The organism is Paenibacillus caseinilyticus (genome assembly GCF_027533645.1).
Lineage (GTDB): Bacteria > Bacillota > Bacilli > Paenibacillales > NBRC-103111 > Paenibacillus_G > Paenibacillus_G caseinilyticus.
Window position 1 is genome coordinate 57672 of record NZ_JAQAGY010000020.1, and the last position, 57671, is coordinate 115342.

Annotated in this window: 50 protein-coding genes (3 of these 50 running past the window's edge); 16 read left to right on the top strand and 34 right to left on the bottom strand. The window is 59.0% G+C overall.

The genetic code is table 11. The features are described 5' to 3' along the window. Both O9H32_RS24390 and O9H32_RS24395 read right to left on the bottom strand, forming a co-directional pair. Nucleotides 1–69 carry the beginning of a DUF2512 family protein gene (locus O9H32_RS24390; protein ID WP_269868730.1) on the bottom strand. The gene continues 189 nt to the left of window position 1, outside the view, so only the first 69 of its 258 coding nucleotides appear in the window; it begins with the start codon at nt 67–69; its stop codon lies beyond the left edge, outside the window. A gap of 172 nt (nt 70–241) precedes the next feature. After that, complete coding sequence (locus O9H32_RS24395) at nt 242–517, bottom strand: YciI family protein (RefSeq protein WP_269868731.1); 276 nt, start codon at nt 515–517, stop codon at nt 242–244. Between the two features lie 203 nt (nt 518–720). On the opposite strand from O9H32_RS24395, the gene O9H32_RS24400 reads away from it, so the two are divergent. From O9H32_RS24400 to O9H32_RS24415, 4 genes are read left to right on the top strand one after another with little or no spacing between them, the layout of a single operon-like run. Next, the gene (locus O9H32_RS24400; protein WP_269868732.1) at nt 721–2304 is read left to right on the top strand and encodes a spore germination protein; all 1584 of its coding nucleotides are present in this window, start codon (nt 721–723) and stop codon (nt 2302–2304) included. Then, entirely contained in the window at nt 2301–3548 is a 1248-nt protein-coding gene (locus O9H32_RS24405; RefSeq protein WP_269868733.1) for a Ger(x)C family spore germination protein, read from the top strand. The genes O9H32_RS24400 and O9H32_RS24405 overlap by 4 nt, the downstream gene beginning before the upstream one ends. Before the next feature lie 6 nt (nt 3549–3554). After that, on the top strand, nt 3555–3785 hold the full coding sequence (locus tag O9H32_RS24410; protein WP_269868734.1) for a hypothetical protein: 231 nt from the start codon (nt 3555–3557) through the stop codon (nt 3783–3785). 28 nt (nt 3786–3813) lie between these two features. Next, nucleotides 3814–4911, top strand: a complete 1098-nt coding sequence (locus O9H32_RS24415) for a GerAB/ArcD/ProY family transporter (protein WP_269868735.1) — start codon at nt 3814–3816, stop codon at nt 4909–4911. 176 nt (nt 4912–5087) lie between these two features. Here O9H32_RS24415 and O9H32_RS24420 read toward each other — a convergent pair whose 3' ends face one another. Then, entirely contained in the window at nt 5088–8360 is a 3273-nt protein-coding gene (locus O9H32_RS24420) for an S-layer homology domain-containing protein (protein WP_269868736.1), read from the bottom strand. A gap of 91 nt (nt 8361–8451) precedes the next feature. Between O9H32_RS24420 and O9H32_RS24425 the strand changes: the two genes are divergently transcribed. Further along, nucleotides 8452–8745 (top strand): hypothetical protein, encoded by a 294-nt coding sequence (locus tag O9H32_RS24425; protein WP_269868737.1) that lies wholly within the window; start codon nt 8452–8454, stop codon nt 8743–8745. Nucleotides 8746–8760: 15 nt separating this feature from the next. Here the strand turns inward: O9H32_RS24425 and O9H32_RS24430 are convergent, their stop codons facing one another. The 8 genes from O9H32_RS24430 to O9H32_RS24465 form a co-directional block, all read right to left on the bottom strand. After that, nucleotides 8761–9813: a hypothetical protein gene (locus O9H32_RS24430; RefSeq protein WP_269868738.1), complete on the bottom strand. Its 1053-nt coding sequence runs from the start codon at nt 9811–9813 to the stop codon at nt 8761–8763. 241 nt (nt 9814–10054) lie between these two features. Next, nucleotides 10055–11032 (bottom strand): bile acid:sodium symporter family protein, encoded by a 978-nt coding sequence (locus tag O9H32_RS24435; protein ID WP_269868739.1) that lies wholly within the window; start codon nt 11030–11032, stop codon nt 10055–10057. A 321-nt stretch (nt 11033–11353) separates the two neighbouring features. Continuing rightward, complete coding sequence (locus O9H32_RS24440) at nt 11354–12886, bottom strand: extracellular solute-binding protein (protein ID WP_269868740.1); 1533 nt, start codon at nt 12884–12886, stop codon at nt 11354–11356. Between the two features lie 38 nt (nt 12887–12924). Further along, a complete protein-coding gene (locus O9H32_RS24445) occupies nt 12925–13797 on the bottom strand; it encodes a carbohydrate ABC transporter permease (RefSeq protein ID WP_269868741.1) in 873 nt (290 codons plus the stop codon). A gap of 34 nt (nt 13798–13831) precedes the next feature. Then, the gene (locus O9H32_RS24450) at nt 13832–14806 is read right to left on the bottom strand and encodes an ABC transporter permease (protein WP_269868742.1); all 975 of its coding nucleotides are present in this window, start codon (nt 14804–14806) and stop codon (nt 13832–13834) included. Between the two features lie 211 nt (nt 14807–15017). Continuing rightward, on the bottom strand, nt 15018–15158 hold the full coding sequence (locus tag O9H32_RS24455) for a hypothetical protein (RefSeq protein ID WP_269868743.1): 141 nt from the start codon (nt 15156–15158) through the stop codon (nt 15018–15020). An 83-nt stretch (nt 15159–15241) separates the two neighbouring features. Continuing rightward, complete coding sequence (locus O9H32_RS24460) at nt 15242–16171, bottom strand: response regulator (RefSeq protein WP_269868744.1); 930 nt, start codon at nt 16169–16171, stop codon at nt 15242–15244. Nucleotides 16172–16177: 6 nt separating this feature from the next. Then, nucleotides 16178–17464, bottom strand: coding sequence for an ATP-binding protein (locus O9H32_RS24465; protein WP_269868745.1), 1287 nt, complete (start codon nt 17462–17464; stop codon nt 16178–16180). A gap of 348 nt (nt 17465–17812) precedes the next feature. Here O9H32_RS24465 and O9H32_RS24470 point away from each other — a divergent pair, with 348 nt between their 5' ends. After that, nucleotides 17813–19078 carry a cation:dicarboxylate symporter family transporter gene (locus tag O9H32_RS24470; RefSeq protein ID WP_269868746.1) on the top strand — a complete coding sequence of 422 codons (1266 nt, stop codon included), beginning with the start codon at nt 17813–17815 and terminating at the stop codon, nt 19076–19078. Between the two features lie 32 nt (nt 19079–19110). After that, on the top strand, nt 19111–20547 hold the full coding sequence (gene aspA, locus O9H32_RS24475; RefSeq protein ID WP_269868747.1) for an aspartate ammonia-lyase: 1437 nt from the start codon (nt 19111–19113) through the stop codon (nt 20545–20547). Between the two features lie 168 nt (nt 20548–20715). Here the strand turns inward: aspA and O9H32_RS24480 are convergent, their stop codons facing one another. Next, entirely contained in the window at nt 20716–22689 is a 1974-nt protein-coding gene (locus O9H32_RS24480) for a sensor histidine kinase (RefSeq protein ID WP_269868748.1), read from the bottom strand. 254 nt (nt 22690–22943) lie between these two features. Between O9H32_RS24480 and O9H32_RS24485 the strand changes: the two genes are divergently transcribed. After that, nucleotides 22944–24065, top strand: a complete 1122-nt coding sequence (locus tag O9H32_RS24485; RefSeq protein ID WP_269868749.1) for a glycoside hydrolase family 88/105 protein — start codon at nt 22944–22946, stop codon at nt 24063–24065. Between the two features lie 259 nt (nt 24066–24324). On the opposite strand, the gene O9H32_RS24490 is transcribed toward O9H32_RS24485, so the two are convergent. Next, on the bottom strand, nt 24325–25896 hold the full coding sequence (locus O9H32_RS24490) for a copper amine oxidase N-terminal domain-containing protein (RefSeq protein WP_269868750.1): 1572 nt from the start codon (nt 25894–25896) through the stop codon (nt 24325–24327). Between the two features lie 118 nt (nt 25897–26014). Here O9H32_RS24490 and O9H32_RS24495 point away from each other — a divergent pair, with 118 nt between their 5' ends. After that, nucleotides 26015–26311, top strand: coding sequence for a hypothetical protein (locus O9H32_RS24495; protein ID WP_269868751.1), 297 nt, complete (start codon nt 26015–26017; stop codon nt 26309–26311). 85 nt (nt 26312–26396) lie between these two features. Here the strand turns inward: O9H32_RS24495 and O9H32_RS24500 are convergent, their stop codons facing one another. From O9H32_RS24500 to O9H32_RS24520, 5 genes are all read right to left on the bottom strand, one after another. Continuing rightward, nucleotides 26397–28526 (bottom strand): LTA synthase family protein, encoded by a 2130-nt coding sequence (locus O9H32_RS24500; protein ID WP_269868752.1) that lies wholly within the window; start codon nt 28524–28526, stop codon nt 26397–26399. Nucleotides 28527–28729: 203 nt separating this feature from the next. Beyond that, nucleotides 28730–30877: an assimilatory nitrate reductase catalytic subunit NasC gene (nasC, locus tag O9H32_RS24505; protein ID WP_269868753.1), complete on the bottom strand. Its 2148-nt coding sequence runs from the start codon at nt 30875–30877 to the stop codon at nt 28730–28732. A gap of 5 nt (nt 30878–30882) precedes the next feature. Beyond that, entirely contained in the window at nt 30883–33249 is a 2367-nt protein-coding gene (gene nirB, locus O9H32_RS24510) for a nitrite reductase large subunit NirB (protein ID WP_269868754.1), read from the bottom strand. Between the two features lie 103 nt (nt 33250–33352). After that, nucleotides 33353–34534 carry an MFS transporter gene (locus O9H32_RS24515; RefSeq protein ID WP_269868755.1) on the bottom strand — a complete coding sequence of 394 codons (1182 nt, stop codon included), beginning with the start codon at nt 34532–34534 and terminating at the stop codon, nt 33353–33355. Nucleotides 34535–35123: 589 nt separating this feature from the next. Further along, nucleotides 35124–35672, bottom strand: coding sequence for an SRPBCC family protein (locus O9H32_RS24520; protein ID WP_269868756.1), 549 nt, complete (start codon nt 35670–35672; stop codon nt 35124–35126). Between the two features lie 278 nt (nt 35673–35950). Here O9H32_RS24520 and O9H32_RS24525 point away from each other — a divergent pair, with 278 nt between their 5' ends. Beyond that, nucleotides 35951–36460, top strand: a complete 510-nt coding sequence (locus tag O9H32_RS24525) for a methyl-accepting chemotaxis protein (protein ID WP_269868757.1) — start codon at nt 35951–35953, stop codon at nt 36458–36460. A gap of 217 nt (nt 36461–36677) precedes the next feature. Here the strand turns inward: O9H32_RS24525 and O9H32_RS24530 are convergent, their stop codons facing one another. Beyond that, nucleotides 36678–38729 carry a molybdopterin-containing oxidoreductase family protein gene (locus O9H32_RS24530; protein WP_269868758.1) on the bottom strand — a complete coding sequence of 684 codons (2052 nt, stop codon included), beginning with the start codon at nt 38727–38729 and terminating at the stop codon, nt 36678–36680. A gap of 168 nt (nt 38730–38897) precedes the next feature. Beyond that, a complete protein-coding gene (locus tag O9H32_RS24535) occupies nt 38898–39539 on the bottom strand; it encodes a LysE/ArgO family amino acid transporter (RefSeq protein ID WP_269868759.1) in 642 nt (213 codons plus the stop codon). Nucleotides 39540–39672: 133 nt separating this feature from the next. On the opposite strand from O9H32_RS24535, the gene O9H32_RS24540 reads away from it, so the two are divergent. Continuing rightward, nucleotides 39673–41124 (top strand): aminotransferase-like domain-containing protein, encoded by a 1452-nt coding sequence (locus tag O9H32_RS24540; protein ID WP_269868760.1) that lies wholly within the window; start codon nt 39673–39675, stop codon nt 41122–41124. Between the two features lie 267 nt (nt 41125–41391). Here O9H32_RS24540 and O9H32_RS24545 read toward each other — a convergent pair whose 3' ends face one another. Beyond that, nucleotides 41392–42003, bottom strand: a complete 612-nt coding sequence (locus O9H32_RS24545; protein WP_269868761.1) for a hypothetical protein — start codon at nt 42001–42003, stop codon at nt 41392–41394. Between the two features lie 279 nt (nt 42004–42282). Between O9H32_RS24545 and O9H32_RS24550 the strand changes: the two genes are divergently transcribed. From O9H32_RS24550 to O9H32_RS24570, 5 genes are all read left to right on the top strand, one after another. After that, on the top strand, nt 42283–42948 hold the full coding sequence (locus O9H32_RS24550) for a stalk domain-containing protein (protein WP_269868762.1): 666 nt from the start codon (nt 42283–42285) through the stop codon (nt 42946–42948). Between the two features lie 301 nt (nt 42949–43249). Then, nucleotides 43250–44293 (top strand): alpha/beta fold hydrolase, encoded by a 1044-nt coding sequence (locus O9H32_RS24555; RefSeq protein ID WP_269868763.1) that lies wholly within the window; start codon nt 43250–43252, stop codon nt 44291–44293. 67 nt (nt 44294–44360) lie between these two features. Continuing rightward, nucleotides 44361–44963, top strand: a complete 603-nt coding sequence (locus O9H32_RS24560) for a TetR/AcrR family transcriptional regulator (RefSeq protein WP_269868764.1) — start codon at nt 44361–44363, stop codon at nt 44961–44963. A gap of 37 nt (nt 44964–45000) precedes the next feature. Continuing rightward, entirely contained in the window at nt 45001–45507 is a 507-nt protein-coding gene (locus O9H32_RS24565) for a GNAT family N-acetyltransferase (RefSeq protein WP_319946950.1), read from the top strand. A 154-nt stretch (nt 45508–45661) separates the two neighbouring features. Beyond that, nucleotides 45662–45874, top strand: coding sequence for a hypothetical protein (locus O9H32_RS24570; RefSeq protein WP_269868766.1), 213 nt, complete (start codon nt 45662–45664; stop codon nt 45872–45874). 200 nt (nt 45875–46074) lie between these two features. Here the strand turns inward: O9H32_RS24570 and O9H32_RS24575 are convergent, their stop codons facing one another. Next, complete coding sequence (locus tag O9H32_RS24575; RefSeq protein ID WP_269868767.1) at nt 46075–47142, bottom strand: DUF418 domain-containing protein; 1068 nt, start codon at nt 47140–47142, stop codon at nt 46075–46077. 12 nt (nt 47143–47154) lie between these two features. Continuing rightward, on the bottom strand, nt 47155–47718 hold the full coding sequence (locus tag O9H32_RS24580) for a TetR/AcrR family transcriptional regulator (RefSeq protein ID WP_269868768.1): 564 nt from the start codon (nt 47716–47718) through the stop codon (nt 47155–47157). A 161-nt stretch (nt 47719–47879) separates the two neighbouring features. Next, on the bottom strand, nt 47880–49343 hold the full coding sequence (locus O9H32_RS24585) for a methyl-accepting chemotaxis protein (protein WP_269868769.1): 1464 nt from the start codon (nt 49341–49343) through the stop codon (nt 47880–47882). Nucleotides 49344–49560: 217 nt separating this feature from the next. Beyond that, entirely contained in the window at nt 49561–49854 is a 294-nt protein-coding gene (locus O9H32_RS24590) for a spore coat protein (RefSeq protein ID WP_269868770.1), read from the bottom strand. Between the two features lie 10 nt (nt 49855–49864). Continuing rightward, nucleotides 49865–50065 (bottom strand): hypothetical protein, encoded by a 201-nt coding sequence (locus O9H32_RS24595; RefSeq protein ID WP_269868771.1) that lies wholly within the window; start codon nt 50063–50065, stop codon nt 49865–49867. 12 nt (nt 50066–50077) lie between these two features. Continuing rightward, entirely contained in the window at nt 50078–51214 is a 1137-nt protein-coding gene (locus O9H32_RS24600) for a zinc-dependent alcohol dehydrogenase (protein WP_269868772.1), read from the bottom strand. An 18-nt stretch (nt 51215–51232) separates the two neighbouring features. Next, complete coding sequence (locus O9H32_RS24605) at nt 51233–51592, bottom strand: spore coat protein (RefSeq protein WP_269868773.1); 360 nt, start codon at nt 51590–51592, stop codon at nt 51233–51235. A 34-nt stretch (nt 51593–51626) separates the two neighbouring features. Then, nucleotides 51627–51866, bottom strand: coding sequence for a spore coat protein (locus O9H32_RS24610; RefSeq protein ID WP_406627370.1), 240 nt, complete (start codon nt 51864–51866; stop codon nt 51627–51629). A gap of 234 nt (nt 51867–52100) precedes the next feature. Beyond that, nucleotides 52101–53639, bottom strand: coding sequence for a gluconokinase (gene gntK, locus O9H32_RS24615; protein ID WP_269868774.1), 1539 nt, complete (start codon nt 53637–53639; stop codon nt 52101–52103). A 25-nt stretch (nt 53640–53664) separates the two neighbouring features. Beyond that, nucleotides 53665–54561, bottom strand: a complete 897-nt coding sequence (gnd, locus tag O9H32_RS24620; protein WP_269868775.1) for a phosphogluconate dehydrogenase (NAD(+)-dependent, decarboxylating) — start codon at nt 54559–54561, stop codon at nt 53665–53667. 55 nt (nt 54562–54616) lie between these two features. Beyond that, a complete protein-coding gene (locus O9H32_RS24625) occupies nt 54617–55963 on the bottom strand; it encodes a GntP family permease (RefSeq protein WP_269868776.1) in 1347 nt (448 codons plus the stop codon). 76 nt (nt 55964–56039) lie between these two features. Continuing rightward, nucleotides 56040–57671, bottom strand: the 3' portion of a protein-coding gene (locus tag O9H32_RS24630) for a response regulator (protein ID WP_269868777.1). 15 nt of this gene lie beyond the right edge of the window; the window shows 1632 of its 1647 coding nt (coding positions 16–1647); the start codon falls outside the window, past its right edge; the stop codon is at nt 56040–56042. Then, nucleotides 57655–57671: the 3' end of a sensor histidine kinase gene (locus tag O9H32_RS24635; protein ID WP_269868778.1), read on the bottom strand. 1759 nt of this gene lie beyond the right edge of the window; only the last 17 of its 1776 coding nucleotides appear in the window; its start codon lies off the right edge, out of view — the gene reads right to left on this strand; it ends in the stop codon at nt 57655–57657. Before O9H32_RS24635 ends, O9H32_RS24630 begins: the two co-directional genes overlap by 32 nt.

A 57671-nucleotide genomic window follows, 5' to 3' on the forward strand; every position in this document is an offset into this window, starting at 1 on the left:
CAGCAGGTATAGCAGCGGAATAAGCACCGCACTGTTCATGATGAGCTTCACGGCGAACCGTAACAACATGTTATAGCCAACTTGTTGTGAGAAAAAAAAGCTTATCTTCTATCCCATACGTTGCCCTTACAGCGCCTCCGTTATGCCACCGCACAACCGCTTCAGCCCAGCGGCGGCGCTTCGATCCAGTGTACGTCCATTCCGCTCCAGCTTGCACTGCCACTCCGCCGGGAGCGGCACATCACAGACTTACCGTTCCCGGCACCATGTCCCACTCGCGTACTTCTGCGGAACGGGCTCCATGGATCACATAAGGATCCTGTGCCGCCCAATCCTGCGCCTGCCCTGCACTCTCAGCCTTGTAGATCACCATGCCGCCCGAGCCGTCCGTGAACCGGCCGTTCGCGAAGATGCGGCCGAGCGCCCGCTGCTCCTCGAGATAAGCCAAATGCTCCGGCCGGTAGAGCGCACTCTTCTCCTCGTCGCGCATCGGCAGCAGTACCACGTAATATCCCATGTTTGCTTCCCCTCCCGGTTTCTTCTCAGGCATTTTGATTCCATACCTTGATTCCAATCTTACTTCGGTATTCCATTGCGTATATATTCGTATTCCTGACCCAGATTCCTTCCTGTTGTGTTTCTCTCCTCATAGAAATACAAGAAATGGGATAACTTACTACTGCTAGTCTTAATCATCCCTATGAAAAGGAGGAGGAGTCCATGGGTTTCCTGCGCCGGCTGCTCGATCTTGCGCTCCCCCCGTTACCAAGCAACTCTCCCGCCCCTGCGCCGCCGGCCGGGCCCATGCTCTCCTCCCGTCTGCAGGAGAACATGCTCCGGATCGGCAAGGAGTTCGGCTCTTCGCCGGATATTCTTATCCGCGACTTCGAGATCGGCGCGGCCGGCGGCGTTCCCGCGGGCTTGATCCACTCGGACGGCCTCGTGGACAAGACGATCGTCCAGCAGGTGATGATGCGCGCCCTCATGCTCGATATCCGCGAGTTCCGCAGCGGCCCGGGTCCTGCCGATGCTGCCGGACTGCCCGCCTTCCTCCGCCAGACGCTGCTGACCGTCTCGGAGCTGCGGGAGGCGCACACCCTCTATGAGGTGTGCGAGGCGGTCCTCTCCGGCGATACGGCGCTGCTCGTCGACGGCTATCCGCAGGCTTTCATCGTAGGCACCCGCGGCTGGAAGGACCGCGGCATCCCCGAGCCCTCGACCGAGACAGTCGTCCGCGGCCCCCGCGACGGCTTCACGGAGACCCTGCGTTCGAACACGATGCTCATTCGGCGCCGGATCAAGGACACGAAGCTGAGGCTCGAGATGATGAAGATCGGCCGGGTGAGCAAAACCGATGTCGGCATCATGTTCATCGAAGGCATGGTGGATGACAAGGTTGTGAGTGAAGTCAGGCGCCGGCTGAAGGCCATCGATATCGATGCCATTCTCGAAAGCGGGTACATCGAGGAGCTCATCCAGGATGAAGCGGTCACACCTTTTCCGACGATGTCCAATACGGAGAGGCCGGATGTGGCGGCGGCAGGCCTTCTGGAAGGACGAGTCGCCATCATCGTAGACGGCACCCCGTTCGTCCTGCTGGTCCCCTGTCTCTTCAACGAGTTCTACATGTCGGCGGAAGACTACTATGAACGGGCGGATATCTCCACGCTGGTGCGCTATCTGCGCCTGATCTGTTTCTTCATTGCGCTGCTCGGCCCCTCTGCCTACATCGCCATTACGACATTCCATCAGGAGATGCTGCCGACCGAGCTTCTGATCGGCCTCGCTTCTTCCAGGGAAGGGATCCCCTTCCCCGCTTTCATTGAGGCGCTGATCATGGAGATCATCTTCGAGATTCTGCGCGAAGCCGGCGTCCGTATGCCGCGCATGATCGGACAGGCGATGTCTATCGTCGGCGCCCTGGTACTGGGCCAGGCAGCGATCCAGGCGGGACTGGTGTCCCCCGCGATGATTATCGTCGTCTCGATTACGGCCATCACCAACTTTGTCATCCCGCACTACAGCATGGCGATCTCAGTAAGAATGCTGCGTTTTATCTTCATGGCACTCGCGGCGGGCTTCGGCTTGTTCGGCATTCTGTTCGGACTCATCTTCCTCATCCAGCATCTCTGTTCCCTCTACTCGTTCGGAGTGCCCTACATGTCTCCTTACGCCCCCATGGTGCTAGGGGATATGAAGGACACCTTCCTAGGCAGGCTGAGCTGGAAACGGATGAGCACCCGGCCCAAACTCATGAGCCGCAATCACTTCAGGCAAAAAAGCGGAGGGGGCGAGGACTCTTGACCCGGAGAAAGCATTCGAAAGGGCCAGGCCTGCAGGCCGGGCGCCGCTGGCCTCTGGCTGTTCTCGGCACGTTAGCCGTTGCGCTGCTGACGACCGGATGTTGGAACCGCAGAGAATTGAACGAGCTTGCGATCGCCTCCTCCATGGGCTTCGATGTCGTGAAGGGCGGGGTGACCATCACCGTCCAAGTGATTGATCCCGGTGAGATCTCGAACAAAGCAGGCGGGGGTTCCGCCGGCCGGGCGCCTGTCACGCTGTACGATGCCCATGAGGATACGGTGTTCCAAGCCATCCGCTCCATCACGACGAAGTCCCCTCGCAAAATTTATTTGTCCCATCTGCGGATTGTCGTCATCAGCGAAGAACTGGCCCGCAAGGGCATTCGCAATATCATCGATTTCCTGTCGCGTGACCATGAACTGCGCCGCGACTTCTATATTCTGATCGCGCGCGGCAAAGCGAGCGATGTGCTCAATACGCTGACGACCATCGAGAAGATACCGGCCAACAAAATGTTCAACTCCGTGAAAGTAGCAGAGGAGAGTTGGGGACCGGTTCTCGGAACGAACCTGGAGGACCTGATCGGCAAGCTGGTACGTCCCGGCATTGCGCCGCTGGTGCCCGGCATACGGATCATTGGCAACAAGGAACAAGGGTCCAAAAAATCGAATGTCGAGCGTATCGCATCCCCTGCCAGGCTGAATATTGGCGGACTGGCGATCTTCCATAAGGATAAGTTACTGGGCTGGCTGAACGAGAAGGAAGGCGTCGGGGCGAATTTTATTCTCAACAAAATGAAAAGCACCGTCGTGGCCGCAAGCTGTCCCGGCGGTACGGGCAAGCTGGGAGCCGAGGTGATCCGCTCGGAGTCCTCCATGAAGGCGAGCAATCAAGGGGACAACCCCCTAATCGTCATTGAGGTCCGTTCGGAGGCCAATGTTGCCGACGTCGAATGCTCACTCGATCTGACCAAGAAGGAGACGATCAAGGAACTCGAAACTTCCCTGAACGATGAAATCCGGGGAATGATTGATGGAGCGATCCGCGCGGCGCAAAAGAAATTCAAGAGCGATGCGTTCGGATTCGGCGACACGATCCGGCGCAAAAAGCCGGAGCTGTGGGCCCGGCTGGAAGACCAGTGGAACGAAATCTATCCGACCGTGCCCTACGAGATCCGCGTCGAGACCAAGCTGCGGCGGACGGGAACCATGTCCCAGTCGTTCATTGAAGAAATTAAGGAGTAGATGCCCATGTGGGTGAAGTCGGCCATTGTTATCTATGCCCTGCTAGCCTTCCTTGGCCACGGGATTTATTTGTGGAAGAGACGGATGCGCAGGGAGCTGTTCTTCTCCTTATTCCTTCTCGGAGGCGCGGCCGGACTGCACCTGTTGTGGGCGCTGCATATCGAGATACCGAGTCCGTTCGATTGGCTGAATGCCCTGTACCGTCCCGTGTACCGTATGATGTTCCCGGAAGCCTAGTGTTATGGAGAAGGAGGGCAAGCACGCCATGCAGCAGCCACTCGAGAAAGGACGAATCGCCGGCAGGCAGTTCGTGATCATCGCCATCCTGTACACCATTGGAGACCCCATCCTTGTCATCCCCTCCATCCTCGCTGAACACGCTCAGGGCGACGCCTGGCTCTCCGCGCTGCTGGCCTGGGCCGCAGGACTTCTCTTCCTGCTTCTGTTCCGGGCCCTTCAGAAGATTTATCCCGGCCAGGGTTTCACCGACATGTGCGAATCCGCCTTGGGACGAACCTGGGGCGGATTCGCCGCGGCTGTGGCCCTGCTGCCGTTCTGGACACTGCTCTCCTCCAGCCTGCTGAGGGAATTCAGCGACTTCATGACCACTCAGATCATGCCTGAGACGCCGATCCAGGCCATCTATGTCATCGTGGTGGCTGTCGCCCTCTACGGGTTATCCTTAGGGCTGGAACCTCTGGTCCGCAGCAGCGAAATCTTGTTCCCTTGGGTGATCGGTTTGTTAGCCTTGTTGATGATCTTTCTGCTGCCGGAGTTCAAAACCGTCAACCTCGAGCCGGTCCTCGCCCATGGCTGGGCCCCCGTAGTGAAAGGAAGCTACGCCATGCTGGCGATTCCCTTCATGGAAGTCGTTACGCTGCTCATGATCGTGCCGTTCGTCAAAGGCCAGAAGCAAGCGATGCGATCTTACGCCTATGGTGTGGCGGGCGGCGGTGCCGTCGTAGTCCTTATCATCATAGTGGCTCTCCTTGCCCTAGGCCCAGACATAACGGCACGGAGTACCTACCCGACATTCGTCATGGCCAAGAAGATCCGCATTGGCAACTTCCTGGAGAGAATGGAGATCATCATCACGATCATGTGGATGATCACGATCTATTTTAAGCTCGCCATCACCATGTACGCCTTGGTCATCGGCACGGCCAAACTGGCGAGGCTCAAGAGCTATCGGCCGCTCTTGGTTCCCTTCGGGACCCTGCTGGTCATCCTGGCACAGATCATCACACCGAACTCCGTTGAGTATTATGATTTTACCGCTACGATCTGGCCGCTATACGCTTTCTCGGTATGTATAGTGTTTCCAGGGGTGTTGCTGGTGGCGGGGAAGGTAAGGGGGAAGTGAGGGTTTCTATCCAACACCTATTATTCATTCTCGGAATCCCTCCAACTTAGTTTTTCACAGCAAAAAACCGAAGGAAAGACACATATCTTGTCTTTCCTTCGGTTTAATATTGGTTTGGAGGAGGCAATAGGCAAAAACTCGCCCAACCCCGCTTCCTTCACCTTAACGAATGGACCTTATCTAGTAACACCGGTGGAAGCCGAAATGCCGGCTGCAGTATTTGCTGATATTTCGAAGCTTTTAACGTTTGATCCAATAGTTACATTTCCAGTAGCAGGATCAATACTTACTGTATTATCCAGCGCTACAGTAAGAGCTGGATTGACTAGTTTTACGTTATTGATGCTGAAGGTTGTACCGAAGAGATAATTGTATTCACTAATCTCATTATCTTCATATTCGGTACCATAGTTGTCGGTCAGCGTCAGATCCATGAACTCATATGCCGATTTACCGGCGGTATCCGCAACTTTGACCGATTTTTCACCAGCCACAAGTTTGGTCGTGGTAATAGCATCATCTTTAACATTAACGGTGAAGGTACGTGTTAAAGTCTCGCCCTCATTTGTTTTAAAGGATACATTGACTTTAGCTGTACCCTTCTTATTACCGATAATGTAGGCTTTACCTACATCATCCGCATCAGCGCCATTGTATATTCCCGCTTGTGCAACAGCTGGATTATCCGTGGTTACGGCAGTAATGATCTTAGGTAGGGCTACTTTATCTCCACCCGCATCGGTCGCCGTTAATTCAATCTCTTTGGACAGCTTGCTGTGAATCTTATCGTGGCCTAAACCAGTATTCAGACCAAGATCATCTTTGCTGTCGATAGCGTTGAACAGATCGCCTACAGTCGAAATGTTGTAGGTAAGATCCGCATCATTTTTCACAACTTCGATATCTCGTTTAATCTCAGCAATATCAGTAACTTTATTCTGATTTGCCACATCAATTTTTTGAATTTTTGCTACAAACGATAATTTATCACCTGGTGCAGCATCCGGTGCGGCAATAAGTTTCTGTTCATCGTTAAATTCGGATAGCAGCGTGTTGCTGTTGTAATTTTGCGGGGTAGCATCAGCAAGAGTTCTCCCCCCGCCGTCTATCATTGAAATTTTACCTGTAATGGTTGGCGTAACCTCAATGTTATAGATATAGCCATTGGAAGCAGTAATATTGCCATTGGCATCCACGCGGACAGGAACAGGGTCCCCATTACTTACCAGGTCAACACCGTCATTGTCTTTTGCTTGTATCTTCTCAAACTCTTGTCCATATTGATCATAAACCTCAAATTCGAATTTGCTTTCTGCTCCAGCGATAATTTTCTTATCCGCATCATCTTTCACCTTGAATGTTTCAGGAACCCGAACATCTTGAACCGTGAACGATTTGGTCGCAACGCTGTTAGCGTTAGCTGTAGCAATCGTTGCAGTCAGAGTTACCATACCTCCGGAGGAATCCGGAATGCTTGCTTTCGGTATCCGAACACTGCCTTTATCTTCTCCGACAGTTACCAACTCGGCCCCAGCCATATTGAACTTAATACGGGATTTGTTCTCATCACTAACCAAGTCATCCAAGCTTAATTTATTTCCGGCGGCATCGTAGGCAACAATCGGAACGAAGGCTTCATCGTCACCGGCTGCAATGACATCGGTCATTTCACCAATTTCAACTTTATTCGCGATTTTGGCCGAGGCGATTTTAATAGTGCCCGAAGCAGTTCCCGCCTGGCTGTAGACATTAAACGTATAATCCCCTGTCTTATCTACATTGCCTGTAAGCGAGAACTTGATGTCGGCAATATCATCATTGTTCGTATCACCAGCCTCCGATTTGAGCTTTTCCTCATATGGAGTAATGTTGACTTGAACGTCTTTCATATTATCAGCTTTATAAGCTACAAGGTTGCCGTACTGGTCATATTGCAGCAGATCAACGGTTGCTGTCTCTCCTGTACCGGCAATGGAATCCTTACCGTTGTTATACTTCAGTGTGCCCAATTCCACCTTGGAAATAAAGGCAGTTGTACCAACTTTAAAGTTCTTAGTTGCGGTTACCCGAGTATCCGTGTGATAAATGTTCACTGGCACGATGGAGATACCGGATTGGAAGCTGGCGTCACTTGTGTTCAGAGTCAACTGCAGATCACCATTATCGAGCTTCTTCAACGTAGGATTTGCTTTGGTATCCGAGTATACCGAGTAAGCACCGGCGGAGTAGGAAGCATTCTCTCCGTATTGGTTTGTCGCTTTGATGTTGATGAGGACTTTGTCGCCCTTAGCGATCGTATCGTTCGCATTAACGAACTCGATCTTGGACACCGTCTCGTCCTGTGCCGTGAACTCAGCCGTCGTTTTATCCACCGCATCAGCAGCCAGTCCGCCAAGTGTTACTGTGTAAGTACCTGCAGTAAGCTTGGTATCCGTAATCGTAAGTACGGCAGACTTCTTATCGTCGGACCACTTGGCTGTTGTTGCGACTGGCACCGAACCCTTCGTCAGAGACAACGTTGCTTTCTCTGCATCCGTTACGTCGCGGTTGAAGTTCACCGTAACCGTCTTGACGCCTGTCGGCTTCACTTCGGATACGGACACTTTGCCTGTCACTACCGGAGGTGTAACTACGCCACCGCCTGTGAGATAGCGGTCCATAACCACTGCCACTTGCTCGCGGGTCGCGTTCTTGCCGCCGTCGAACGTCGTGTCGGTCGTACCTTGCATGAGGCCTTTGGATACCGCGTAGCCGACAGCATCTTTGGCGTAGGCAGGGATGGAATCCTTATCCGCGAACGTAAGCTTGTCGCCCATGCCTGCCAGATCGGCAGCTGGAACGCCCAGGGCGCGTACGAAGATCGTAGCCATTTGCTCCCGCGTTACGTTGTCCGTAGGAGAGAAGGTCGTGTCGGTCGTACCGTTCACGAGGCCTTTGGCCACAGCCGTTTCGACGTAGGAGTAAGCCCAGTGGTCTTTCGGGATATCCTTGAACGTCGGCGTCTCTGGCGTTACCATTTGGTCTGCCGGAACCATAGCACGAACGAGCATCGCCGTGAACGCATCGCGGGTCATGGTACCCTGCGGGTTGAAGTTGCCCGCTTCGTCGCCCTCGATGATCTTCTTGTCGACGAGGTTCCAGATCGCCGTCTGCGCCCAGGAAGAGCTCTTGTCGATATCTTTCGGGCCGCCTGTCGGCGTAGCGGCATGGGCTTGGCCGCCCAGCGGAATCGTCGATATCAGAAGTCCGCCGAGCAGGACTTTCGCCGTCGTTACCTTCAGGTTCGGGTACTTCTTCTTGACGTAGCTTTCAACGTCTTTCTGAAGTTCCCGCTGCTGCTCCGGATTGTCGCCAAGCTCTTTGGCGAATTCCGTCCGGTCCGCTGACAGGTGAATCGTGATGACGTACCCGTCGCGAGTTTTCTTAAGCTCGTCACGTAAAATGTTCACGTCGGTAACCTCCATTTTTCATCTGAATTGATGAATCTCTGCTGAGCAAACATGTGACAGGAGATTTCTTTATTACTCTTACCAGAATTTCATGCGATCATCCGAAAGATTTGCGAAATGCTCCTTGTATTTATTGACAAAAGGCGCAATCCCCCCTCCATCCGGCATCGGTCGGCTGGCGTCCTCCGTGCCTATAGCTTTAAACACCGCGGCCCAAATCATGCGTCTTCGCCTTCAAAAAATGAAAAAGAGCGGAGCGGCGGCTGGCGAACCACCCGGCCCGCGCCCCTTAACACTCTCTCCACAAACTCTCTATATTTTCTTCACTGAAGCTGATGAAGCAAACAAAGACAAAGAAGAGGGCGGACAATCCGCCCTCTCGTGACCTATCTGCTGATGCTTAGTTGGCCGCCGATTTCGCCTCGCGTGCTGCATGCTCCTGCTCCATCTGCGCTTTCAGCTCATCGACCGTGATGCCTTTCTCAGCAGCACGCTTCTCCAGCTTCGCTTGACGCTCCTGCTCCATCTGCGCTTTCAGCTCATCGACCGTGATGCCCTTCTCAGCCGCACGCTTCTCTAGCTTCGCTTCGCGCTCCTGTTCCATCTGCGCTTTCAGCTCATCCACCGTGATACCCTTCTCGGCGGCAAGCGCCTCGAGATCCTGCGGGCCGTGACTTCCGCCTCTATGGCCGCGTCCTGCTTCCATCTGCGCCTTCAGCTCGTCCACCGTGACGCCTTTCTCCGCAGCAAGTTCCGCCAGCTTCGCTTCGCGTTCCTGCTCCCTCTGCGCCTTCAGCTCATCAACGGTGATGCCCTTCTCAGCCGCTTCCGCTTCCAGCTTCGCCTGACGCTCCTGCTCCTGCTGCGCCTTCAGCTCGTCGACCGTGATGCCTTTCTCGGCTGCGAGTGCCTCGAGGTCCGGTCCGCCATGGCCGCCCTTCGGACCGTGCTCGGCACGTTCCTGCTCCCTCTGCGCCTTCAGCTCGTCGACGGTAATGCCTTTCTCCGCCGCTTCCGCTTCCAGCTTCGCCTGGTGCTCCTGCTCCTGCTGCGCCTTCAGCTCATCGACCGTGATGCCCTTCTCGGCTGCAAGCGCCTCGAGGTCCGGTCCGCCATGGCCGCCCTTCGGGCCGTGCTCGGCACGCTCCTGCTCCTTCCGGGCCTTCAGCACGTCCACGGTGATGCCCTTCTCGGCCGCTTCCGCTTCCAGCTTCGCCTGGCGCTCCTGCTCCTGCTGGGCCTTCAGCTCGGCAACCGTGATGCCTTTCTCGGCTGCGAGCGCCTCGAGGTTCTTGCCGCCGCGGTCCTTCTTGAAGGACATCGATTTGATCGCCGCCGTACCGGTGGTCCCTGTTGTCGTAGTCGCTTGTGCTGCAAATGCGGAGCCCATGGCGCCAAGTGCGAAGACCGTTCCGAGTGTTGTGGCGATGACTTTCTTGTTGAAGTTTTTCATGGGTAATTCCTCCTGTAAGTTGGTTTAGTTGTTATGTTCGTTGTTGTCCTTGCTGCTTACAAGATCATCTTACCGCCCCAAGCTGAAAGCATCCTGAATGCCAGCTTTGCGTTTCCTTAAAGCCGATGTCCTTACTGCCGCATGCCTGATAACAAAAAGCGAGCCCCCATTCCTGAGAGCCCGCCTCTTGTACCTTATATACCATGCCGCAGAATCGCCCCTGCCGGGCTGCACCGCCGATTTATGCCGAAGGCTTGCCCTCGGCGGCCCCGGCTGGCCGGGCGGCCGCCTTGCGCCCGAAGAAGACATAGGCGAACAGCGATGCCATCATCTGCTGGAACATCATTCCGATGATCGCCGGCAGCGCCACCGGCGGCGGGAAATACGAGATCGCGAGCACCGCGCCCGCACTGATATTGCGCATGCCGCAGTTGAACGTCATCGTCACGGCGACGCTTCGGTCCCAGCCGAAGACGGCCGCCGTCCCCCGGCCGATCCCATAGCCGAGCGCGACGACCCCCACGCAGACCGCGGCCAGATACAGCAGTTCGGGAGTGAACCCGTTCAGATAGCCGGCGATCACCGAGGAGTTGATCATAATGACCACGGCGAGGCCGATCTTGGAGAACGGAGCCAGCTTCGGACCCAGCTTGGTTTTGACCGCGCCGCGGGTCCACTGGTTCAGGGCCATCCCGAGCAGGGACGGCACGACAACCATCCAGGCAAGCCCTTCCATCATCCCCCACACGTCCATCTGCACCTTGGTGCCGACCATGGCGGAGAGGGTGAGCGGAACCAGGAACGGGGACAGCATCGTATCGACTAGAATCATCGACAGCGTCAAGGCGATATGGCCCTTATAGATCGATACCCACATGAAGCTGACGATCCCGGTCGGAATCGAGAACAACAGAATAAGTCCGGTCACCGTCAGGGGATCGTCCGGGAACGCCAAGTGGCCGACGCCCCAAGCCATTAGGGGCATGACGCCGTGGACCACAACCAGGAACACGAAGATCGGCATGGGATGCGAGAGCACCCGCCGCAGATCCCCGAAGTTCATGCTGAGACTCCCGGAGAACGTCATGAAAGCAAAGATCCAAGGCACCCAAGCCGTGAAGGGCGAGAACCATGCCGAAAGGAGCATCCCGATCAATACGCTGCTAGGCGTAATCAGCGGCATCCAGGTTTCCATCGTCTTGTTGATTCGCTGCAGCATTGTCTCTCTCCCTCCTAAGGCCCCAAGTCCGCATCTATGCAGGAAAGCAGGCTCCGGGCGCGAGAGCACCCTGAGCCTGCCTTAGGCCTTTTGTTGAAGCTTTTTGTCTAGCCTACTAAAACGTTTCAACTCTTCGTGATCCTTCGTAGTCATCCGCCACCGGCAAAGCATCTTATGTCCGGTGCCTGTGCCGGGCAACGGCGCTTGTCTACCGAAGCTGCCCAGCAGGCCAACTGTCTACCTGCCTGCGGCGAACAGCATCCAGGGCTCCGCCCCGCGCACAAGCTCAGCCAACGTCTGTACCCGGCTGCCTTCCCGCGCTTACTTCTTCTGCTTCGCGTAGGCAGCTTCGTATTCCTTCGCGACCAGGTCGCCGCCCGCCTTGCGCCACTTCTCGATCTCCGCCTGCAGGCCAGCGTCGTCGATCTTGCCCATGATGTACTTCGTCTGCGCGTCGTACATCATCTGCTCGAGCTCCTTGCCGCGCTCGGAATACGTGGCCGACGTCAGGTTGAGCGCCGGGTTGAGCACCGCCGTCTTCAGGTTCTCCGGCGGGATCTTCGTGCCCTTCTCGCCGAGCGGCGTGTCCTTCAGCGGCGCCACGTTATAGCCCTCGAGGTTGAAGAGCGAGTCGCGGTACGGCTTCACTTCACGCTGGAAGGCGCTGAAGTCCTTGAACTCCGTCTTGCCGCCGTCCACCTTGGCGTAATGCTTGCCTTCGATGCCCCGCAGCTGAAGCGTGGCCATCGGCTCGTCCAGCAGCTTGTCGGCGAAGGCGAGCAGCTTCTTCAGCTCCGCTTCGTTCTTCACCTTCGACTTCGGGAACACGAAGAAGCCGTTGTTCCCGCTCTCGCCCGCGGCGCGCACGCCGCTTGGGCCCGTCGGCGGCATGACGTCGTAGATGCCGTCCGGCACCGTCTTCGAGAGCCGGTCCTGCATGCTCTTCGCATTCTGGGCCACCGCGATCCGGATGCCTACGCGGCCGGAATCATACATCTTCTCCGCGTCCGCATCCTCGAACGCCGCGAAGTCCTGGTTGATGAGCTTCTCGGCGAACAGCTTCCGGAACAGCTTCAGGATCTCATGGAACTCCGGCGTCACGAATTCCGGAGTGAACTTGCCCGAGGCATCGACCGCCCACTTGTTCGGCGCGCCGATCGCCACCGCCATCCGGGTCGTCAGGGCAGAGACGCCTTCATTGTACTTTTTGCCGAGCACCATGCCGTACGTATCGTTCTTGCCGTTGCCGTCCGGATCGTTCAGGGTCATGGCTTTAAGGACATTATACCACTCATCCACCGTGACGGGGGGCTTCATGCCGAGCTTTTTCAGCCAATCTTCCCGGTAAATCACGGCAGAACGCGCGATATCGCGGAATTGCGGGATGCCGTAGATTTTGCCGTCGACGGAGATGTTCTCGTAATACTGCTTGTTCAGCGCGGCGAGATTCTTGTAATCCTTCAGCAGCGGCCCCACTTCCCAGAACAGGTCCGACTGGATGGAGGAGATCGTGGTGGGGACGTACTTCACTCGCAGCATCATCGGCATCTCGTCCGCCGCGACCATCACATTGATCTTCTCGTCGTAGGCCGCGCTCGGGATCCACTGGATATCGAGCTGGGTGTTCGTGTAGCTCTCGATCGCCTTCTCGACCTCGTTGTCCGCAGCCGGCACATCCCCGACCTGCGCGGTTGCCAGCGTGATGCGTTGCGGCGCGCTGCTCCCCGCGTCCCCTGCCGCCGCTTCCGGCTTCGCCTCTCCGGAGTCTCCCCCGCAGCCTGCGAGGACCCCCGTGGCCATGACCGCCGCGCACATCCCGGCGATCCAGCGTCTGCTCTTCTTTGCTCTTGTCATCGTAACCCCTCCTATAGATGATGAGATCCGCAGGAACGTCATCCTTTCACTGAACCGAGCAGCACACCCTTGGCAAAATGCTTCTGCAAAAACGGATACACGAGCAGAATCGGTACGGTCGCGAACACAATAACCGCCATCCGAATCGTCAGCGGCTGGATCAGCGTCTCCTCGAAAGACGTCTCCCCGATCCGGCTCTGCGCGAGGATGACAATCTCCCGCAGGAGCACCTGCACCGGCCATTTGTTATGGTCATTGATGTAGAGGATCGCATGGAAGAACGTGTTCCAATGGGCTACCGCATAGAACAGGCCGAAGGTCGCAAGCGCCGGCAGCGAGAGCGGCAGCACGATCCGAAACAGGATATCGAGGTCGCTGCAGCCGTCGATCTTCGCCGAATCCTCGAGCCCGTCCGGGATCTGCTGGAAGAAGTTGCGCAGCACGATGAGATTGAACGCCGAGATCGCCGACGGAATCATGAGCGACCACAGCGTGTTCGTCAGGCCGAGCTCCTTCACGACGAAGTAAGAAGGGATCATGCCGCCGGAGAACAGCATCGTGAACAGCACGCCGAGCAGGATGATCTGCCGCCCCCGGAAGTGGGGCTTCGCCAGCGGGTACGCGAGCAGAGAGGTCAGCAGCAGGTTGATGAACGTGCCGACGACGGTCACATAGACGGATACCCCGAGGCTTTTGACCAGCGTATCCGTGGAGAAAATGTACTCGTAAGCCGCCAGCGAGAACTTCGTCGGGAAGAGGATCATCCCGCCTTTGGCCACTTCATGGGGATCGGTGAACGACACGGCGAGCACGTAGACGAAAGGCAGCACCGTACAAAGGGCCACCAGGATGAGCACCGCCGAATTGACCGTATCGAACAGACGGTTGCCGAAAGTCCGGTCTTGCATCATGGCCTATCTCCTCCTTATCAGCCTGGACTTAGAATCAATACACGCCCTCTTCGCCGAAGCGCTTCGCCAGCCAGTTCGCGCCGAGGACGAGGATGAGCCCCACGGCCGACTTGAACAGCCCGACCGCCGCACTATAGCTGTACTGCGCCTGCGTCAAGCCTTTCATATACACGTAGGTGTCGAACACCTCGCCAACCTCCCGGTTCGTCGGGGCCAGCATGAGGAAGATATGCTCGAATCCGCTGTCGAGGAAGGAGCCGAGCCGCAGGATGAGCAGGATCACGATCGTACTGCGGATTGCCGGCAGCGTAATGTGCCAGAGCTGGCGCCAGCGGTTCGCCCCGTCCATGCGGGCCGCCTCATAGAGCTGCATATCCACACCGGCGAGTGCCGCGAGGAAGATGATCGTGCCCCAGCCTACCTCTTTCCAGATCGACTGCGTGACAATCATCGTCCGGAACCAGCCCGGTTCGAGCAGGAAGGCGATCTTCTCCCCCGTCAGTGCGAAGAGAAGCTCGTTGATCACGCCGCCCTCGGTGGTCAGCAGCATGTAGAAGACCCCGACCACGACGACCCAGGAGACAAAATGCGGGATATACACCAGCGTCTGGACCCAGCGCTTGAACCGCTCCTGCCTCACTTCATTGAGCATCAAGGCGAGCAGGATCGGCAGCGGGAAGAAGAAGATCAGGTTGTACACGGCGAGCAGCACCGTGTTGCTGAACAACGCCCCGAACGCCGGCTCCCCGAAGAACCGGCGGAAGTGCTTCAGCCCGGCCCAAGGCGAATCCAGAAAACCCAGATGCGGCTTGTAATCCTGGAAAGCCATCACGACGCCGTACATGGGCACATACTTGAAGACGATGAAATACAGAACCCCCGGCAGTGCCATCACATACAGCCATCTGTCCCGCAGCAGTTCTCTGGCCAACGCGCCCCGGCCCAGCCCGCGTCCATCCGGGACGCCGCTTGCTCCGGGGGCTCTTTTGTCTGCGTAATCCGTTTCCATTGTGCCTGAGACCTCCTGCCTTAGGAATACACCCATTATGAGCGTGGCCTCCAGGAACATCTATGCGCCGAATTCAACCTGTTTGGCAGGATAAGCAATTGTAAGGGTTTACATTTCGACGGATATGCCGGGTGCAACTCCCATATGCCGCAGCAAACCTGCTGACCGCCCTTGACCGGCCGGCGGGCACACACCGATGATGGACAGCCGATCACAGAGGGGGCGGCGCCTTATTCCAATCCGCCGCCCCCTCTGTGATCGGCTTAGCCTCGGCAGGCTTCGTACGCCCCAACGCCAAAAAGGACAAGTCTCCCTCTACCGGGAACCGCTGTCCTTCCGCTTGCTGATTCATCCAGTGTCCGTTTCCATCGTCATGAACCCTGCCGCCTGCGACCCCGCTTCAGCCTGGGGGGACTCTGTGCCCGGGACGCCCGCTCAGAACCGGCTGACCAGCCGCTTGGACTCCAGGTACAGTCCCTGCACGAACTTCTTCGTGTTCGTCCGCACGCTGCTCGCGGCGGAGGCCTCCCCACTCTCCAGTTCCTTCATCTTCTTCCTGATTTCACTAAGGTCGAAGAGACTGGCCACATACTGCTCGAACTTCGGATGTGAATAATCGATGAGGCCCAGCGAGGCGAGATGGGACTGGGCTTCGGCCACCGCCCGCCGCACCCGCTGCTCCGCCGCCTTCACTTCTTTGCGCAGGTCGGACGGAGCGACAGAGGCGCCCAGCCTCGCCAAGGCCACCTCATGGAACACGTCGCCAAGGGACGGGAAGCCGGGTTCCGGGCCGCCGGCTTTCTCCCACCGCTCGAGGTACTGCATCATATCGAGCAGATCCCGGCTCCCGCTCTCGCCGAGCATCCCGAGATCCGACAGCACATCGCCTGCGGCCGAGAGCAGGCTCCGGTCGCCGAAGCCCTGGCTCTTCTTCTCCTGCATCGTGTCCATGCCGATGACGCTGAGCGACCGCCGGATATCCCGGATCGACTGGTGGAGGAGCAGGTGCTGCTCCACCTTGCGGAGCACCCCGATCACCTCGAGACGGTTGACCGGCTTCGTGATGTAATACTCGATTCCGGCGGCGTACGCTTCGGCGATCAGGTCCTTCGACTCCACTTGGGAGATCATGACGAACAGACCGTCGAAGCCGGGCGTCAGAGCTTTCACGGTCTCGATACCGTCACGGCGCGGCATGAGCAGATCGATGAGCACCACGTCGGCCTTCTTCAGGGACAGCACACTGGAATCCACCAGCGCCCCGTCCTCAGCCTCGCCCGCCACCTCTCCGAGGTCCTCGTCTTCAATGATTTGAGCCAGCATGAAGCGGACCGCCGGATCGTCATCCACTATATAGAATCGCATACTCTGCTACCCTTCCTTTCCTATCTGCCCAAGCGGCAGTATCATGCATACCTCGTTCCCGCGCCCCCTGATGCCGGGGAGCAGCGCAACTGAGCCGGACAAGGCCTCTACCGTCATCTTGACATAACCGAGCCCGATGCCGGTGGAGGGCCTGCCCGCTTTATCGTATTTGGTCGTGAAGCCCGGCTGGAAGACCAGCTCGCGCATCTTCACAGGGATGCCGGGACCGTCGTCGGCCACGCGGAGCACGAGGTGCTCCCCGCTGCGCTCCGCCGAGATCCGCACGGTCCCCTCTTCGGTTATAGCCTCCACGCTGTTCACGACGGCATTGTTCAGCAGCGACAGCAGCGTGTACGCATGGCACAGCGGGAGGGGGCCTGCGGTCCGCTGCTCCAGCCGGACCCGTTTGCCCAGCAAGCGGGCCACCCGGCCATTGGACCGCAGCACGATGCCGGCGAGCTCTTCGACCGCCATATAATCCGGCAGTCCGTCCTCCGTGATCAGACGGGAGAGGCCCGCGTGAATGCGCTGGCTGTCCTTCTTGATCTCATGCACGCCCCCAGCCAGTGCGAGCGCCTGCTGTGCGAGCCCCTCCAGATCGCCGGGGGAAGGGGACTGCTTCAACGCCTGATACAGCCCATAGCTCGCCTGCGTCATCCGTTCGGCATCCTGCAGCGACTTCTGCAGGTGCAGCGACTCCTCGTAGAGCTCGGAGACCAGCAAGAGCATCTCTTCATTCTGCCTCCGCTGCTGCTCGCCGGCCGCCTGCGATTCCCGCAGCTTGAGCAGGTTGAAGAAGCCGAGCACGAAGAAGCTGCGGAACAGGGCGATGATCGCAATCTGGTTCAAGGCGGCAAGCGTAAGGGTCCGGGGTGTTCCGGCATAACGGAGCAGCAGCTCAGTCACCGTCCCGGTAAGCTCCAGAGGGAGCCCAAGCACACCCAGCAGCAGCGGCTGGTCCAGACGACGATCCAGACGCATCGCGAAGAAGGCGGCGCCATAGGCCAGATAATAGAATAGGGCAGGATAATGAAGCCAGAGCAGGCGGGCCCAATCGGGGTCCGGCACGGTCAGCGCCCCGAGTCCGATCCGGAAGAGCATGACGCATACGCCGGCGATCAGTCCGGACGCGATGGCGGGGACTCCCCGGATCCAGAGCAAAAAGAAGAAGAACACCGGCGTCCCCAGCGAGACCCGAAAATCGTCCCCGAACGGGTTAAAATGAAGCTCGCCCGCCAGAGGCACCATCACCGCCATCAAGAGCAGCAGCAGCCACTTTTCGTTCCTTCCCACAGATCCCCTCCTCCCCGTCCGCCCATTCTCTAACGTTTCGACAAGTATACCTTGACTCCCCCATGCTTTCCAAGTCTGCCTGCCCCCGGCAGATGACCCAGATCCCGGCCCGGGCCCTTCTTTTCATCCTTATCATGCGTGTTTATAAGAAATATAAGATTACAGGATCGAGCCCTGGTGAGATATACATTCTTATAAATTAAAAATTGGCCAGCACCTTGTAGATTTTTGTAGAGTCCCGTAGCCCCTCTTTTACAATACCTTCATAGATCATCCTAGCAGCTCCGGGGGGTGAAGAAAAGAAAGCGTTTTAATAACAACAAAATATATGACAAAGGCGGGATCCTCGTGAAAAAATTCGGTCTGGCGTTTCAAATTGTGGTGGGGCTGGTCCTCGGGATTATCGTCGGCGCCGTATTCTACGGCAACCCGGCGGTAGAGACTTTGCTGAAGCCGCTCGGCGACATCTTCCTGCGTCTCATCAAAATGATCGTCGTCCCTATCGTGATCTCCTCCCTCGTGGTCGGCGTGGCGGGCGTGGGCGATATCAAGAAGCTCGGCAAGCTCGGCGGCAAGACGATTCTGTACTTCGAGATCGTGACGACGATCGCCATCATCTTCGGCCTGCTCGTGGCCAATATCGTCAAGCCGGGCGCCGGCCTCCACATGGAACAGCTCACAAAGAGCGATATCTCGAAGTACGTGGATACGACCGAGAAAGCGACGAACCACAGCTTCGCGGATACGTTCGTCAATATCGTGCCGAAGAACATCTTCGAATCCTTCGTAGCGGGCGACATGCTGGCCATCATCTTCTTCTCCGTCATCTTCGGTCTCGGCGTAGCCGCCATCGGCGAGCGGGGCAAGCCCGTGCTCGCGTTCTTCCACGGAGTGGCGGACGCAATGTTCTGGGTCACGAACCTGATCATGAGATTCGCGCCGGTCGGCGTGTTCGGGCTCATTGGCATTACCGTATCGAAGTTCGGGGTGGCTTCCCTGCTCCCGCTCGGCAAGCTCGTCCTCTCGGTGTACGGCGCCATGTTCCTGTTCGTCTTCCTCATTCTCGGGGGGATCGCGAAGCTCTGCGGGACCAGCATCCTGACATTTATCCGGATTCTGAAAGACGAACTTATTCTGGCCTATTCTACGGCGAGCTCGGAGAGCGTCCTGCCGAAGGTCATCGAGAAGATGGAGAAATTCGGGGTGCCGAAGGCCATTACTTCGTTCGTCGTACCGACGGGCTACTCCTTCAACCTCGACGGCTCCACGCTCTATCAGGCGCTGGCCGCCTTGTTCATCGCCCAGATGTACGGTATCGATCTCCCGATCTCCCAGCAGATTACCCTGATGCTTGTTCTAATGGTCACCTCGAAGGGAATCGCTGGCGTGCCGGGCGTATCGTTCGTAGTCCTTCTGGCAACACTGGGCTCCGTAGGGATCCCGCTGGAAGGCCTTGCTTTCATCGCGGGGATCGACCGGATTCTCGATATGGCCCGTACGGTGGTCAATGTGCTCGGCAACTCGCTCGCTACCGTCGTGATGGCGAAGTGGGAAGGGCATTATGATCAGAAGAAGGGTAATCAATACTTGGATTCCATCAAACAGGCGGCGTAAGCAGCAGAGTCCGCCGATAAGGGGCGAATGGGATGAGTACAGGTCAAGTGAGGGTGGAAAAAGATTTTCTCGGTTCCCGCGAGGTGCCCGTGGAAGCATATTATGGCATTCAGACGCTGCGGGCGGTAGAGAACTTCCCGATTACGGGCTACCGGATTCATCACGAGCTGATCCGGGCCATGGCGTACGTCAAGAAAGCGGCGGCCCTCGCCAATATGGAGACAGGACAGCTGAACAAGCGGATCGGCGAGGCGGTGGCCCAAGCCGCCCAGGAGATCATCGAAGGCAAGTGGCATGACCAGTTCATCGTCGACCCGATCCAAGGCGGCGCCGGCACGTCGATCAACATGAACGCGAATGAAGTCATCGCCAACCGGGCGATCGAGCTGCTGGGGGGAACCAAGGGCGACTATTTCACCGTCAGTCCGAATACGCACGTCAACATGGCCCAGTCGACCAACGACGCGTTCCCTACCGCCATCCACTTGGCTGCGCTGGCCTTGATCGGCAAGCTGACCGTTACGATGGAAGAGATGATGACGACGTTCCAGCGCAAGGCGATCGAGTTCGACTCGATTATCAAAATGGGCCGTACGCATCTGCAGGACGGCGTACCGATCCGGCTGGGCCAAGAATTCGAGGCTTACACCCGCGTCATCGCCCGGGACATCAAGCGTATCCAGGCGACACGCGAGCACCTGTACGAGGTGAATATGGGCGCTACCGCCGTCGGTACCGGACTCAATGCCGATCCGCGCTACATCAAGCGGGTCGTCGAGCATCTGGCCGAGCTGAGCGGTCTGCCGATCAAGGGCGCCGAGCATCTCGTCGATGCCACGCAGAATACGGATGCCTATACGGAAGTGTCCGCCGCCCTGAAGGTCTGCATGATTAACATGTCGAAGATCGCCAACGACATCCGTCTGCTGGCATCGGGCCCCCGCGCGGGACTCGGCGAGCTGCTGCTGCCGCCGCGTCAGCCCGGCTCGTCCATCATGCCGGGTAAGGTGAACCCGGTCATGGCGGAGGTCGTGAACCAGGTAGCCTTCCAGGTCATCGGCAACGACCATACGATCTGTCTGGCTTCCGAGGCCGGCCAGCTCGAGCTGAATGTCATGGAGCCGGTCCTGGTGTTCAATCTCCTGCAGTCGCTCGGCATGATGAACCAGGTATTCGAGGTGTTCCGCAAGTTCCTGCTCGAAGAGCTGCAGGCCGATGCCGATCGGTGCCGGGAGTATGTGGAGAAGAGCGTCGGCGTGATCACGGCGTTGAATCCGCACCTCGGCTACGAAGTGGTCGCCCGGATCGCCCGGGAGGCCATCGTGACCGGACGGCCGGTCCGCGAGCTCTGCCTGCTCTATAACGTGCTCACCGAGGAAGAGCTGAACATCATTCTCGATCCGTATGAGATGACCAATCCCGGGATCGCCGGTCCCCAGCTGCTGCACCGCGGGGATGCGGAGGCCTAGAGTCGTTTGCACCTGAAGAACACATCCTATACACCTAAGAAACCATACACAACACAACGTCCCGCCCGCCGATGAATGTACATCGGCAGGCGGGACGTTGTTGTTATGGGAAGTCCTATTCGGAATGGAAGCCTCGCTCCATTCAGGACCCAGGCCGGCTTCCCTGCGCTAGGCCACGGGAAACCGGATAGACAGCAGATAGTCCGTCCCTTCGGGAGAGGATACTTCGAGTGTGCCGCCCACCTGCTGTACCCGCTCGCGCATGGTCGTCAGGCCGAATCCGTGCTGCTCGCCCCGGTACGGATGCCCGTCGTTCCACAGCGCGAACCGCACCTGCCCGTCTGCGTGCTCGAGTTCGTACCGGAACCGCCGGGCTTCGCCATGCCGGATCCCGTTGGTCAATCCCTCCTGCAGGGTGTGGAACAGCACCTTCTTCTGCAGGATGGTCAGGGGCGGGAGCTTGCCCATCCTCCCCTGCACTTCCACACCGGCTGCAGACTCGGTCCGGGCCAGCAGCCCCGGGATGATCCGCTCGAGGTCATAATCGCTGCTCGCCGCCTGCATCATATGCACCGACTCCCGGATATCCTGCAGGCTCTGGCGCACGAGTTCCCCGGACAGCTCCAGCTTCTCCATCCCCCGTTCGTCCTGCCGCTGCAGCAGCCGCCGGGCCGCTTCGATCTGCACCAGGGTCGTCGTCAGCGTGTGGCCCACTACGTCGTGAATATCGCCTGCGATCCGGGTCCGCTCCTCCATCACCGACAGCGCCGCGATCGCTTCGGACCGCTCCTGCACCGACAGCCGGAGCAGCCGGTTGGCCTCCTGCAGCTCCGCCGTCCGCTCCTTCACCATCCACTCCAGGGACTCCGTGAACGCCTGGTGTTCCCTGCGGATGCGGGCCATCCGGGTCATCAGCGCCATGCTGAACGAGGCCACCAACAGCAGCATGCCCAGCCCCGCCGCGTTCTGCGAGAAATATTCGTATGCGGGAGAGCCTCTTAAGGCATCGAAGCCCGGAACGGCCGGGAGCAGTCCGCCCCCCACATGGAGTATGACGCCGAACACCGCCGAGAAGATGCCGGTCAGGATCCACCCGTCCTCAGCTCCCGGCCGTGCCTTCATACGCCGGACAATGAAGATCAGGGACGTCACCGCGCCGAGCAGCAGCTGAGGCAGCAGCCCCAGGTTATAGACATTCCGGAAGGCCGCAGGCTCCAGGAGGAAGAGCAGCGGCACCGTGACGGTACTGAAGGCGAACAGAACGGCAGCCTGCAGACGGAAGTGCTTCGGAGCCCCCTCCCTCGAAAAATGATACAGAAACAAGAAGAAGGCACCGGTAGCCGCTACGCCGGGCAGGTCCGCCATATAGACCGGGATGGAGCTATGCGGCAGCAGCTGGAAGGTCTGTGATCGCAGCAGATACGCGAGGCCGCCCATGAATGCGAGAAGGGCAAGGCTCAAGTAAGCCGGGTCCCGGTGCGACCGCCACCAGAACAGAAGCGATCCGGCGCCGAGCAGCACGAAAAATAACGTACACAAAAGCCCTACGACGTCATACCGGATCATCTCCGTCAGCAGAGCCCTGCCTTCCGCCAGCGTATACTGCCCGATGAAGACGCCGGGGGTCCCGCGCGTTATCTTGACGAGCAGCGTGCGAGGCATCGGCGCAGACGGAAGCCGGTACATCTTCCAGCCGAACGAGCTGTGCATGAACCGGTCGGCTCCCAGCGGATCCCGTCCGCCAAGACGGATGCCGTCGGCATACACCTCATACTGGAATTGACGCTGTACCCGCAGATAAGGATCCCGCCAGCCGTCTGCTTTGGACGGCAGGGCGATGCGGATCCAGAACGGCCCCGTGTGCGCCATCCCTTCCGCCGACTGCTGGACTTCCCGCAGCGGCTTCCAGCCACCGGTACCGTCCTCCGGCACGCCGCCGCTTGCGGGCAAGTCGCCGAGCAGTACCTCCCAAGGCGCCTTGGCGTCCAGCTCTGCCAAGCTGCCGGCGGGAGACCTGCGGCCCGCTTCGCCCGCCAGCAGCAGGGAAGCTGCGGCCAGCAGCAGGACGGCACCAAGGACGAACAGGAGGTAAGGCCCCGGCCGGAACGCAGCACGCTTCCCTCCCGCGATTGCAGTATTCATCAATAGATCACTCCAAGAAAGAATCCGATTTCAGACTGGGCGGCTCTTGGAAGCCGTCCGTATGCTCCGAGTAGTCTACAGTATACCGTCCGCTCCACACGCCTGACAATGAGCAATTGCCGCCGGAACGGTATAGCCCCTCCGCCAAAAGACAACAGGAATCAATTTCCGTTCGCACACGTTAACAAAAGGGTTAGAAATACGCCCTTCCGTATGCTATGCTAGGGTAGAAAAGAAAAAGGAGGCGTTGGAAGGTGAGCAAGCCTTGGTCCCAAGCCATGTCGGAATCCTTCATGGAGCAGTACCCTCTGGTGTCCGATATGCCGTTTCAGAAGAGACGATGCTGGAATTATGAAAACGGATGCATTCTAACCGCGTTCGAGCGCATGTGGCGCCGTACGGGGGATGAACGCTACTGGAATTATATCCGTGAGAACATGGACCTGTTCGTCCGCGAAGACGGAACGATCGATACGTATTCGCTGAATGAATACAATGTGGACATGATCAACCAGGGCAAGACCCTCTTCTTCATGTACGAGAGAACCGGCGAAGCCAAGTACCGCAAGGCGCTGGATCTGCTCGTCACGCAGCTTAAGGGCCATCCACGCACAAGCGAGGGCGGGTTGTGGCACAAGAAGATTTATCCGTTCCAAATGTGGCTCGACGGTGTCTACATGACTTCCCCGCTGCTCGCCCAGTATGCCAGCCAATTCGACGAGCACGAGTGGTACGACGATATCGCGAACGAAATTCTGCTGATGGAACGCGTATCCCGCGATCCCAAGACCGGTCTGCTGTACCACGGCTGGGACGAGAGCCGCGAACAGCGCTGGGCCGATCCGCAGACGGGCTGCTCGCCGGAATTCTGGGGACGGGCCATTGGCTGGTACGTCATGGCGATCGTGGATGTCCTGGACCATCTCCCGCTCCACCATCCGAAGCGCGGACAGATCATCGGCATCTTCTACCGTCTGGCGGAAGCCATCGCCCAGGTGCAGGACGAAGAGAGCGGCCTGTGGTACCAAGTCATGGACAAGGGCGGAGAAGAAGGCAATTATCTGGAAGCTTCCGCGTCATCAATGTTCACGTGTGCACTTGCCAAAGGCGCGAACCGCGGCTATCTCGGCGGCTGGGCGCTCGACTCGGCCCGCCGCGGCTACCAAGGCCTGCTGGCCCGCTATGTCGAGCGCGACGAGGACGGGACGCTGCATCTGAACGGCATCTGCAGCGTCGCCGGGCTTGGCAACAAGCCTTACCGCGATGGCTCCTACGAATACTATCTCAGCGAGCCCATCCGCCGCGACGATCCGAAGGGCTTTGCGCCGTTCGTCATGGCATGCCTCGAGATCGAAGCGGCCGGCGTGGCGGAGTAGTAAGTTCCGCACGGCCGACGATGTTCCGCACATCCGCTGCATCCGAATCGATTGCACAAAAGCCTCCAATTCCTGCCGGAACGGAGGCTTTTGTGCGTTGTGAAGCGAGGAAGAGGAACCTTCTCCTCGGTCCGGTGCAGCCTCCGGACCCACTCCCTCCCTGAATGACCGAAGCGGATTCGTTGAATACGCCAAAAAGGCGAAAGGAATGATTTCCTCCCGCCCAAGCGTTAGACTTCCATTAGCCCTGCCGCACGGATCAAGGATATACGTTGATCCGCCGCATGATTTGAGCCACGTTATCGAACAGATAAATGCTGCCCGCCTCGTCCACCGTGAACAGATTCGCTTCATCGATCGTTAGTTTGCCGGGTTCGTTTCGGTACTGCTCTTCGTACAGCTTGGTCTGCGGATTATAGAACCCTTTGTTGTAGGTAAGCTTATCTAGGGCCAGATAGACCAAAGCTTCCCCCTTGAGATTGATCTGGTACACCTTCATCCCATCGGCCGCATAGAAGAATCCTCCGGAAGCCGTCATCGCCTTCATCTTCTCCAGCTCTACTTTGCCTTGGAGTTCGAAGCCCTTCGGACCCGCTTTGTAGACAGCCTTGGTATTCTTGTCCAGGACGTATACTTCGCCGTCCTTCACCAGGGAAACCATCTCGCTGGACGTATCGGTGGGCGTACTCCCAAGGAATGCGCTTGACCCATCCGCTCCCACCGAATAGAAGGACTGATGATACAGGTCCGTATAGTACATACTTCCATCCGCTAACACCGCAAAGAGGTTGCGTCCGGTATGGTAGTTCGTTCCTTTATCTGGAGAAACGGCGGCGAGCTTCACTTCGGGATACACCTCATACATCAGAATACGCGGGTACTCCGAGTCGATGCTCTCCCCCATCACATACAGCTTGCCTGTTCCCTCGCTGTAATGAAGCCGGGCGGGCACAAATTTATCATAATCGAACCGGCGGCTCGTCCCCTTGTCATCCTTGTAGGTGAAGCTGAACTTCTGGTCGAGGGACCGGACCAGACTCATCGCGAGGCCGGGAACATTCGTATCATACTTCAAAATACTGAACTCTCCGTATCCGATGATACCCCCGCTGTTCTTGTCACTCTGAAGAACATAGACATGGTCTTTCTTGTCCGACACCACGCTGTGAACCTCGACCTTCATTCCGGTTGTCACATACGTCATGACGGTCTTAACCTTTCCGGCGTTGGGATCGACCATCAGATTATCCACCGTCGGGCTCTCCAGCTTCTGCCGTGCAGGCTCGTCCGCCTGCGCATCTCTTGGCGGCGGATACGTCGGCTTCTTCTCGGGAGGCAGCGCCGGAGGCGTCCCCTGCTCCGCAGCCGGCGTCAGCGTGATCGACTTCGCCGCTCCGTCGTACGTCACGTGCTGCGCCAGCTGCTCGGCCACGAACCGTAGCGGCACCAGCGTCGTCCCGTCGCGGATCATGGCCGGCTGCTCCAGCGCCACCGGCTGCCCGTCCGCCTCCGCCTCGGCCTTGTCCACCTTGAGCCGGATGATTCGCTCCTGATGTGTCAGGGTAATCGAGCGTGCTGCTCCATCCCACGCGACGATGGCTCCCAAGGCTTCGCTGATGAACCGCAGCGGCACCATGGTCGTGTCTCCAGCCAGGATCGGAGGAGTCTCGAGCGTGACGGAGCGTCCATTGACCTCCGCCGCGGTTTCATTCAACTTCAGCCGGATGCCGGATGCCGGCTCGGCCGCCCCGGCTGTGCTGGCTGTGCCACCCAGCAGTCCTATAACGGTTAAGCCCAATAAGGCTGCGACGGGCCATCTATTCATTTTCATCGTGCTCTCTCTCCCAGATGTTGGTATAGTATGGATAAAGGATAACCAAATTATAAAGGGACAAGCCTGTCCTTGGGAAGCCCCAGAAGCTGCCGGGGTACCGAAAGGAGTTCGTATCATGACGCAAGAGCATATTGTCTATTTCAACGTTTACCACCAGAAGCAGGTGACCCGGCTAAGAGGGCTCATCTATCTGGAGCCCGGACAGACGCCTACCGCAGCCGATTACGAACAGTGCCTGCGCATGGCAGGACACGACGTCCGGCTGGAGGACCCCCAGCGGATGATCTTCAAAGCAGTGAAGGCCGGAGAGGAGTATACCATCGACGTGCTGGAAGATTATGAAGCGCCGACCCGGGATGCCCACGCCGAGAAGCTCGCCGGCACCTTCCGCAAACCGGACCCTTTTCTATGAAGTCCGCCAGCGCCGCATACCTTAGGAAAATAGCAAAAAAACGGCTGTCCGCCCGCTGGGGCAGGACAGCCGTTCTCCTGTTATATTACTTCGCCGCTGTTCCGGTTACGTCCGATGCAGCGTAACTGAACTCGTTCGAGACGGCGACCTGTTTATCTTTGGAATCCTTGACAACCACCTTCACCTTGCAAGGGTTCTTGCCCAGCGTCCCGGAAGGCACTTCAGCCTGCAGCGCCTTCTGCTCCGCGTTCCACTTGGTCGTGACCGCTTTGCCGTTGACCTCCAGTACGCTCTGCACAGGCAGGTCTTCCCCGGTCACGGTCAGGAGCGTGTTCTCCCCCTCCGGCTCGCTGCGCACTTCGTCAATCTTCATCGGCCCCGGACCGAGAATGTAGTTCGGGTCCTTGACGGTTGTCTTCGTTTCGCCGTAGCCGTACTGCTCCCCGAACAGGATATCGTACTGGAGCGTCTCATACGTCTTGAGGGCTTCGGGCCGAACACCCATCTGCTCGTAATAATTGCTCGGCGGAATCACCGGTGTGCTCTGGTACAGCTGGTATAAATAATCCGTATAGTATGTTCCGGGCTGCTCGGCGAGCTTCAGAATGTAGGGTCCGAGGAAGGAAGGGCTCAAATTCAGCTCCTCCTTATGCTCCGGAAGATAATTGTTCCAGACGAGCACAGGCACACGGAATAGCTTATTCAGCGAATCCGGATCGTTCTCCTGAAGATACCCCGAATCCTTATAGGCCGAGTAATTGTCCCCGAGGCTCGGCAGATGGTCGCCGAAGAAGACGACGATCGTCGGTTCGCCCGAGTTCTCATAATGCGTGACGAGGCGCTTCAGCATATCGTCGGCGCCGGTCAGCCCCTGCGCATACGTCTCCAGAAGCCCTTGGGCTTCCCCCGTTACGCCGCTGACCTTAATCGTGTTTTCCTTGAACTTGCCCGGGTAATAATGGTAATGATTCTCCATCGTATTGGCAAAAATAAAATCAGGACCTTCACTGCGTGCGGACGTATCGATAATCTGCTTCGCCACCTGACGGTCGGCCAGATAAGGGCCTTCGTAGTCAGGATCGAAAAATTCCTGTGAAATGTATTTGGAGAACCCGAAGTTCTTGTATACCTTCTTGCTGCTGTAGAACCAGCTGTGGAACGGGTTGATGGCCGTCGATGTATACGCCTGGCGCGCCAGGATGGAGGCCAGCGAGTCAATCCCCTTATCCACGTATTGATTGTACGGAACGGAACCGGGGGGAAGAAAACGCATCGAGTTGCCGGTCAGCACCTCGAACTCCACATTCGCCGTGCCACCGCCGTACTGAGGCGACAGCATAGTGCCGGAGGTATATTTCTTCGCCAGCTCATGATAGAAGGGAATCGGGTCCCGGCTGAACTGGGCTCCCTTGATCTGCGTAGCGTCCCAGAACGATTCGCTGAGCACTACGATCACATTGGGTTTGACCCCGCCGGCGGCTGCAGGGACATGGGAGGAAGCCAGCGCACGGACTTTGTCCGCATCATAGCCTTCCGGCTGGGCAAGGAAAAGAAACTTCAAGTTCATGATCGTGGACAGCAGGAACCCGTTCGTCTCCACGTTCACCGATTGGTCCCAGGCAATATTCTGAATATTAGCCCACTTCTTGAGCGAGGCCATCCCGTCCGTATAGATCGAAGTCAGCAGAAGCAGAGAAACGATGCCCATGACAAGCCGCTGCTTCCAATTGATCGACAATGCCATGCGGGGGAGTTTGGACAGGAGAAGGATGCTCAGACCGATAAATACCGCTAACCCGGAGATGATCGTAAAACTGAGCAGTCCCTTGATATACTGCAGCATATCCGAGGACTCGCTTGTCAGCAGCAGATCCCAGGGCAGAAGCGGCACACCTAGAATATCGAGCTTGATCCCGCTGATCAACCCCAGCGCCAGACAGAGGGTAGCGACCAGCCAAAAGGACAGACGTATGCTCGCTGTAAGCGCCGTAAGCAGCAGCAGAAACCCGAAGACCGCCAGCGTGTTCAGCGCGAGTGCCGGCAGGGACTGGAATGTCCAGCCGAACGCCTTCTCCCAGCGGCCCCGGCTCATCAGCTCCACCAAGAACACAATCCAGAACGCGCCAAAAAAAAGACGCAGCCTGTAGGACGCTTTCTGTCCTAATGCGGACGCCTTTCGTCCGAGGTTAAGGATCGCCAAATGCAGTTCCCCCATGTTTATATTCACCACATTCTTTAGTATTAATGATTTGTAAACATTCACTTTAGTATAGCAAGAAATCCGCGGAATGTCCGCAATTATTGTGACGAAAAATCTTCCCAATCCCGGCGCTTGGAGAGCAGCGCAAAAAAGCCGCCCCCGGGTATACGTACGGGTGCGGCATGGGAGGGCGAACCCCCACAAACCCTGAGCAAAACCTATAAAAAGTCGGCCTTTGCCGTGACCAGAGGTTCCAGACGGACGGCGCAAACTTTGAATCCCGGCATCCGGCAGACGGGATCGAGCGCCGGATGGGTGAGGCGGTTCACATTCTGCCCGCCTGCCCAGTGCATCGGGACGAACACCGTATCCTCGCGCATGCCGGCATTCAGCCTCGTGCGGACGGTCATCGTTCCCCGGCGGGACTCCAGCACGACCAACTTCCCGTCATCGATCCGTAATCGGCGCGCCGTCCTCGGATGAATCTCCACGAAGGACTCGATATCCCGTGCGGCCAGCGTCGGGCTGAGCCGCGTCTGAACGCCGGTAAGATAATGCGTGAGCACCCTCCCTGTAGTCAGATAGAGGGGGTATTCTTCGCATACCGTCTCCACCGGAAACCGGCTGTCCACCGGAATCAGCTCGGCCCGGCCGTCTTCGCGGGCGAAGGAGCTCTCGAACAACCGGCCGCTGCTCGTCTCATCGGGTGAAGGACAAGGCCAGTACACGCCTTCCTCCCTGCGCAGCCGTTCGTAGGTGATGCCGTAGTAATCCGCTTGTCCGCCTCGGGAAGCCTGCCTCAGTTCTTCGAAGATCTCCTCGGCTGAGCCGAAGCCGAAGTACCGCCCCCTGCCCAGCTCCGCGGCGATCCCGCACAGTATCTGCCAGTCATGCCTGGCTTCACCCGGAGCCTCGCGGGCCGTTTCCCTCAGGAGTACCCGCCCTTCCAGGTTGGTCAGTGTCCCTTCGTTCTCCAGATAAGCCGAGGCAGGCAGGATCAGATCGGCCATCTTCGCCGTCTCGGACATGAGCATATCCGCAACCACCAGAAAATCCAGCTTCTGGAGTCCTTCCTCCACGAAACCGGCATGGGGATTCGATACCACCGGATTGGAGCCCATGACCAGCAGCGCCCGGATCTCGCGTGCGTGCACCCGCTCCATCATCTCGTAGGCGGAGACGCCTTTGCCAGGAAGCTCGGCCGGATCGATGCCCCACACGCCGGCCACATAAGCGCGGTCCGCCTCATTCTCGATAAGCCGGTAGCCCGGCAGCTGGTCCGCCTTCTGTCCGTGCTCCCGTCCGCCCTGCCCGTTGCCCTGTCCCGTCACCGCTCCGTAGCCGCAGCCCGGACGGCCGATCTTGCCCGTCACGAGCACCAGGTTGAGGAAGTTGCGGACCGCCATGTGGCCGTCCGTCTGCTGCTCGACGCCCCTTGCCGTGAATACCATCCCCGTCGGGGCCCGCCCGAAGGCCGAAGCGGCGCGGCGGATCTTCTCCGCAGGAACGCCCGTCATCTCTGCGATCATGCCAAGGTCCACCGACTCTAAGTGCTCCCGAAGGGATGCGTACCCGCTGGTCCGCTCTTCCACGAAAGCCGGGTCTGTCAGCCCCTCTTCCAGAATCACCTTCAGCAGGCCATTGGCCAAGGCCGCGTCCATCCCCGGCTTCACCTGCAGGTGCAGGTCGGCCAGCTGCGTGGTCGCCGTCACCCGGGGATCGATGGCAATGATATAGGCACCCTGCTCCTTCGCCCTTGTAAAGTAGGGCATGAGGGTAGGCTGGCATTCCGCTATGTTCGTGCCCGCGAGCACGATACACTTCGCCAGCGGGATATCCGACAGCGGATTCGTCAGCCCCCGGTCCATGCCCAGCGCCTTGAGGCCTGCCGAAGCGGCCGCCGACATGCAGAACCGGCCGTTGTAATCGATATGCTTGGTCCGGAGCGCGACCCGCGCGAACTTGCCGAGCAGGTAAGCCGATTCGTTGGTCAAGGAGCCGCCGCCGTAGACGCCGACCGCATCGCTGCCGTAGACGCGCTGGATGTCATAGAAGCGCCGTGCGACCTCGCGGTATGCCTCCTTCCAGGAGATGCGTTCGAAGGAACCGTCCTTCGTCTTGCGCATGGGATGCAGGATGCGCTCGCTGCTCAAGGCATGCTGGTAAGCGTTCATCCCCTTGATGCAGAGCCGCCCCTCGGAGGCCGCATTCGGCACCCCTTCGACCGTATACATGCGGCGGCCCTGAGGATCGGAGTTCTCTGTGATCTGCATCCGGCACTGCACGCTGCAGAACGGACACTGCGTCCGCATCACCACCGGGACTCTCCGGTCGTTTGATGCCTCCGCTATATTTGAAGGATTCATTGGATTCACCTGCCCACTGCGGCTTCTTCCCGCTTATTCGTGTAGAGCGACCCGGCGGCGGCGCTCCGCAGCCGCTCATCGAGCAGCCGATGCGTCCACTCTCCCCGGCGCTCCGGATGAAGCAGCCCTTCCCGGAGGGAGAGAAGCCCCATCCGCTCCACCCACTGGCCGGTCGTCTCGCCATAATAGGCTTCTTCCCTGTACCGTTGCAGGAAGGCTGCGGCGGTCTCCACCGCCCGCTCATCGCTGCTCTCGATGCAGAGCAGCACCCCGCTGCGCACCTCGGCCTGTGCGCTGCCTCCGGCATAGATCTCCCAGCCGCCGGGCACGCCGGCGAGTCCCAGATCGCGGGTGAGCGTCTCTGCACGGTGCAGTGGACTGCCCGATACGGCGATGCGCACCCGGGTCGGCAGCTGCATGCCTTCGACCGCCTCTTCGAGCTTCGCGGCCAGCCCCGCCGAGTCCCGCAGCGCCGAGGGGTCATACCCCAGCCCTGCGCAGGAAGCTACGGTCCCCACCGCCAGCCCCGAGGCCGAAATGACCGTGGGCAGCTTCAGATCGGACGCCACTTCCCGCGCCTTCGCCGCCGGCACGCCGAGCAGCTGAAGCTGGCCGTCGCCGGAGACCTTGACGGCTCCGATGCCGTGGCGGTCCATGGCATCGGCGATGCGCCGCAGCTCCTTTGCTCCGGCCTTCCCGCCGTAGAGCCTCGGGACGACCGCACACGTGCCGTCCGCAAGCATCCCCGCGGCAGGCACCTCCGCGGCGGCAGGCTTCAGCAGTCCGGTATAGTACCGGAGGGCCGGTAGGCAGACCGCGCAGCCGTCCGCGGACCGCCAGCCGAGCTGCCTCATCGCTTCGGCCGCCGACAGCGGGCGCAGATCCAGTACGGCTTCGCGCAGCGCTTCCCGGCTCAGCGGCGTACAGCCGCAGACCGGCTGCGCGGCGGCTGCCGGTTCTTCCGCATGGGCCAGCGTGTAGGCCAGCAGCGCGGAGACCAGCGGCTTGCAGCCGCCGCAGGAACTCGATGCCTTCGTACAGCTGCGGACGTCCTCGAACGTCTGCAGCCCTTGCTCCCGGATCGCCCCGGCGATCTGGCCCTTCGTCACGCCGTTGCACGAGCAGACGGTCTCGCTGTCCGCCATGGCGCAGAGATAGGCCTCCTGCCCGGCGGCATCGTCTCCTGCGGTCGGCGCATCGAGTACCGAGGCGTCAGCCCCCTGCTTGATATAACCGAGCAGCTTGGAGCCCTCGCTGCTGTCCCCGTAGAGCACGGCGCCGGCGATCCGCCCGCCGCGCACCCAGATCTTCCGGTAGCGCCCCCGGATACCGTCATAAGATAGAATCGACTCCGTATCTTCCCCATCTGCGATGTCTCCCGCAGAGAACACGTCCACGCCGGATACTTTGAGCTGAGTCGCCAGGATGGAGCCTTGGTACCCTTCTTCCGCCGGCACCCCGCAGATACGCTGCGCAAGCACCTTGCCCTGCTCGTACAGCGGGGCCACGAGACCGTACACGACTCCCCGGTGCTCCGCGCATTCGCCGACCGCATACACCCCGGCGGTGCCGGTTTCCATATAATCATTGACGAGAATGCCGCGGCCCGTCTCGATGCCGCTGTCCTTGGCCAACCCTACGTTCGGCCGCACACCGGCCGCCATGACGATCAGATCCGCCTTCGTCTCCGAGCCGTCCGTGAACCGCAGCCCGGTCACCCGCTCGCCGCCGAGAATTTCCTGCGACTGCTTGCCAAGCAGGAACCGCATGCCCTGCCCTTCCAGCTCCTTGCGGAGCATCCGGGAAGCCGTAGGGTCGAGCTGCCGTTCCATCAGATGCGTATGGAGATGTACCACATCCACCTCCATCCCGAGGTTCAGCAGACCGCGCGCCGCCTCCAGCCCGAGCAGACCGCCGCCGATCACCACCGCCTTGCGGCATGTCTGCGCCGCCTCGATCATCCGCTGGCAGTCCTCGATATCCCGGAAGGCCGTCACGCCCCGCTTCGCCGCGCCGGGAATCGGGGGCAAGAAGGGAAGAGAACCCGTCGCAAGGATCAGGTAATCGTACCCAGCCGTCCTGCCTTTGTCCGTCAGGATGCGCCGGCGCGCCGTGTCCGCTTCGATCACAGTCTCTCCGGTGAACAGCCGGATGCCGTTCTCCTCGAACCAGCTACTGTCATTCAGCGTAATGTCCTCTACGGGTGTATCGCCCTGCAGCACTTTGGAGAGCAGAATCCGGTTATAGTTGGGATGATTCTCACGGCCGAATACCGTGATATCGAAGCGCCCCGGCGCCAGCTTCACAATCTCCTCGAGACACCGCACACCGGCCATTCCGCCGCCGACGAGCACAATTCTAGGTTTTGTCATCTCCGTTCTCCTCCCGTTCCCTATTCCTGTTCTCTCTAGTTCCTGTTCTCTATCTCTTGCTCCATGTTCACCCAGATCCGGGGAGCGCCCGTCAAGCCTGCCCTCAAGCTGCCGGGACGTTCGTATGCCCGGTCCGCCCCGCCGGCCGCGCCGCCTTGTTCATCCACAAGCACAGGAAGGCGAACAGTGCCAGCAGAAGGAAGCCCGGCATATAAGTCCCGCCCGCATCCCGCAGCACGCCGAGTACAAGGGGAGGAAAGAATCCACCCACGCCTCCGGCCGCGCCCACAACGCCGGTAACCGCTCCGGTGCGTCCGAGCGAGACCTCCGGGACCATTTTGAATACCGCGCCGTTCCCGAGCCCGAACCCAAGACCCGCCAGCAGGCAGCCCGCTGAGAACAAGACGAGATGACCGAGCGAGAACGCAAGCAGCACAGCGGCGCATGCGATGACCGCAAAGACGCCAAGCAGCACTTGACGGGAGCCGATCCGGTCGGCCATATACCCTCCGAGAGGCCGGATGAACGTCGCCGCCGCTACGAACCCCGCCGTAGCGAGTCCCGCATCCGCCGCCGCCAGCCCGAACAGCTCCCGCAGCAGGGTAGGAAGGTAGACGCTGAACGCCACAAAACCGCCGAACGTAAGAAAGTAGAATAACGATAAGATCCATGTGGACCGGAAGCGCAGCACCTGCAGTGATTCCCGGACCGTCTGGCGTTTCTCGGGCAGCGGCAGCTCGCCCGCTCCCCACCGGAAGAGGACTGCCGTCACCAGAATCACGCCGGCCAGACCGTAGAATACCCCGGACATTCCGAACTGCCGGTACACCAGAGGCACGAGGAAGCTTGAGGCGGCTACCCCCAGATTGCCGAGCCCCGCCAGCCCGAGGACGAACCCTTGTTTGTCCGGCGGATACCACCGCGACACGTAGGTCATCGATACCGAGAAGGCCGTCCCCGCCATCCCCAGCAGAAAGGCGGAGAGCAGCAGCATCCCGTACGAAGAAGCAAAGGGGGTAAGGAGCAGCGGTACGATCAAAAACAGCAGCAGGGCCGAGAACACGGGACGGCCGCCATAGCGGTCTGTGTAGATCCCCATGGGGAAGCGCATCACAGAGCCGAGCAGTACGGGTGCGGCGATGAGCACGCTCTGCTCGAAGGCGGTAAGACCGTAAGCCTCCCGCAGGGGACCTGCGATCGGCGAGAATACGTTCCACACCATAAAGGAAGAAGCCATGGCAAGCGTCGACAATCCAAGGGCAAGAGCTGGGCGTCTCTGGTTCATGAGTGAGTCTCCTCCTATATTCCTAACATCAGAAGTAATGAATATCCTGAATCTCTTCACAAATTCTTAATTTGTGTTATAAAACTTAACAAGCATTTATTACCATTACTCTAATGCAAATATTCACAATATTCAATACCGAACTTTTTATTATTCCTTATTTTTGCCGACCGGCCCATAAAACACGGATAATCAGAAAAAATATATGGTTAATGTTCGTTTTATTCACATGAAAGCGTAATACACTTGATCTTCTATAACCCGAACCTTTCATTAGAAGGCGCTTTTTTCACGAACTTATGTCACTTTAGTTCACTCGAACGAACGGACTGTTCCTACCCGCTCCGTTGATCCCACCTCCAAGATAACCGGCTTCGCCGTCCTTTCAGGACGATGCGCGTTTATGAGATATATAAGATGACAGGATCAAGCCCTGGAGAGATATACATTCTTAAATAGCAAAAAAAAGGGGATCCGTCCGAAGACAGATCCCCTTTCGTTCATACACACGGTTAAGGCGATACCCCGTGCCTGCCCAACTCTATTGAACGAGCCTGCACTGCATCCCCCGGCCCCCAAGACAAACCGCTTATACGCCGCGGGCATACAGATGGATGCCGCGGACATATTCGCCCACGAGCACGTCCAGGGCTTCGAACTCTTTCTTCCCCTCGCCGCCGCCATCCAGCCTGCGCATGATTTCCGCTATGAAAGCATCACAGACCCCTTTGTCCGACTCCTGTACCCGGCTGTAATCAGTGAGATACGCCGGCACGAAATAGCAATCCAGCGAGTTCATTCCGTAGGAGAACGCCTTCTCTCTGGATTCATCGCCCTCCTGCCACGCCTTCAGCCGGTCATACAAACTGCTGAGCGTAATCAATCCGAGCCTATAGCTCCGACGGTTGTACTCGTAAGCCCCCTCGTCGACCATCCCTTTCTCATACCGTTTGGCGTTCGTTTCGTCAAGCAGGTAGAGGGCTCCCCCCCACTCCGACGCGAAGCGGAGCCAGAACGGCCCGTCCGCCGGGTCGATCTCCATCGTCATCACTTCGCCGAACACCACATCCGGATCCGCCGCGAGGGTGCGCCGCGCCTGCTCTTCGAGTGTCCGTCTGTCCTGCCTTATACCGTCCATCTATGGATCATTCTCCTTCTCCACCAGCCGCACGGCCTGCCGCGGGCTTCCTGTTCCCCTATTGTAGCAAGTTTTGGCCCAAAAGGCACCGCGCCGACCTGCTCTTACGTTTCGTGCCCGAAGCAATAAACTCGTCTGTGACTCCCTTTATTGTTTAAAATCGCGCCCAACGCCAAATACTACTCCCGTTAGAGATCATTGGCGAGGTGCGCCGGGACAAAGCAGGCTCCGATCGGGAACCGCCGGCCCGGTCCATCCGCTGCGGGAGGACAGTCCAAATGACGACCAATAAGAATGAATTGATGACCATAGTGGGACAAATCGCCGAAACCCTGGCCCAGGCCACCGAGAGGCTCTCCTCGGTCTCCCAGGATTCGGATTCGCTGGCCCGTATCTCTCAGCAGCTCCTGGCTCAGTCTCAGACCTCCAACGAGGATGCGAAGAAGACGGACGAAGTGCTCGCCTTCATCCGCCACGTCGCAGGCCAGACCAACCTGCTCGGATTGAATGCCTCGATCGAGTCCGCCCGGGCCGGCGAGATGGGACGGGGCTTCGCGGTCGTGGCCAGCGAGATCCGCAAGCTGTCCCTCGATACGATCGACTCCGCCGAGAAGATCCAGGATATCCTGAGCAACATCCGCCAAACGACAGACAGCATCTCCACTACCGTCCGGGAAATACATACGATCGGGCAGCGGCAGGTCTCTTCGGCGGCCGGGATCGAATCTTCCATGAAAGAGATCGAATCGATGTCCCGGCAGCTCAGCTCCTATGTCTCCAGACTGTAGCTCCCTGCCGCTTCCATACAAGGGCACCGATTCACACAAAGAAAACAGCCGGACAGGGAACTTCCCCTCCGGCTGTTTGGCATACGGGGCCTGCCGGCAACCTTGAAGACGGCGCAAGCCAGAAGGATGCATGCCTAAGGTTAAGAGTCAAGGCGGCACTAAGGCCCCCTCCCCCATGGCAAGATCCCCATATAGTAGAGTGTATTCTATCTCATGCCTATGATAATGCGCACTTCTCAACCCGCACACGGCCCGAGAAGAAGGTCGCGCCGCCGCCCATATCGGCTACCCTATCCGGCGTCAGCGCGTTGACGAGCGCCTTGCCGCCGTCCCCGTCCGCCCACAACCCTTGGCTGACCGCCACGCCGGGCAGGACATCGCCGCCTACCGCCGCCGTGAGCTCGCACTCCCCTCTCGCGTTCCACACCCGGACGCGGTCTCCGCCCGCAATGCCGAGCGCCGCAGCATCCGCTTCGTTCAGGTGCAGCTTCGGTTGGCGTTCCATCCGCACGTGTTTGTCATTATGGGCGAAGGTCGAATTCAGGAAGTTGTGGTTCGGCGCCGGAATGAAGAGGAACGGGAGGTCCCCCTCCTCCTCGAGAGGCAGCGGAATGTAAGTCGGCAGCGCCGGATAGCCCTTGCGCTCCATTGTCTTGGAATAGAGCTCGATCTTCCCGCTCGGTGTCGACAGCCTGCCAGGGAAGAGCGGCTTCACTCTGCCTTTGAGGAACTGCTTCTCCGCCAGCCTCTCGTACGTCATCCCCTCCAGCACAGGATTCTTCGGATAGTCGAGCGCCTGGCGGATCATGTCCGCTTCCGTATCGCGCAGCGGTTCGTCCTCGAAGCCCATGGCCGCAGCGAGCAGCCGGAACACCTCGACGTTCGATTTGCTCTCCGCGTAAGGCGCAATGACCGGCTCCTGGATCTGCACGTAATGATGCCAATACGAGCGGTAGAAGTCGGTGTTCTCGAAGGCGGAGGTCGCCGGGAGCACGATATCGGCATAGGCCGCCGTCTCCGTCAGGAAGAGCTCGTGCACCACGGTGAACAGATCCTCGCGGGCCAGCCCCTCCCGCACCTTATTGGCATGCGGAGCGACCACGGCCGGGTTCGAGTTGTACACATACAGCGAGGCCACCGGCGGATCGAGCTCGAGCAGGGCGCTGCCGAGCAGGTTCATGTTGATCCTCCGCGTCTGCTTCTTCAGCAGATCCGGACGCTGGAGCGCATAGGCGTTATGCTCGAGATACGAGCCGTTGCCCTTGATCGCCCCGCCGCCGGGGTACAGCCAGGCGCCGGTCAGCGCGGGGAGACAGGCGATCGTGCGGATGCACATGCCGCCGTTGTCGTGATGCTGCGGCCCGTTGCCGATCCGCAGGAATGAGGCCTTCGTCCCGCCGTACATCCGCGCCAAGCGGTAGATGTCCTCCTCCGGCACGCCTGTAATCTCCGATACGGATGCCGGATCATAGGCGCGCACGTGCTCACGCAGCTCCTCGTGCCCTACCGTATAACGTTCGAGGAATGCCTCGTCCGTGAACCCCTCGGCGAACAGGATATGCATGAGCCCCAGCGCCAGCGCCGCATCCGTACCCGGCCGCACCGGTATGAACCAATCCGCCCACTTGCCGGTCTGGTTCTTATGTACGTCGATAACGACGATCTTCGCCCCATTCTTCCGCGCCTTCTCCGCGAGCACTACCTGATGCATGTTCGTGGACACCGCGTTGATGCCCCACATGACGATGAGCTCCGCATGGACCGTGTCTTCCGGATCGATGCCGAAGCCGCCGCCCATCGTATAGCCATAGCCTTCCGTGCCCGCCGCCTGGCAGATCGTATACTGCAGCCGGCTCGCGCCGAGACGGTGGAAGAACCGGCGGTCCATGCCTTCGGTGCCCAGGCGGCCCATGTTCCCGTAGAAGCTGTACGGCAGGATCGCTTCCGCCCCCTGCTCCGCGATGACCCGCTTCCAGTTCCCGGTAATCTCAGCGACCGCCTCGTCCCAGGTGATGCGTTCGAAGCGGCCTTCCCCCTTGCGGCCCACCCGCTTCAGGGGATACTGCAGCCGCTTCTCATCGTAGATCCGGTGGGCCATATGCCGCACCTTGTTGCAGATCGCCCCCTGCGTGACCGGATGGGACGGATCGCCTTCGATCTTGACGATGCGCCCTCCTTCCTTGTGGACCAGCAGCCCGCATTGGTCAGGGCAGTCGAGCGAACAGACCGAGGGGAAGATCCCGTCCGGCCGGCTTGTATATGAATTCATAATGATTCCCTCTTCCGAATCAGGTTATAGAAGCAGCTTATAGAGGCGACAGATAGAGGCGGCACATAGAAGCGGGGCAGGAAGCCGGTTCCCTTGCTGCCGTACCCTTATCCCTCTTTCTTCATCATAGGGGATTCCCCTCCCCCGAACAAGAGCTTCCGGTCCCCTTCACACGAGGAAGGCAAAAATCATAATCGCCGCGCTCCCCCACATGATCAGGGCGGAAGCCTTGTTCAGCCAGAGGCGCAGGGACGAAGAGAGCCGGCCCGCCAGCCGCCCGGCGCCCGCGAGCAGCAGGAACCATACCCATGATACGAGGATCGCTGCCGAGGCGAACAACACCTTGTCCGCCCCCGCATACTGCAGGGAGCTCGTGCCGATCACGCCGACCGTATCGAGAATCGCGTGCGGGTTGAACAGCGAGACCGAGGCGGCGAACAGAACCTGCCTCCGCACCGGCATCGCCGCCGCCCGCGGCTCCTCTTCTGCGGCTGTCCTCCCCTCCGGTTCTCCTGCGGCATCGGCAGCTATGGCAGGGGTCCGCCATGTCACCAAGCCCATATAGAGGAGGAAGAGGATGCCGGCCAGCACCAGAACCGTCTGCAGCCAAGTCACCGTGAAGATCAGCAGGGAGACGCCGAGCACCGCGAGCAGGATAAGCATCATATCGCAGAGCGCAGCCGTGAGGACGGCGGGGAGCGCCCGGGCGAACCGGGGCTGGGCGGCCCCTTGGTTGAAGATGAACACATTCTGGACGCCGAGCGGCAGAATCAATCCGAAGGCGAGCAGTACGCCATGCCAAAAAGCCAAAACTTATCCCTCCGTACGCAAGGTTATAGCAGCCTTTCCATCATAAAGAGAACTTGGTAGAATTGTCACCAACCAATGCCCGAGAATCATCCCAACCAAGTGGTACATATTACATGAAGAAACAGGTGTCCCTATGGAGATCCACCCTAGCTGGAAACCGGAGAAGTCCTCCGGGCTTCCCTTATACAAGCAGATCGCCGGCTATCTGAGAGAGCGGATCGGCAGCGGCGAGTGGACCGTCGGCTCTGCGATCCCGCCTCAGCGGGATCTCGCGGCACAGTTCGGCGTGAACCGCAGCACGATCGTCACCGCCCTCGAGGAGCTGCGGGCCGAAGGCCTCCTGGAGGGGCAGACCGGGTCCGGCACCCGTGTGCGCAGCACGCCGCAGCCGGGTCCGCCGGACTCCGCGCCCCTCGATTGGAACGCCTATGTGAACCGGGGTATCCACCAGCCGAACCTGCCTGCAGTGCGAGCCATCAACCGGGCGGAGGCCGATCCGTCCATCGTGCGGCTCGGCACGGGAGAGCTGGCGCCCGAGCTTATCCCCTCCGCGATGCTGCAGAGGATGCTCGGCAGCATCGCGCAGCGGCATCTGCCCGGCGGCTACGAGGAGCCCCTCGGCTCTCCCGAGCTGCGCGCCGAGATCAGCCGGCATCTGGCCGGATATGGGATCACGGCGGCTCCCGCCTCCATCCTCATCGTCTCCGGAGCCCTGCAGGCGCTGCACCTGATCTCCATGGGCATACTCCGGCAGGGGTCCACCGTCTTCTTGGAGAATCCCTCGTACCTCCACTCCATCCATGCCATGCCGGCGGTCCATACCCGCATGGTCGGACTTCCGATGGACGACGAAGGACTCCGCCTCGATGAGCTGTCCCGTTATGGGAATGCCATGGAAGGGGCCGTAGTCTACACCATCCCCTCCTTCCACAACCCTACCGGTATCGTCATGTCCGGGCAGCGGCGCGGGGAGGTGCTGCGCTTCTGCCAGGAGCGCCGCCTGCCCCTGCTGGAGGACGACGTCTACCGCGACCTGTGGCTCGATGCCCCGCCTCCGCCTCCGATCAAGGCGCTCGATACCCAGGGCGTCACGCTCTATATCGGCAGCCTGTCCAAAACGCTCTCCCCCGGACTGCGGGTCGGATGGATCGTCGGCCCCCAGCTCGTGATCGAGAGGCTCGCCGATATCAAGATGCAGACCGACTACGGCACGAGCTCCCTCTCCCAGGTCTTGGCCCGTGAATGCCTAGGAGCCGGACTCTATGAGGAGCACCTCCAGCGGGTCCGCACCCAGCTCACCGTACGCCGGGACGCCATGCTGGAAGCGCTGGAGAGGTACTGCCGGGGACTGCTCGAGTGGCGCGTGCCCCAAGGCGGCTTCTACGTCTGGGCCCGGATTCTGACCCGGACGGGAGCGAGGCCGCTGTTCGAGCGCATGCTCAGCCGCGGATTCCTGCTTAACCCCGGTTATGTGTACGGCCCCTCCTGCGAATCGCATCTGCGGCTCTCCTACGCGTATGCCTCGCTTCCCGATATGCAGCGGGGCATACGGGAGCTGGGCGGCCTGCTCCGCGGCGGGCAATAGTACCGCGTCCGCCCGCAGCAGCCTGCAGCATGCGGAGCAGCAGCCTGCAGCATGCGGAGCAGCAGCCTGCAGCATGCGGAGCAGCAGCCTGCAGCATGCGGAGCAGCAGCCTGCAACCAAGAGGGATGATTCCGGTTGGAATCATCCCTCTTGGTTGTTCTTTCAGCCCCGATCCCCGCCGCCCGTACGGTATCGCTTTTCCGTTCCGCCGCAAGAATGGCTTTTCTCTATAGGCACGGCCATTTCCTGAAGGCATGATCCCGGGGACTAAACCTTCTGCAGACTGCTCCGCCGATCCAGGAAGCCCACGAGCACCCATACTGCTGCGGTGACCGCCACGGTGAGGATGGCTGAGCCGCCCGCATGCAGGAGCAGCAGCGGAATCCATACCAGACTAAGCAGGAGATGCACTTTGCGCATCCACACATTGCGGATCCGCGGCATCAGCCATCCGTATCCCGCCAGTGCCGCCAGGATCAAGAAGGCAGCCAGGCCCGTGTAGATCTTGTGATCCTGAAGCTTCGTGACCAGATAATACACGCCATGCACCCCGACCAGCACAAGCGCCGTCCAGCCCATCCATGTATGCAGGCGGCGCAGCAGCCCTCCCGCCGTTCGGACAAACTCCGAGGGAGAGCGGAGCTTCTTCTTGAATCGCAGCCACAGGAAGCTGACCGCCCCGCATACGACAGCCGCCGTTCCCAGCCACTCGAAGAGCTCCCCCTCCTTCTTCCCGCCTTCCGGGGGAAGGCCCCCTCCTCCGCGGGAAGGCCCGGGATGTGTTCCGTTCATCTCCAAATATAGCGAATAGGCCACCAGCAGCAGGCCGGCGATCACAATCAGAATCGCGGGAATCCACACTTTTTTACTCGTTGACATGGCGTAATCGTCACACTCCTCTTTACTTTCCCCCATAGTATCCGCGCAAGATGAACCCTTCATGAAGGTCTGCTGAATGTTGACTGAAGGCGCGTACGGACGGCTCCCGGGACCCTGGCAGAGAGAGGAGCCCCAGGCGGGAATCTATAATTCTATAAATTTATTTAGGGAAGTCCGTTTGGAAGAGATTGCCTTGATATGTTGATTTTTGGCGCATATACTCAGGTAGGAGACGTGAATGTCGCCACACCATGATCTGAAGGGGAGAATATCGACACGATGAAAAAAATGATTGCTTCCGCTATCGGTTTATCCGTATTGTTCGGGGCGAGCGTCGGCGTGTATGCCGGGGCCAATCTTGAAGAGATCAAAGCCTACCTGAACAACGATATAAAAGTGAAAGTGAACGGGAAGACGGTCCAGCTGCTGGACGAGCAGGGCAATGTAGTAACCCCGATTACATACGACGGAAGCACGTATTTGCCTGCCAGAGCGATCGCAAGTTCGCTGGATGTTGCCGTGGATTATGATGCGGTCTCGAACAGTGTGCTCTTCGGAGAAAAAGTGGAGGGCGTACCTGTCAACTCCACGCAAACCTTCTATCAGGCGATAAAAGATCCGAATCAAACGAAATATAAAAACAAGGATTATCAGGAAGTCATCAAAGATACCAGGAACAGCGGATACAACTTTACCTTGAAGCCCGGCAAGAAATACCAAACGCTGTACCTTCAGGTAGCCGCCATCGGGTCCGATGTGGAAGTCAAGTTCGAAGATGATAACAGCCGTCTGCTCAAAACCGAGACCGTTACGGCCGAGGACGGTTTGAAAACCATTGAAGTGAACGTCAGCGGGCAGAATGAAGTTACTGTGTTCTATAAGTATGATAACAATACGGGCGACAACGGCATCTTCATCCCATTAACCACTTCCTACTATAAATAAAAATCATGCAGGAAACGCTGTAAAGACAGAGAGAATCTCCGTCCTTACAGCGTTTTTTTGGCTTGGGACAAGAGAGAACTCCACGTGAGCCGGGCCTATCGCAGGAGACGTCCCGGCCTCCTGCAGGTAGGCCCGGCGGTATACGCCGCATGGCCGGCCGAACGTACGGCATGGGCAGAGGCCGCATCACGACAGTACGGCTATCTCCCCATTGACATATACAGGAAAAAGGATTATTTTAATAATGAGTGATTTACTCATTCAAAAATACTTTTACCTTAAGTAAAGAGGAGATCCAGACATGAGTAAGAACCCCGTCCTGCCGGCGCTGATCTGGCGCAAACGCAATCAGCGCCGGAATGCCCGGATGCTTCGGCTCCACACGCCGAACCGCATCGAACAGAGCCGCTATGTTCCCATCGGCGGAATCGACCAATGGATCACCATCCGCGGCGAGGACCGCCGTAATCCCGTGCTGTTATGGATTCACGGCGGTCCGGCTTCTACGTACTCCATCTTCAGTCCGCTGCTGCGGTCTTGGGAGCGCTCCTTCACCATAGTCCAGTGGGATCAGCGGGGGGCCGGCAAGACGTTCCGCAGGAACGGCAAAAGAGGCTGCGCCCCCCTTACCTTCGACCGCCTGGCCCAGGATGGGCTGGAGGTCGCCGAATATCTGCGGAGCGAGCTCGGACAGCCCAAGCTGATCCTCATCGGCAGCTCCGCAGGGAGCCTGACCGGTGCCCTGATGGCCAAATCCAGACCCGACCTGTTTGCTGCCTATGTGGGAACCGACCAGAATGCCCCCGACCCTGAGCACCTTGCGTACCGGTTGACCTTAGACTCGCTTCGCGCCGCCGGCGACGCCAAGGGCGTTCAATGGATGGAGGCTCTGGGGCCGGACCCCACCAAGTGGAGCCGCGAACAATTCGACCGGCGCAACCGCTGCGCCGTCAAAGCCATCCAAGACGTGCCCAACATGATCACAGATCTTATCCTGCCGTCCATGCTCTCTTCGCCGGACCACAGCCTGCGTGACCTGATCGACATCTTCCAAGGCATGAGCTATTCCCTTGATCATCTCTTCCACGAATTGGCCGCCTTCGACTTCCGGGAGCTCGGCACCCGGTTCGAGCTGCCCTTCTTTATCTTCCAGGGAGATACCGACACCCTTACGCCAACAGCGGCAGCGAAGGCCTATTTCGATGAGATCGAAGCCCCGCACAAGGAATTTGCACTGATCAAGAACGCCGGTCATCTGGCCTGCTTCGCCCGTCCCGACCAGTTCCTCGATGAGCTGCTGACACGGGTGCGCCCGCTGGCCGTCTCTTCGGATAGTCACTTCTAAGGAATGTGGTCTCACCCAATTTATGGTATACTGGAAGAGCACCCCACAAGATCGGAGAAGAAGAACGTTGTCCCCCTTAACCAAGCAGCAGCTGCAAAAAATCCGCGACGACCGCCGGGAGCAGATTAAGCAGGCGGCGCTCAAAGTCTTTGCCCGCCGTGGCATTACAGGAACGAAAACAAGCATGATCGCTGCGGAAGCCGGCATCAGCGAAGGCCTCATGTACCGCTACTTCCATTCCAAAGACGACCTGTTCACCGAGCTCGTAGAGGATTTGTTGGAGGAGGCGGCAAGAGAGATGGGGCAGGCCGCCCACCTCCCCGGAACGCCCTACGAACAGATCCAAGCCTTAACGGAGCAGATGCTTGACGAGAAAAACAAGTACGCCTTCATGCTCATTCAACAAGCCCGAAGGGCAGAACGTCTGCCTTCGAAGGCGGCGGAGATTCTGCAGCAGCATTCCCCCCACTCTCTGATCGACCGGCTCCTCCCTCTCTTCGTTCAAGGACAGCAAGCCGGCCTGTTCTCGGCAGGAGATCCCCGCCAGCTGCTGTCGTGGTACTTTTTCATCATCAACAGCCTCATTATGCAGGAACAAGACCAAGAAGAATACGGTCTGCCGGATCCGGGCGTCTTGATGCGGATGCTGGCAAAGCAAACCAAATCATGAGAAGCGAGGGACCCCTGTGCAGCTCGATACCCCCAGATTGCTTATCCGTGAATTTACCAAAAACGACTGGAAAAGTGTGCATACCTACGCATCCGATCCGTATGTTACGAAACATATGATCTGGGGACCGAACACCGAAGAGGAGACCCGCTCCTACATTGAGCAGCAGATCGCAAAGCAGACGGAAGCCGGCCGGACCGATTACGAATGGGCCGTCCAACTCAAAGAGTCAAATGCGCTGATCGGCGGATGCAGCTTGTATATCAAGGATACGAACGCCGAAATCGGATACTGCTTCCATCCCCGCTATTGGGGAAAAGGGTATGCGTCGGAGGCTTCGGGGGCCCTGCTCCGGCTTGCATTCGGAGAGCTAGGGATTCACCGGGTGTATGCTACCTGCCGTCCCGCCAACACCGCCTCCTCCCGCGTTCTGCAACGCATCGGAATGAAACTGGAGGGGCATCTCAGGGAGCATTTACGCTGCAAGGGATCATATCACGATTCTTACCTCTTCTCGATCCTGGCAAGCGAGTATACCGTCTGACGAACATGCTTATCGGCCCCTCTCCCAACCGTCCCTCAACATAGACCCGCCCCTCCGCCCAATCCTTTACCGAAGCCAGCCCGGATTCACCGCGAATTCATCTCACCTACCCTGCCTATGTTTCAAATCTGGAAGTAAAGTGTAAATAAAGAAGGTGAAGACGATAACCAACGGCAAAGACAGCATGGAAGACATACTCCCCGAAAGTGAGGTCAAGACCATGATTCCATCCCCTGCGAACAACGACACCTTTTTTACAAGCATCGATGATATCATCAATTTCTACTCCAGCCAGCATCAGGAGGCGGACAGCCAAGAGACGGACCTGGATCCCCATACAAAGACAAGCGTCAAACGGCCCGACTAACCGCGTCGGAGGCGCCCCGGGCGCCTTATCCGCCTTACATACTTAATCGATCATATAGCCAAATCGTTGTGCCTACCCTGCAAAGGACGGCAACCCATAGACCCGTTCGAGGGCGCTGCCTTCGAGCGGGTCCATTGGTGTTGGTACGCCTGCGCACCTCTATCCTGCCTTTCCTCTACAGCCATTTCCCCGCGTCTGCCTTACAGCTTCCGCATCAAGGCCTCCAGCGGCCCTCTGCCGAACCGCTGCTGCCATGCCAAGGAGAAGAGCACCGCTCCCGCGAAGAAGCCTGCTCCGTATAAGAGCGCAAATGGCAGCGATCCGTTCTCGAGTACGCCGAGCAGCTCAAGAAAGCCGAGCCCTGCAAGGACATGCAGCACATAATGGGTCAACGCCATCTGCCCCGCCGGAACCAGCGCACGAACTGGCAGACGAGCGCGGAACTGGTCTGCGGCATCCAAGCAGAGTGCGATCACTGCGACAGCCGTACCGCCGGCGGAGATCATGTAGAAGAGGCCGGGGGGCATCGGCTTCGTGCCGAACAAATAGTCTGCCGCTTCCCCTCCGAGCTCCGCATTCAGCCCTGTCCTCAGAAGCCATGCCAGCCCTTCCGCCCCCAGGCCTGCCGCAAGACCCATGACCAGCGCTTTACGTCGGACGGCAGTTTCGTTCAAGGGCCACCTGCCGGCTGCCATCCCGGCCAGGAAGAACGCAAACCAGGGCAGTACAGGATGGTAGCCGTTGAACCACAAGTTCCGCAGGAACCCTTCCGCGCTCCAGAAATCCAGGTACGCATGAAACGAGGGATCCCACCCCGTCCGGTAATCCAGCAGAAGCAGCAGTCCTTGGGAGAGGGCCAGCAGCAGCGCCGCAAGCCCTGTCAACAGCCGGGTGGAAGCCTGGATGAGAAAAGAAGCCATGAACAAAAACAACGCGTAATAGTGCAGGATGTCCGCGCTCCAGCCCAGCAGCAGAAGCCCGAAGCCCAGCAGGAGCAGATAGAGCGATCTCTTCCAGACGAGTATCCGGCTCTTCTGCAGCTCGCCCGGCTCTCCCAGCCGTGCCCGGCGCGTCATCAAGGAGAAGCCGATGCCGGCAAGCATGACGAACAGGGCGGAAGCCCGGCCTTCCAGCACCCCCGCAAGCTCGACGAGCCAGGAGGGGCCTCCGTTCTCGGCCGCCATGGCCAGCTTATAGTTGACAAGAATCATGCCGAGAATCGCCAGCGCCCGGGCCAAGTCCAGCCCAGTCAAGCGTTCACCGCTCATCTTCGTTCCTCCTTAGCGGAGCACTTGCTCCACGTTATAATTCCATAAGGCCTCATAGTCGAACTCGATACCCAGCCCCATGTAATTGTCGATCTGATCCACGATCATCGTGAGCTGTTCGGCCTTCACCTGAAGCCGGCTGTGATCCACCAGTCCGAGCCGCACGCCATGCTCAAGCAGGCTCCGGAAGCCGCTGGCATACGTGTCGATCACGGATTTCATCGCGGCGAGGATGCTCTCGTCCCTTGTGCTTTGGATCATGAATTCCTTCATGAGCAGGGAATAGTCGGGGTCGCTGTGCTGGTCCCGGATCATGCGCAGGCCGCAGCGGACCAGCTGTTCCCTGAAGTTCTCCGCATCGAATTCCTCCAACACAAAATAACGCTCGAACCGGATCTCCCGGCACACCTCGTGCAGCAGTGCGGAGAAAAGTGCCTCCTTCGACGGAAAGTAGTAGTACACGGCAGGCTTCGTAATGCCTACTTCTTTGGCAATCATAGACAAGCTCGTCTTCTCGAATCCATGGCGCGCGAAGAGACGGTAGGCTGTCGTCAATATGAGTTCTTGCGTTGACATGAGGGCCCCTCCTATTTTACTTACCGGTAGGTAAATAATAAATCGAACAAAGAACAAATGCAAGGTTTTTCAAATCACTAAAGGCGGCAGCGCACAAAGCGGCCCTCCCGGGTGAATCCGGGAGGGCCGCTGCTTGTGGTGCTTATAAACTTAGAATCCTTCTACTCCGCCGCACGGTTCAAATCGGCAATGAGCTGCTCTAGTTCCTTAAAGCTGTTTACGATCTGGTCCATCATGGCGTTCTGCTCTTCGACGCTTGCCAGAATCTCTTCCGCCGCCGCGCTGGATTGCTCGGTAACCCCAGAGATGGATGTGACTTCCATGACAATCTCGCCGGACGATTTGCCGATATCGGTCGTCTTGCCTTCCACTTCCTCCGCCTGCTGCAGTACTTGGTGCGTGTTGTCCGCAATCTGGCGGAGCAAGTCTTCGGTCTGCCGTGCCGATCCGATGCTGTCTTCAAGCGCCTTCTTGCCGCCGGCCACCTGGCCGGTCAGACGCTCCGTGCGCTCCCGGATGCTGCTCAAGATCTGCGTGATGGCCACAGCGGACTGCGAGGAGTTCTCCGCCAGCTTCCGTACTTCGGAGGAAACAACCGCGAAGCCCCGTCCGTGCTCACCTGCTCTCGCAGCCTCAATCGCCGCATTCAAGGCAAGCAGGTTGGTCTGGTTCGCCATATCCTGGATCGTCGTGAGAATGGTACCGATCTGTTCGTTCTCCTTGTTGAGCTCCTGCATATCCCCGTAGATTGTATCGACAATGGAGTCGGCCTGGTTGATCTTGCGGGTGAGGTCCCCGATCTGTTCGTTGCCCTGTACCGTTACCCTGCCTGTCTCGGACGAGAGCTGACGCATCGTCTGCGAGTTGCGCGCCACATCCTGAATGTCCTCATTGGACTTTTTCATGAGCTCGTTGATATCGCCCACGCTGATTGCCTGGGCCTCGATCCCTTGAGACACTTCGCTGAAGCCGAGATTGACTTCGCGGGAGATCTTCTGGGTAACGGCCACTTTCTCCTGAAGCTGCCGGTTAAAGCCGTTCAGCGTAGTCAGCGCGTCCTGCACCTGCTGGAGCATCGCCTCGCTCTTCATCTTCGCTTCAGTTGCCTCGCGGTTGCGCGAAGCAATATCCCTCAGCATCTTCTCCGTCAACCGTACCACCGTGATGCACACGATCACGATGATCATGAAGCTGAACGTGCCGCTGACGAGGAATTGTACCGGATTCAGCACCGAGAACCCGCTGCTGATCAGCGTGGTCAAGAAAATGAAGACAGAGGTGACAGCCACAGGCCGATAGCTTGGATACAAGGCTGGCAGCACCGCAAGCACGATAGGCAGCGTCGGATCCACGGACTTCGCTACGATGGCGCCGATATAGAACAGAACGAATGCAGCCGATGCAATATAGGCCGTGAGGCGCGCCAAGTGCTTGAAGCGGGACAGCACCGTAATGACGACGCCGGCCACCAGCATGACGATATTGGCGGCAGCAAGCTGGAGTCCGCCGCTGAGGGCGCTGATCATGATAATGGGAACGAGAGCGAAAATCCAAAAGAGGATGAGGACCACTTTGTTGCGCTGAAAGTAAGCTTCCGTTAGCTGCTGCTGCTGTTCTTGATTCATCGCGGTTTCTCCTTTTTCTGCCAGTAACAGGCATTAGAATACTGATATGCTCTTACTATCGGCAGGAAGAATCCCGCGAGTTATAGGGAGCGCAAAAAAGTGAGACAGAACCGCAAGCAAACCTCCTTCCCCGAAGAACGCCAAAAAGGCTTCGCCGGCGCCCGAATCGCCCTGCAAAGCCTTTTGTACTGAGATTCCGCCTCTGCCCCAACCGCTGCTAGGTCAGTTTCAATGCCGTTTGAATATTCGCCAGGTCCAAGGAGATCTGCTCCGTCACATCATGGGGATGGTAGAAGCCGCGCTCCACCATATAGGTCGAGATCTGCTCGTGCAGCAGGATCGCTTCATTGAGATGCTGCGTCAAGACCGCTTTGATCTCCGGCGTGGCCGTCTCCGTCACCGCCATCGCGTAATTGCGGACACCGCTCTTCGCCGCGATGAGCAGATCCATGGCGATCACCTGGTCCGTCATCGTGCTCATGCCGGTTAGATGCTCGAGAATCGTGTTCATGGCTTCCCTCCTACGTCGTCGCTTTGGACAACAAGTTCTTCAGATCCTGAAGCTGCCGGACCGACAGCGCCACATCCTGCTGCATGATGCTCTTGAGCGCCTCGTCGGACACAAGCGCCTGCATCGTCTGGGATTTGGTCATACAGATGGTCTTGAATGCGGCAATCTCATGAAGCTCCAATACTTCGTGCAGTGCGTACGGCTGCTGCATTCCTTTCACCTCCTACGGCTTCAAGACGACTTTGATGCAGTCATCCGTCTTGGTATCGAAGATTTCATAGCCGCGCTTCGCCTCGGTGAGCGGGAGCACATGGGTGACGATGTCGCCCGGGTCAATCTTGCCTGTTGCCACAAGGTCGTACATATGCGGCATATAATGAACCACCGGCGCTTGACCGGTCCGCAGGTTAACATTGCGCTGGAAAATGTCGCCGAGCGGGAACCCGTTGTATCTCCCGCCGTAGACGCCCGTCACTTGAATCGTGCCGCCTTTGCGCACCGCTTGGGAGGCGATGACCAGCCCGCCCATCGCGCCTCCCTGCAGCTTCAGTCCCGAAGCGAGGAATTCAAGCGGCGACATCTTCCCGCTCATCCCTACGCAGTCGATGACGACATCGGCTCCGCCCTTGGTGATTTCCTTGAGATAGCCCCCGATGTTCTCCTGGGATTCAAAATTGACGATCTCCACTCGGTTGACCCGCTTCGCATGCTCGAGACGATAGCCGACATAATCGACCGCGATGACCCGCCCCGCCCCCTTCAGCCAGGCGAACTTCTGGGCGAACAAGCCTACGGGACCGCAGCCCAGCACAATGACGGTATCCCCCGGCTTGACGCCCGCATTGTCTACGGACCAGAAGCCGGTCGACATGGCATCGGCGATCACGACGAGCTTCTCATCCTCCACTTCGTTGCTCTCCGGTATCTTGAACGAGGAGAAGTTCGCATAGGGGACCCGCAGATACTCCGCTTGGCCGCCCGCATATCCGCCCGTCGTCTCCGAATACCCGAGGAATCCGCCCATGTCCCCGTGCGGATTCGAATTGTCGCACTGGCTCTCGAGCTCGTGCGTGCAGTAGTGACAGTGGCCGCAGGCGACGTTGAACGGAATGATCACCCGGTCGCCCTTCTTGACCTTGGTCACTTCCGGACCCACTTCCTCCACGATCCCGAGCGGCTCGTGGCCGATGATGAAATCCGTCGGCATATTCGGGATCATGCCGTGAATGAGATGCAGATCGGATCCGCAGATGGCCGTAGCCGTCAGCCGGATGATCATATCATCCGGCTTCTCGATCTTCGGGTCGGCGACCTCCTTGACCTCGATATTCTTAATGCCTTGATACGTAACGGCTTTCATGACGGCGTTCCTCCGATATTATTTATTGGGTGTGGCGAACATGCCTTGCCGCGATGTATCTTCGGGGAACAGCTGCAAACCGGCAATCTGAACCGTCGTTTGGGCCGATCTCATGTCCATCTCGTGCTGCTCCGGCAGGTTGTATACATGCAGCCAGCCCTTGTCCAGCATGAGCAGCGAAATCTCCTCATGCAGCGCCAGCGCCTGATTGAGCTGGCTCCGGACAACGGCACGGGCTTCCGGCGTGATGCACTCGGTCAGCGCGACGGCATAGCTGTGCACGCCGTTCTTCGCCGCCATCAAAAAATCGAGCGCGAACATGCTGTCCGCCATCTTCGGCATCCCCTCCGAGTTGCGGGGATCAAGATAATCTTCCATGTCCGGTCTCCTCCTTCTAAGTAGGGCCGTAATTTTATTGAGTAATCGAATGGACGGGAGCAAAGGGGGCATTCACATAAAGGCCCTGCAGCTCTTGAATGGCCTGCACGGACTGCTCGACATCCTTCTGCATCAGGGCCTTCAGGTCCTTATCGAACACGAGGCCCTGCATCATTTTAGATTTGGTCAGGCACAATGTCTTAAAGTTCAGCAGCTCATGAATCTCCAGCGATTCGTGCGGTGCCAAGCGGTTCGGCGTCACTAGTTTCTTCACCTCCAATACCCTTCGAACACAGGTATTGTTCCCTTGGATTCCCCCTTCATACGGGTGCGGACCCAATCAAGGAGCGGGCTCCGAAGCGGAGCGGAAGGGATACCACCGTGAACGGAACAGCGGCATGGGCAAGTTCTGCGGCCCCATGAACAAAAAGGCTGCCAGCGATTCCTCGGGGGAATCGGCTGACAGCCTTGGGGGTCCAGCACTTACACAGCAGCGCCGCACAGCGCATTACATCCATTTCTTCTGGAAGGCGGCAATATGGCCGTACTCTTCCTTGAGCAGCCGCGATAACCGCACATAGATGCGGCTCAGCTCCTGATAAGCCGGCACGTTCTCCGGGTTCGGCGTATGACGGTGGGAGCCTCCGACCATACCCGACACGGCCTCAAGCGAGTCGATCTCGCCGAGCCCGTACATGCCGAGGACGACGGCGCCGAGGCACGAGCTCTCGACGCTGACGGGCACGTGCACCTCTTGGTCGAAGATGTCGGCCATCATCTGGCGCCACAGCTCCGAGCGGGCGAAGCCGCCGGTCGCCTGAATGCGGTTCGGCTGGCCTATGAGCTCTTGCAGCGCCAAGAAGACGGAATAGAGGTTGTAGATGACCCCTTCGAGCACCGCCCGGATCATGTGCTGCTTCTTGTGGTGCAGGCCGAGCCCGAAGAAGGATCCCCGGGCATTGGCATCCCACAGCGGCGCCCGCTCGCCTGCCAGGTACGGGTGGAAGATCAGGCCGTCCGCGCCCGGCTTCACCCGGGAGGCGATCTCCGTGAGCACCTCGTAAGGGTCCTTGCCGAGCAGGGCGGCGGTCTCCATCTCGGAGACGCAGAGCTGGTCGCGGACCCAGCGGAAGATCATCCCTCCGTTGTTGACGGGGCCGCCGATCACCCAGTGCTTGTCCGTCAGGGCATAGCAGAAGATCCGCCCCTTCGGATCGGTCACCGGCCGGTCCGTGACGCTGCGGATGGCGCCGCTCGTGCCGATCGTCACCGCCACGGTCCCCGGAGCGATCGCACCGACACCGAGGTTCGACAGGACGCCGTCGCTCGCTCCGACGACGAACGGAAAATCGGCGGGAACCCCCATCTCGGAAGCCCATTCCGCCGGCAGGCCGGAGAGGGAATACGTTGTCGGCACCGGTTCCGAGAGACGCTCAGGCGTCACGCCGGCCACGTCCAGAGCCTCCTCATCCCAAGCCAGCGCAGCAAGATTGAACAAGCCCGTAGCCGAGGCGATGGAATAGTCGATCACGTACCGGCCGAACAGCCGGAAGAAGACATATTCCTTGATCGAGATGAACTTGTGCGTCCGGCCGAAGAGATCCGGCTCGGCATGCCGCAGCCACGTCAGCTTGGAGAGCGGCGACATTGGATGCAGCGGCGTACCGGTGCGCAGGTAGATCTGGTGGCCGTTCATCTCCCCGCGGATCCGCTCCGTCCAGGCCGCGCTCCGGTTATCCGCCCAGGTGATGCACTTCGTCAGCGGCTGGCCGGCGGCATCCACGGCAATCACACTGTGCATGGCCGAGCTGAACGACACGCAGAGCAGGTCGCTTGGCAGGATGCCGCTCTTCTGCACCGCATATTTGACCGTAGCCGTTACGGCGCGGAAGATCTCGTCCGGATCCTGCTCCGCAATCGCCGGCTTCGGCGAGTGGAGCGGATACTCAATGTTATGGCTTGCGATCAGAACCCCTTCCGTGTTGAAGAGGACGGACTTCGTGCTCGTCGTCCCGATATCGACGCCGATGACATATTTCTTGGTCACAAGGCTTTCCTCCTCCCGCTATCCTTCAAGGGCGTACAACGGCGTGGCCGCCGAATTCGTTGCGCAGGGCAGCCACCACCTTGCCCGAGAAGGTATCTTCCTCCTGCGAACGATAGCGCATCATCAGGGACAAGGCGATGACCGGCGCGGCCGCCCCGTAATCGAGCGCGGTCTCCACTGTCCATCGTCCTTCGCCCGAAGAGTGGGCTACCCCTCTCAGTCCGCTGAGGCCCGGGTCCTTCGAGAAGGCCCGCTCCGTGAGCTCCATGAGCCACGAGCGGATCACCGACCCATGGTTCCACACCCGGGCCACGCCTTCGAAGTCGAAGTCATAGGGACTCTTCTCGAGGAGTTCGAAGCCTTCCGCGATCGACTGCATCATCCCGTATTCGATGCCGTTGTGAATCATCTTCAGGAAATGCCCGCTGCCGCTCTCTCCCGCATACAGCCAGCCGTTCTCGACGCTGATGCCGCGGAACAGCGGTTCTACGGTACGGAACGCTTCCGGATCGCCGCCCACCATGGCGCAGATGCCGTGCCGGGCCCCTTCAGTCCCGCCGCTCGTCCCGACATCGAGGAAGAAGATTCCCTTCTCCCGGAGCTCGCCCGCCCGGCGTACCGAGTCCTTGTAGTGCGAGTTGCCGCCGTCGAGCACGATATCCCCGGGAGAGAGGTGAGGCGCCAGCTCACCGATCACCTTCTCCGTAAGCTCACCGGCCGGCACCATCAGCCAGATCACCCGCGGCGCACTCAGCCGCTCTGCCAGCTCCCGCAGGGAGGCGGCGCCTGCCGCCCCAGCCTGCAAAGCCTGTAGGGCCGCTGAGGCGTTCACATCATAGGCCGTCACTTCGTGGCCGTGCTCCAGCAGATTGTAAGAGAGCTGCAAGCCCATTTTACCGAGTCCCACTAATCCCAGTTTCATTTCTCTTCGTGCTCCTTCCGAACATTCCCGTTCTCTATATATACCCAACTTTGAATTAAACGAATAGATTCAACGCCATGATCAAGGCAAGGGCAGCTACCGAGATGATCGTCTCGAGCGCCGTCCAGGTCAGCAGCGTTTCTTTGACGGTCATGCCAAAATATTCTTTGATGAGCCAGAAGCCCGAATCGTTGACGTGCGAGAGGATCAGCGACCCCGCCCCCGTCGCAAGCACGAGCAGCTCGGGACTGACGCCCGGCATCGATGCCGCAATCGGAGCGACGATACCCGCTGCCGTCATCATGGAGACCGTAGCGGAACCGGTAGCGACCCGGATCATAGCCGCGATGCCCCAGCCGAGGAGAATCGGCGAGATCTCAGAGGCCTTCGCGAGCTCCGCGATATAGTTCCCGATGCCTGAATCGAGCAGCACCCGGTTGAACGCGCCGCCTGCGCCGATCACGAGCAGAATGGTCGCCGTCGGCGCCAGACAGTCGTTCGAGAATTTCAGCACCTTCTCGCGGGAGACTCCTCTCGCATAGCCGAGGCTGAAGAACGAGTAGACCGTAGCGATCAGAAGCGCAACGACCGGATCCCCGAGGAACTTGAACGCTTGGAAGAGCGTCGTGCCCTTCGGGAGGAACAGGTCGGCGATCGTAGCGATAAGCATCAGGAAGACGGGTACCAGGATCGTGAAGACGGTGTTCCAGAAGCCGGGCAGTTCCTTGGCAGTGGCGTTCTCCGTCAGCTGCTCGCCCATCTCCTTCGGAATTTCCTTATGTATCTTGCTGCCGATCCAGTTGCCGTAGAGGGGACCGGCCAGGATCGCAGTCGGAAGTCCGACGATCAGAGAGTACAAGATCGTGCGGCCCACGTCCGCTTTGAAGATATCGACTGCAGCCATCGCCGCCGGATGCGGCGGCACAAGGCCGTGAACCACGGACAACCCCGCGACCAGCGGCACGCCGATCTTTACCAGCGATACGCCCGTTTGTCTGGCGATCGTGAAGACAAGCGGAATCAGCAGGACGAACCCGACCTGGAAGAACACGGGGATACCGACGATGAATGCGACGAACATCATCGCCCAGTGGACGTTGCGTACGCCGAACAAGCCGATGAGGGTCTTCGCGATCCGTTCGGCACCGCCGGACTCCGCCATCATTTTGCCGAGCATCGTACCGAGCGCCAGCACAATCGCCAGGAAGCCGAGCGTGTTGCCCATCCCGGTCTTGATGGAATCGATAATGCCCGGCGTTTTGTCTACCGCGAACAGCGGCATGCCGGCAGCCAGACCTACACCGATCGCGGTAACGATCAAGGAGACGAACGGATTGAGTTTCACGACGGTAATCAGCAGCAGCAGCGCCGCGATCCCCGCCAGCACGATAAATAACAGCATGAGGGTCAACCTCCTATGTGTGATTGGGATTCCCCGGAATGACGCGGAGGGCGGCTTCATCCTCCACCCGCTTCGCTTACGTATGCCGCTCCCTGTATTCCTGGGGCGTCATCCCGAATGTTTTTTTGAATGCGTGATTGAACGAATGCGGCCGCAGGTACCCCAGCCTCTCCGCAATCTCATAGATTTTGTCCGGAGAGGTCTTCAGCAGGTATTCCGCCTTCTCCATCCGGACCCGGTTCACATAATCGCTGAGATTCTCCCCGGTCTCCAGCTTGTAGATCTTGGAGACGTAGACCGGGTGGCGCCGCACATGGTCAGCTACGGTCTGCAGGGACACGTCGCGGTCCAGCCGCTCCTGCGTGAAGGCCTGAATCCGCCGGATCAGGGAGGTCCGCGAATCCCGCGTCTCCTGCTCCATGTCCCCGCGGATCCGCCCGAGCGCACGGAGCGTCCACTCCTTCAAGGCGCCGGCGGAGCGGAAGGGCTCGCCCTCCGCCATCCGGTCGAAGTCTTCGCCGATCAGCGCGGACAGCGGCCGTCCGTTCTTATGCGCGATGTAGGCGTAGGCCGAAGCGATCGTGAAGTAGACCTCGAGCACATGCTCCTGCGTATCGGACCCTTCCGCTTCCATGACGCCGAAGATCGCCCGCAGCTTCTCTTCGATCTCGTCCCACCGTGCCGCTTCAAGCAGATGGATGAGCGCGGGAGGCTCATAGAGGCTCTGCAGCGAGCGGATCTCCTGGGGCTGGGGGTCGTCCTCCAGCCGGGTGAAGAGCTCCCGTTCGCTGCCGATTCGTCTGCGAAAGGCCGCTACCGACCGGTTGTACAGCGTCGGAACCTCTTCCGGGAAGCGGCCGCGGGAGCCTACCAGGATGGAGATGCGGCCTCCGAGGTACGTGCTTACCGCCGTCTGCAGGGAGGCGGCCGTCCGTTCGAACCACAGAGGATCGGGATTCTCCCCCTCCCCGCCGTCCTCCCTCCCCGCTTCTCCCGGCCGCGGCGCCATGACGAACACGAGATAATCATGGGCGTCCTTCGTATGCCAGATTGTATACCGGCCCCCGAACAGCTCCTCCGCCATATTGCCCACGGCATATTCCACCCAGTAGAGATCCTGGGAATCCCTCTGACCGAAGGGCTCTTCAAGCCGGATCATCATGAGGTCGAAGGTGCAGCCTGTGAACTCCGGGAGTCCGAGCGCCGCCATTTTGCCGAGCAGCACGGAGGCAGTCCAGCGCCTCCCTTGGAGCAGATCGTGCAGCAGGTTGGCGCGCAGCAGGGGAAGGTTCTCCTTCAGCGTATAGGTCATGCGCTGGAGGGAGATGACCTGCTCCCACTCGCTGCGGAGCTTGGCCAGCACCCGCCGGACTGCCGTGAGCAGATCCTCCTCCTTCACGGGCTTCAGCAGATAATCCTCCGTCTGGTATAGGATGGCCTCCTTAGCATAATTAAAGTCGGAGTAGCCCGAGAGCAGCACGCACTTGGTCTTCGGCCACCGCCTGCGGATCTGTGCGATGAGCTCCAGCCCGCTCATGCCGGGCATCTTGATATCCGTAATGACGATATCGATGGAGAACTGCTCGAGCAGTTCTACCGCTTCCGGGCCGGAGTAAGCTTTGTAGACGTGCTCTACGCCGTTCCCCTTCCAGTCGATCGTCGCCGCGAACCGGTCCACCACATGCGCTTCGTCATCCACGATGAGCAG

What these genes read in the sequence shown, in the direction of transcription:
- O9H32_RS24395 (WP_269868731.1), bottom strand. Translation starts at nt 517, where the DNA reads ATGGGATATTACGTGGTACTGCTGCCGATGCGCGACGAGGAGAAGAGT.
- O9H32_RS24400 (WP_269868732.1), top strand. Translation starts at nt 721, where the DNA reads ATGGGTTTCCTGCGCCGGCTGCTCGATCTTGCGCTCCCCCCGTTACCA.
- O9H32_RS24410 (WP_269868734.1), top strand. Translation starts at nt 3,555, where the DNA reads ATGTGGGTGAAGTCGGCCATTGTTATCTATGCCCTGCTAGCCTTCCTT.
- O9H32_RS24415 (WP_269868735.1), top strand. Translation starts at nt 3,814, where the DNA reads ATGCAGCAGCCACTCGAGAAAGGACGAATCGCCGGCAGGCAGTTCGTG.
- O9H32_RS24425 (WP_269868737.1), top strand. Translation starts at nt 8,452, where the DNA reads ATGCGATCATCCGAAAGATTTGCGAAATGCTCCTTGTATTTATTGACA.
- O9H32_RS24430 (WP_269868738.1), bottom strand. Translation starts at nt 9,813, where the DNA reads ATGAAAAACTTCAACAAGAAAGTCATCGCCACAACACTCGGAACGGTC.
- O9H32_RS24435 (WP_269868739.1), bottom strand. Translation starts at nt 11,032, where the DNA reads ATGCTGCAGCGAATCAACAAGACGATGGAAACCTGGATGCCGCTGATT.
- O9H32_RS24440 (WP_269868740.1), bottom strand. Translation starts at nt 12,886, where the DNA reads ATGACAAGAGCAAAGAAGAGCAGACGCTGGATCGCCGGGATGTGCGCG.
- O9H32_RS24445 (WP_269868741.1), bottom strand. Translation starts at nt 13,797, where the DNA reads ATGATGCAAGACCGGACTTTCGGCAACCGTCTGTTCGATACGGTCAAT.
- O9H32_RS24450 (WP_269868742.1), bottom strand. Translation starts at nt 14,806, where the DNA reads ATGGAAACGGATTACGCAGACAAAAGAGCCCCCGGAGCAAGCGGCGTC.
- O9H32_RS24455 (WP_269868743.1), bottom strand. Translation starts at nt 15,158, where the DNA reads ATGAATCAGCAAGCGGAAGGACAGCGGTTCCCGGTAGAGGGAGACTTG.
- O9H32_RS24460 (WP_269868744.1), bottom strand. Translation starts at nt 16,171, where the DNA reads ATGCGATTCTATATAGTGGATGACGATCCGGCGGTCCGCTTCATGCTG.
- aspA (WP_269868747.1), top strand. Translation starts at nt 19,111, where the DNA reads ATGAGTACAGGTCAAGTGAGGGTGGAAAAAGATTTTCTCGGTTCCCGC.
- O9H32_RS24480 (WP_269868748.1), bottom strand. Translation starts at nt 22,689, where the DNA reads ATGAATACTGCAATCGCGGGAGGGAAGCGTGCTGCGTTCCGGCCGGGG.
- O9H32_RS24490 (WP_269868750.1), bottom strand. Translation starts at nt 25,896, where the DNA reads ATGAAAATGAATAGATGGCCCGTCGCAGCCTTATTGGGCTTAACCGTT.
- O9H32_RS24495 (WP_269868751.1), top strand. Translation starts at nt 26,015, where the DNA reads ATGACGCAAGAGCATATTGTCTATTTCAACGTTTACCACCAGAAGCAG.
- O9H32_RS24500 (WP_269868752.1), bottom strand. Translation starts at nt 28,526, where the DNA reads ATGGGGGAACTGCATTTGGCGATCCTTAACCTCGGACGAAAGGCGTCC.
- nasC (WP_269868753.1), bottom strand. Translation starts at nt 30,877, where the DNA reads ATGAATCCTTCAAATATAGCGGAGGCATCAAACGACCGGAGAGTCCCG.
- nirB (WP_269868754.1), bottom strand. Translation starts at nt 33,249, where the DNA reads ATGACAAAACCTAGAATTGTGCTCGTCGGCGGCGGAATGGCCGGTGTG.
- O9H32_RS24515 (WP_269868755.1), bottom strand. Translation starts at nt 34,534, where the DNA reads ATGAACCAGAGACGCCCAGCTCTTGCCCTTGGATTGTCGACGCTTGCC.
- O9H32_RS24520 (WP_269868756.1), bottom strand. Translation starts at nt 35,672, where the DNA reads ATGGACGGTATAAGGCAGGACAGACGGACACTCGAAGAGCAGGCGCGG.
- O9H32_RS24525 (WP_269868757.1), top strand. Translation starts at nt 35,951, where the DNA reads ATGACGACCAATAAGAATGAATTGATGACCATAGTGGGACAAATCGCC.
- O9H32_RS24530 (WP_269868758.1), bottom strand. Translation starts at nt 38,729, where the DNA reads ATGAATTCATATACAAGCCGGCCGGACGGGATCTTCCCCTCGGTCTGT.
- O9H32_RS24540 (WP_269868760.1), top strand. Translation starts at nt 39,673, where the DNA reads ATGGAGATCCACCCTAGCTGGAAACCGGAGAAGTCCTCCGGGCTTCCC.
- O9H32_RS24545 (WP_269868761.1), bottom strand. Translation starts at nt 42,003, where the DNA reads ATGTCAACGAGTAAAAAAGTGTGGATTCCCGCGATTCTGATTGTGATC.
- O9H32_RS24550 (WP_269868762.1), top strand. Translation starts at nt 42,283, where the DNA reads ATGAAAAAAATGATTGCTTCCGCTATCGGTTTATCCGTATTGTTCGGG.
- O9H32_RS24555 (WP_269868763.1), top strand. Translation starts at nt 43,250, where the DNA reads ATGAGTAAGAACCCCGTCCTGCCGGCGCTGATCTGGCGCAAACGCAAT.
- O9H32_RS24575 (WP_269868767.1), bottom strand. Translation starts at nt 47,142, where the DNA reads ATGAGCGGTGAACGCTTGACTGGGCTGGACTTGGCCCGGGCGCTGGCG.
- O9H32_RS24580 (WP_269868768.1), bottom strand. Translation starts at nt 47,718, where the DNA reads ATGTCAACGCAAGAACTCATATTGACGACAGCCTACCGTCTCTTCGCG.
- O9H32_RS24585 (WP_269868769.1), bottom strand. Translation starts at nt 49,343, where the DNA reads ATGAATCAAGAACAGCAGCAGCAGCTAACGGAAGCTTACTTTCAGCGC.
- O9H32_RS24590 (WP_269868770.1), bottom strand. Translation starts at nt 49,854, where the DNA reads ATGAACACGATTCTCGAGCATCTAACCGGCATGAGCACGATGACGGAC.
- O9H32_RS24595 (WP_269868771.1), bottom strand. Translation starts at nt 50,065, where the DNA reads ATGCAGCAGCCGTACGCACTGCACGAAGTATTGGAGCTTCATGAGATT.
- O9H32_RS24600 (WP_269868772.1), bottom strand. Translation starts at nt 51,214, where the DNA reads ATGAAAGCCGTTACGTATCAAGGCATTAAGAATATCGAGGTCAAGGAG.
- O9H32_RS24605 (WP_269868773.1), bottom strand. Translation starts at nt 51,592, where the DNA reads ATGGAAGATTATCTTGATCCCCGCAACTCGGAGGGGATGCCGAAGATG.
- gnd (WP_269868775.1), bottom strand. Translation starts at nt 54,561, where the DNA reads ATGAAACTGGGATTAGTGGGACTCGGTAAAATGGGCTTGCAGCTCTCT.
- O9H32_RS24625 (WP_269868776.1), bottom strand. Translation starts at nt 55,963, where the DNA reads ATGCTGTTATTTATCGTGCTGGCGGGGATCGCGGCGCTGCTGCTGCTG.